Origin of the sequence: Tahibacter sp., assembly GCF_032229445.1 — a bacterium.
Lineage (GTDB): Bacteria > Pseudomonadota > Gammaproteobacteria > Xanthomonadales > Rhodanobacteraceae > Tahibacter.
Genome location: NZ_JAVTWC010000103.1, coordinates 1 through 56359, shown reverse-complemented (window position 1 = coordinate 56359; position 56359 = coordinate 1). Strand labels below are relative to the sequence as shown.

Here is a 56359-nt window from a genome sequence, read left to right as displayed (position 1 = left end):
GGCGCCATTCGGCGAGGCGGTCGCGCAGCGTTGGCGGAATGGTGGCCGTGTCGGCGTTGTCGATCCAGAACGCGCTGTCGCGGCGCTGGGTCAGGCAGTAGTGAAGCTTGAGGAAATCGACGATGCGCGTGTAGCGCTCGCTCATCATGTGATTGAAGTGCGCCGCGGCGCGATCGAAGCAGGCGTCCATCGGCAGCAGGTGGGCGAGCAGATAGGTGCCCATCTCGACCAGGCCGATGCCGGTCGCTTCGAGCGGCTCGAGGAAGCCGGCCGAGAGACCGATCGCCACGCAGTTGTGCTTCCACTGCACCGGTCTATACCCGGTTTCAAACGGCAGGCGACGCGCGTTCAATCCCTGTGCCGCCGGCCCGATGTAGTCGCGCAGCACGGCTTCGGCGCGATCGTCGCTGGTGTGCCGGCTCGAGTACACGTAGCCGACGCCACGGCGCTGCTGCAGGCCGATATCCCAGGTCCAGCCGGCTTCGTGGGCGGTGGAGATCGTATGCGAGGCGATCGGCGCATCGGGACCGGCGTTGGGCACCTGGATCGCCACGGCGCGGTCGGCGAACAGAACGTCGCCCACCGGTGTGAGCGGCTGCCCGAGTGCCGTGCCGATCAGGGCCGCACGCATGCCGGTGCAATCGACGTAGAGGTCGGCCTGCAGGGTGCCGAGTTCGCGCGTGACCACGCCGGCGATCGCACCATTCGCATCGAGCGTCACGTCGCAGATGGTGGCCAGCTGATGGTCGACGCCGAGTGCGCGACCTTCCTCGGCGAGCAGCGCGGCGACCTTCATCGCATCGAAGTGGTAGGCATAGTTCATCGGCCCCTCGTAGTCGGGGTCCTGGCGCCGCTTCGGCGCACGGCCGGCAGCGGCGACCGCGCTCTGCAGGGTCACCGCATCGGCGAACGCCCTGCCTTCGCCGGCCTCACCGAGCAGCCAGTACGGCACCAGGTCGAGTCCGTCGACGCGCGAACTGGGCAGGTTGAACGGATGGAAGTAGTGATCGCGGCCGGGCGAACCTGCTGGTCGTACCCAGTCGACGAAGCGGATGCCCTGCTTGAAGGTGGCCTGGGTTTCGCGGATGAAGCGCGCCTCGCTGATGCCGATCTGCGAAAGCGCGCCACGGATCGACGGGAACGTGCCTTCGCCGACACCGAGAATGCCGATGTCGGGTGACTCGACGAGTTGGATGCGCACGGCACCCGGTGTACGGATGTTGAGGGTCTTCGCGAGGTAGCAGGCGCACAGCCAGCCTGCCGTTCCGCCGCCCGCGATCAATACGCTTCGCAGCATGGGTGCAGCTCCCGATTCGTGCGCTGACGGCGCGCCGGTTGGCGCCAAGCCGCGCACCGTACGCCCGAATGACTGCGCTGTCATTTTGCATTGCAACAGTGATTTTCCTCGAATGACAGCGCTATCAAACTTTGATTGACAGCGCTGCCATCGGTATGCACTCTCCGTCGCCAGCGGGTAAACACAGACGCTCGGGGACTGGCTCAGAGGGCGTCATCATCGGGAGGGATTCACCCATGTTCGTTCGCAAGACCTTGCTTCACCGTTCCATCGCCGCGGTGCTCGCGGCCACTTCGGCCATGGCGGCGGCGCAAGGCGATGCCGGCGCGGATTCGAAGTCGACGCCGGACGGCGGCGATGCGGAAACCACCGCGCTCGACCTCGTCACGGTGACGGCGACCAAGCGCAGCACGCCGCTGCAGAAGACGCCGATCGCGATCACGGCGATCAGCGCACAGGCACTGGACAAGGAGCGCGTGATCACGGTGCAGGACATCACCAGCCTGGTACCCGGTTTCGCCGCGACGACCCAGGGCGACCACGGTGTGATCACGCTGACCCTGCGCGGCATCGGCAACGACAGCGCCAAGACTGAATACGCCGATCCGGAGGTCGCGCTGTTTGTCGACGGCATCTACACGCCGCGCGCCGAAGGCGCTGCCTCGCTGTTGCTCGATCTCGAATCCGTCGAGGTGCTGCGCGGTCCGCAAGGCACGCTGTGGGGCCGCAACTCGACGGTCGGCGCGGTCAACATGCAGACCGCCAAGCCCGTGATTGGCGACAACTCGGGCAACGTGCAGTTCGGCCTTGGCAACTACGCGCGCCTCGGCGGCCGCGGCGCGTTCAATCTGCCGATCAGCGAAAGCTGGGCGATGCGTGTCGCCTTCGCCCACGAGCAGCATGAGGGCTACGTCGACTACCAGAATCCGGGCGCACTGCTGCCGTCGCTCGAATCACAGCGCGCCGCCTACCTCGCGTCGGGCGGCGATCCGGCCGCGTTCCAGGCGATCAATCCAAACTTGTTCGTCGCCAGCGGCGAAAAGTACAACGCGCAGAACCAGAGCGCGGTGCGCATCAGCAGCCTGCTGCAGCCCAGCGACACCTTCAGCTGGAACGTGTCCTACGAATATTTCCGCGATACCGGCACGCCGAGCATGAACCTCATGCAGACGCCGCGCGCGGGCCAGGATTTCTGGTCAGCCTTTATCGACACGGCGCCGTCGCTCGATCGCGAGGTCAACAGCCTGCGCAGCCGCATGGACTGGGAGCTCAGTGACTACCTGTCGTTGTCCTACATTGCCGGCATCAGCCGCTTCGAAGGATCGGCGGATTTCGATCAGGACGGCGGCGTGCAGGTGCCGACGAGTTTCACGACCGGCGCGACTTACCAGCAGGACCGCACCAACTATTCGGTCTATCGCAATCACAGCCACGAACTGAACCTGACCTCGAACGGCGAGAACACCGTCGACTGGATCCTCGGGCTCTACTACGCCGCTGAAAAGAACAAGATCCGTTTCGATATCCCGATCTTCAATGGCACCCAGCAGGGCACGGTGGCCTGGCAAGGCTCGTTCATCCAGCCCAAGCAGACGGTCGATTCCAAAGCCATCTTCGGCCAGGCGACCTGGAATGTGTCGGACGAATTCCGCCTGACCGGCGGTCTGCGCTACACCGATGACGCGAAGGAAAACATCGGCGGTCGCGGCTGGGGCTGGCAAGGCTCCGGCAATCCTGCCATTCCGCAGGTGCCGATCGCACCGGGCACGATTCCGAGCAACGCGAACGGTTTCGGATTCGGTATCGGTGGCATCAACGACGGCCAGTACGACCACGGCCAGTTGACCTGGCTGGCGCGCGCGGACTACGACGTGGCGCCGGGCTTCCTGATCTACGGCAGCGTGTCGACCGGCTACAAGTCCGGTGGCCTGCAGGACGGCGGCGTGCCGTACGGGCACGAGGAGCTGACCAATTTCGAAGTCGGCACGAAGTCGTCCTTCCTCGATGGACGAGTGGTCTGGAACAATGCTTTCTACTACGAGGATTTCAAGGACTTCCAGCTGGCCGCGCCGATCACGTTCGTCGACGGCAGTCGCGGCCTCGGCTTCTCGAACGTCAAGGGCAGCACCAAGGTCTGGGGCTTCGAATCCGAATTGAATGCGCGCCTGACCGATGTCGATCGCCTGCAGTTCGTGTTCTCGGCGATTCCGCACAAGAAGCTCGGCACGCTGCTGTACGCCGGCTCCAACGACTATCAGGGGCTGCCGCCCTGCCCGGCCGCATCGGGCATCGGCAACTGTCTGGACGTCTCGGGCAACGAACTCGCGCATGCCCCCGATGCCGCGTTCACCCTGGTCTACGAGCACGATTTCCGCTTCGCCAGCGGCGCGCGGCTGACCCCGCGCATCAGTACCCACTACGAAACCGAAAGCTGGCTCAGTGCGTTCAACCTCGGCGACGGTGACAAGCAGTCCAGCTACACCCGCACCGATCTGAGCGCGCGTTATCTCAATCCGGACGGCACCTGGTACGTCGACCTCTACGTCGACAACGTCGAGGACAAGAAGATACGCACGAGCGCGGGCAGGACGGCCGTCGGCAGCGGCTTTGAATACCTCTCGCAATACCTGCCGCCACGAACCATCGGAATGAATTTCGGCTTCTGGTTCTAAGCAGACGCCGCGCTGCTCGTCCGATACATCCGGCAAACCCGTTCCCCAGCGACGACCGGAATCCGTTGACGCGCGCCTCCCCTCAGCGTCCACGGATTCCGGTCCGATGCCCACGGCGATGCATCGGGCCGGCGCGGATCCCCACGTCGCCTCGCCACAACGGCGAGCGCGAAACCCCAGCGAACCATGAGCAAGATGATGCCGAAAGACGAAAATCGAATGCCGCCTGTGCGCTTCCCCGCGGATTTCCTCTGGGGTGCGGCGACCGCCGCCTACCAGATCGAAGGCGCCTGGAATGTCGATGGCAAGGGAGAGTCGATCTGGGACCGCTTTGCGCACACGCCGGGCAAGGTGCGTGGCGGCGACAACGGCGACGTCGCCTGCGACAGCTACCACCGGTTCAGCGAGGACGTGGCGCTGGTCAAGGCCATGGGCCTGGACAGCTATCGCTATTCGATCGCCTGGCCGCGCGTGCAACCGGGTGGCCGCGGCGCCCCCAACGCCAAGGGCCTGGACTACTACCGGCGGCTGACCGACTGCGTGCTCGAGGCAGGCCTGCGCCCGCTCGTGACGCTGTACCACTGGGATCTACCGCAGGAACTCGAGGACGCCGGCGGCTGGACCCAGCGCGATACCGCCGCGCGCTTCGGCGACTATGCGGGACTGGTCGCTGACGCACTCGGCGACCGCGTGCGCCACTGGATCATCCTCAACGAACCCAAGACCTTCACGTCGACCGGCTACTGGCTCGGCGTGCATGCACCAGGGCGACGCGATGCGCGAGGCTTCCTGCGCGCGACGCACGTCGCCAACCTCGCCCAGGGATTCGGCTTTCGCGCACTCAAGGCACATCGCGCCGATTGCGAAATCGGCAGTGCCTTCGATGTCGGGCCGATGTATCCGCAGTCGGATACCCCCGAAGACGCCGCAGCCGCCGAGCGCTGGCATCGCTTTCTCAACCTGTGGTTCCTGCATCCGGCCCTGCTCGGCGCGTATCCGGACGGCGTGCTGCCGGTCGACGAGCTCAACGCGCTGCTCGGCTTCCTGCCGGGCGACGAAGTGACCGTGCGCGCGGCCTTCGATTTCGTCGGCCTCAACTACTATTCGCCTTGGCTCGTGCGCCACGCCCCGGGTGAAAGCGACATTCCGGGCCTGGACTGCATCGGCGAGTGGGCGAAGGGACGCGGAGAGCTGCCGCGGACCGACATCGGCTGGGACATCGACGCGAACGGCTTTCGCGACATCCTCGTGCGCATGCGCGAGCATACCGGCGACCTGCCGATCGAGATCAGCGAATGCGGCGCGGCCTTCAACACCGGACCCGGCGCCGATGGCGAGATCAACGACCAGGCGCGCATCGATTTCCTGCGCCAGCACCTCAAGGCCATGGCCAGGGCGATGGCCGAGGGCGTACCGGTGCGGGCCTTCCACCAGTGGAGCCTGCTCGACAATTTCGAATGGGCGGAAGGCTATTCGCAGCGCTTCGGCATCGTGCACGTCGATTTCGAGCGCGGCCAGACGCGCACGCTCAAGGCATCGGGCCGATGGTTCGCCGAAGTCGCGGCCGCCAATGCCGTCGCCTGACCTGCGCCTCGCCGACCACCGCTCGCGCGCATCGCGAAACCGGCGGGGCGCGCTGCGCTGTCGCGCCGCCCCGTCGTCCCCAGCCGGAGTGAACCCGAATCCATGAACGCAATCCCTGTCGCGGCACTCCCGGAGCGGCTGCCGACGCGACGCTATCTCGGCTATGGGCTCGGCGATTTCGCGTTTAATTTCTACTGGCTGCCGCTGCAGGTCTTTCTGCTCAAGTACTACACCGACGTGCTCGGCCTCGCCAGCGGCGCGGCCGGCATCATCGTCATGATCTGCCTGATCTGGGACGGGCTGGTCGATCCGCTGATCGGCATCGTCGCCAACAAGACGCGCACGCGCTTCGGACGCTATCGCCCGTACATGCTGTTCGGCGCGATTCCACTGGCGGTGACTTTCAGCTTCGTGTTCCTGCCCGTGCCGTTCCACGACACCGCGCTGATCGTGTATGCGCTGGTCACGCAGTTGTTGTTCCGCACGGTCTACGCCGCCGTCAACATCCCCTACGGCGCCATGATGGCGTCGATGACACGCGACTCGATGGAGCGCAACTGGCTGGCCGGCGCGCGCATGCTGTTCGCCTTCAGCGGCTCGGCCGTGGTCGGCTATGCGACACCGCGACTGGTGGCCTGGCTCGGTGTCAGCAATCCGGACTCGGCCTATTTCTGGTCGGCAGCGATCCTGTCGTCGTTGGCAACCCTGGTCATCTTCGCCAGCTACGGGTTGACCGAGGAACGTCTGGAACCGGTCGCCGAGCAGCAACGTCATCCACCGCTGCGCGAACTGCTGCGCATGCTGGCCAGGAACACGCCCTTCCTGCAGGCGGCCGCGGCCATCGCGCTGTTCGGCTTCGCCAGCACGGTCACCAGTGCGAGCTTGCCGTACTTCGTGCAGTACTACATGCGCGGCGAGCCGACCATGACCGGCGACCTCGCCAGCATGATCCCGTTCGTGCAGATGCTCGCGATCCTGCCGTGGACGTTGATCAGCCGATACACCGGCAAGCGGGCGGCGTGGATCATCGGCCTGCTCATCGCAACGGCGGCGCTCGGCGTGCTGAATCTGATCGACAGGCCGGATGCGACCATGGTGTTCGTACTGGTCGGGATCACCGCGTTCGGTTCGGCCGCAATCGCCGTGAACTTCTGGTCGATCGTCCCGGACACCGTCGAATACGGCGAGTGGCAATCGGGCGTGCGCGTCGAGGGGTTCGTGTTCGGCCTGGTCACCCTGATCCAGAAGTCGGCACTCGGCATTTCCTCCGCCTTCGTCGGCCTCTATCTGGTCTGGATCGGCTACGTGCCGAACCAGGAACAGGCGCCGTCGACGGTCGAGGGGCTCAAGTACATGTTCACGCTGTTCCCGATGATCGGCATGCTCGCCTCGTGTGCGGTCATGCTGTTCTACCGGCTGGACGCGGGCACGCATGGGCGGCTGGTCGCCGAAATCGCCGCACGTACGCCGGTGCGTTCCGGTCCATGACCGATCGCACCACGCCGGCCCCACCGGGAGCTTGCCTATACAATCGGCGCAACAATCGGCGCCAATGGAGCGCTTCGGCGTGGAGGCCGAACCGATGAGCAAGGCGATCATCGACGATGTGGCGGCCAGGGCGGGCGTGTCGATCAAGACCGTCTCGCGCGTCGTCAATCGCGAACCCAACGTCAGGCAACTGACGCGCGAGCGCGTCGAGGCGGCCATCGCCGAACTCAACTACCGGCCGCGCCTGTCAGCGCGCGGCCTCGCCGGCAATCGTTCCTTCATGCTCGGCCTGATCTACGGCAAGCCCGGTGCGCACTATGTGCTCGACATCCAGGAAGGCGTGCTCGAGATGTGCCGGCCGCACGGTTACGAGCTGGTCATCCATCCGGGCGAGTTCCGCGATGGCGATCTGGCCAATGAAATCTCCGAGCTGATTCTCGACCGGCGTATCGATGGCGTGCTGCTGTCGCCGCCGATCTCCGACCACATGGAAGCGATCGCACTGCTCAAGGAGGCCGGCATTCCGCTGGTCCGGATCGCACCGACCATCGACAAGGCCGCACATCCGTTCGTGGAGACGAACGATCTCGACGCCTCGTTCGAGCTGGCCGAAGTGCTGATCGGCCTGGGCCACCGCCGCATCGGCTTCATTACCGGCCATCCCGATCACCGTGCTGTCGGCCTGCGTTTCGAGGGCTATCGCAAGGCTCTGCGCGCCAATGGCATCGCGTTCCAGGGCGAGCTGGTCGTGGTCGGCGACAACCGCTTTCATGCCGGCGAGGAAGGCGCGCGCCAGTTGCTGAGCCTCGCGTCACCGCCAACCGCAATTTTCGCCGCCAATGACGAGATGGCCGGTGGCGTGATCAAGACAGCGCTCGTCCACGGTCTGCGCATCCCCGAACAGCTATCCGTGGTCGGCTTCGACGATGCGCCGATTTCGCGCCAGGTCTGGCCGTCGATCAGCACGATCCAGCAGCCGATCCGCGACATGGCCAAGACCGCGACCAGCATCCTGCTCGAGCAGTTGCGTTCCGGCGAGGCCGAGGAACATCCGAGCATGCATCCGGCCCGGCTCGTGCTACGCGAATCGATCGCACCGCCACCGCCCGGCAAGGCTTGAGGCCGTGGCGCCCCGGATCATCGCCAGCTTCGACATCGGCGGCACCAACATGCGCGCGGCGGTTGTCGCCGTCGACGGCCGCCGTGCCGAGGTGCTGGAGCAGCAGCGCCGGCCGACGCCGAGCCATCTGCTCGCCCCCGCCGTCACGGCGCAGGAGCGGCTCGATGACGTGATCGACTTCATGGTGGCATTCGCCGACCAGGCCCGCCGGCACGCGCACGCCGATGGCGTGGCCGCGGCCTTTCCCGGTCCGATCGATGCACGGGGGCGCGTCGCTGCCCTGCCGACCCTGTGGGGCAGCGAAGGCGCGAGCCTGTGCCCACTGGCGCTCGACCGTCTGCTCGCCGAGCGCCTGCCGGGCATGCCGGTGCGCATCTACAACGACGTCAGCGCAGCCGGTTTCCGTTTCGTCGCCGAGCATCCCGATTTCGCGCTTTTCACGCTTGGCAGCGGTGTCGGCCTCAAGGTGTTCGTCAATGGCCAGCCACAGGTGGGCCCGCACGGCCGCGGCGGTGAACTCACTCACATGGTCTTCGATACGTCAGCCGACGCACCGATCTGCGACTGCGGCGGCCGCGGCCATCTGGGTGCGCTGGCGTCCGGTCGCGCCTGGCAGCGCCGGGTCGAACAGATCGGCGGCGACGGCGCGGCGGCCGAACTCGACGCCTTCGCCGAGCCGCTGGCGCGCGCGGTCGCGCTGATCCACTACACGCTCGGCCTGGAAACCTTCCTGTTCGCCGGCGGCCTGGCCGAAGGACTCGGTGAACCGCTGCGCGCGGCGATCGTCCGGCGCCTGCCCGAGCAGGGCTGGCAGCAGGGCCAGGATTGGGACGCGATGATCCGACTTGCTCCGGCCGACGATGCGCATGCGCTGATCGGCGGGGCGCTCGCGCTTGCGGGCGAGCCTGTACCGACCACCGGTTGATCCCGTGGGCCAGGGAGGAATGGTCCACGACGCCAAGGGTGACGTGGTTTTCAGGGCAGTGGCCTGATCGTGCAGTCCTGAGAACGCGGGTTCACCGTGAAACGGTCACGTCAGTCGGTCAGGTCGGCCCGCGCCGAAGACTGTTTGCGCTCACGAGCCCGCAAAGGACGACGAACAGCGCGAAGTAGAAACCGCCGGTGAGGTGTGGCGTCGACAGAGCGAAATAGACGCCCACCGCACCGGCGGCTACGACCACGGATAGCACGCCGAGCCAACCCGGGCGCAGCGCGAGCAGTCCGGCGAAAAAGCAAAGTATAAAAAGTGGAAGCGTAAATTCGGGGTTGGGGACTTTCTCGAGGTGCTCCCAATTGGCGCCGACGAGAAAGGCTGCCATTCCCATCACAGCGGCGAGCATCCAGGTCAGTACGAACAGCCAGATCCGCAAGCGGCGGTGAAGCACGGGCTGCGCCGCTGGACGCGGGATTGCCGCAGTCCGATCGGCCACGCTGAGCCAGTTGATCGAGGGTTCTACTCGCTTCATGGGTCTTGCGCCGTGTTGAGCCGCCACCGCGGGCAGCATTGCTGACGAGCTGAGCCATTGCACCAAGATACCTTCCACACTACTCGATTGACGGCGGGCACGCTGGCTTCACCCACGCCGATCTTCGGACGAGCCGCGGCGCTCGCCCACCGTCAACCTGACCCGCGGGTTGGCATCCGGTCTACACCAGAAAACCCAGATCGGAAGTCGGGAAGTTCGCAACATTCGGCACGATGTCGAGGATGCTCGAGGCCGGTACGCCGAACCAGCGCGCGAGTGTCGCGGCGTACTGGTCGACCGATGTGGTCGGAATGATCTGGCCCCAGCCGGCGTCATCCGGACCGCCGTCAGTCATGTCCGGCATGCGCCCATAAAAGCTGCCGCCGCGCACGGAACCGCCCAGCACGAAGTGATGGCCGCCCCAGCCGTGATCCGAACCATCGCCGTTGGACGACAAGGTGCGACCGAAGTCGGACGCGGTGAAGGTCGTCACGCTTTCACTGACATTCAGTTCCTGCGTCGCGGCATAGAACGCGGCAAGCGACTTGGCCAGATCGGCCAGCAGCAGCGGATGATCGATGAGCTGCGTGTCGTGGGTGTCGTAGCCGCCGGCCGAAACGAAGAAGATCTGCCGCTGCATGCCTAACGCCTGCCGCACCGCGATCAGTCGCGCGACCATCTTCAGTTGCGCCCCGAGACGTGACACCGGAAACGCCGTGGCCAGCGGCGCGCCGCCACTGAGTGCGTCGGCGACCATGCCGTAGTGATCCATGGCGCGATTCATGGCCCGCGCATAGCCGCGTTCCAGCGCGTGGGTCTGCGTGGCACTGCGCATCAAGGCCATGAATGCCGCACGTCGGCTCGCGTTCCAGGACTCTTCCAGATCGCGGATCGGCACGGCGCCCTGCGGATCCGGGTTGAGCGCGTACTGGCTGACGATCGCACCGCGCTGCAGCAGATTCTCGCCGCCGACCGTCATGGTCATCGGCAACTTGGTGTTGGTGTTGGTGCTGTACAGCAGGTCCGCGATCCGGCCGCCCCAGCCGAGGCTGTCGTCCGGGCGCGACGTCTGCCAGTACACCGCCTGATCGTCGTGCGAGAACAACTGCGGTGGCAGCGGATGGCCGGGCGACTGGTACTGCGGCTTGGTCGTAGGCCGGATCAGCGTACCAACATTGTTCACAATGGCCATTCGCCCACTGGTGAACAGATCGCGAAGCGCCGTCGTGCCGACCGGATCGTTCGGGCCGATCGCGGACTGCAGGCCATAGGCGCAGCCGTCGGACGGCGGCGTGCCGCCGGCCCCGGGCGTCAGCGGCAACAGTGCCGACGTCGGCAGCACCAGCGTGCCACGCGATGCCTGGTAGGTGCTCCGCGCGATGCCGTCGCGCGGCACCACGGTGTTGCCGGAGTCGTTGCCGCCGTGGAGGAATACGCAAACCAGTGCGCGGTAGTTGCCGTCTCCCCGTATCGGAGCGGCCTGCGTGGCCGCTTCGACCAGGCGCAGGTTGCCGAGCATGGACGTTGCCGCCACACCGCCCAGCGCGGTTTTCAGACTGCGCTGCAGGAAGTCACGTCGTTGCATGGCCGGCTCCTATTTCTGCACCGCGTATTCGGGTGAGTTGACGATGAGATACAGCGCTTCGTGGACGCGTTGGCGCAGGTAGTTCGGCGTGTCGCTGGTGATGCCGTCGAGATAGGAAACCAGGTGCGCGCGCATCCACGGCGACATCTGTCCCGACAACAGCAGCAGGTTGTAGCGATCGACCAGCGCAGCCGGATTCGCTGCCAGTGCGGCATCGCGGGTGGTGTCGATCAGAATGCTGTTGGGCTCGGCGTAGGTCTGCCCGACGTAGCCCCAGAAGATCTGACTGCCCAGCGCATTGGTCTGCGCGGTGATCTGGCTCTCGGTGTGGATCTGCAGCTCCGGCGCCAGCAGTCCGCGCGTCGACAGCTCACCGGGCGGGCTGTAGTCGGGTTTGAAGAAATTGAATACCGACGGCGAGGCGAGCGGTGCCTGGGCGTAGTCGAATTCCGGGTTCCAGTCCTGGAAGCGGCCGATCTGCGCGCGCGCCTCCATCGCGCGGCGCAGGTGCGCCAGACGCAGCAAGGGCTCGCGCACCTTGCCGAAGGTATCCGGGCGCGTATACGGCCCCAGGCGAGCCTCGGCATCGAACACGATCGCACGCACGACGGCGCCAAGATCGCCTCGCATACCGCTGCCGTTGTTGTCGAACACGGCCGCCACGCGCGCGACATAGGCGGGTGAAGGGTTGCTGCTGACCAGGCGCTGGATCAGCGCGCGGGCCATGAATGGACCCACATTGGGATGCCGGAAGATGTTGTCCATCGCGGCGGCCATATCCGATCGCGCGTTGCCGCCCGCCGGCAGGCGGCCATTCGGAAGCGCAACACCGGCGTAGTTCAGCAACTGCTTGTAGTGCTGGCTATTGCCATCGACCTCCGGCCCCGCGGTGTCATGCATGCTTTCGACCGGCTCCAGCGGCTGCTCCCAGTAGGCGCCATTGGGGCCCGGCTCGCAGAACTGCCAGTCCCAGCTGTTGCCCTGGTCGCAGTTCTTCCAGTTCCATCCGGTGAACACGTGCGCGAAGCCGCGCACCGTGGTCTGGTTGTAGGTCGGAATGGGCTGTCCGCCGAGCAGCCGCGGCGTACCGTCCGGATTGAGCTCGACCAGGCCGATGGAGAACAACTGCAGAACTTCGCGTGCGTAGTTCTCGTCCGGGCGGATGTTCTCCGCCAGATCGGGCTTGCGGTTCTTGAACATCGACAGGTAGTGGCCCATCGCCGGGTGCAAGGTCACGTCTTCGAGCAGGTTGCGGAAATTGCCGAATGCGTGCGTGGCCAGCCGGTCGTAGTAGTGCGCGGCCGAACGCGTCTGGCCGCTGACGGCGCCGTTGACCTTGGAGATGACGAAGATCTCGCTCAGCGCGAAGGCCACGCGCTGGCGCAGCTGATCGCGATGTATGAGGGTGGGCATGGCCGGATCGGGACCGCCGAGGGCGCCAAGCCACCACGCCTCCATGCGGGCATTCTGGTAGACCGGCTCGGGAATCGACGCGACCCAGTTCAGATAGTCCAGCTGGAGCGTCATGGGCACGGCCAGCTGTTCGTCGAACCACGCCCGATAACCGATGGTGCGCAGATGCTGGATGTCCGCTGCGGTGGGCCCGAACGTGGTCTGGGCAAGGAATCGTGCCGCGTCGGCATCACTGCGCGGCCCCACATCCAATGCCTCGAATCCGTGGTGAAACATCGGATCAGGCCAATGGCTGAGCGAATCCTGCGCCAGGGCGTTGCAGCTTGCGACTACGAGCGCGATCGCGCTGATGCGATACAGGAGCCGATTGGGCTGATGCATGAGGGTTCCTCCCCGAACTGGCGGCGACAGTAACGGCGTCACTGCGCGCGCAGGCAGCAAGCCGCGCACCCGATCACATTCGCCGCGACGAATGGCGCGTTGAGCGCGATCAGCGGACGCGTTCGCGCCGGGCGACCTGCGCATCGATCCGACCGGCGGTAGTTGACGCGCCGGCCTCGCGGCAGCGGTGGCTCATTGCCCCGGAACAGCGACGTCCCGATCGCGGCCATGGCCGAAACGACCGCTGCGCGGATGCGCGCGTCGGAATCGATGGACGCGACCGGCGCCAGCAACGGAAGCGCGTGTCGCCATGCGTCGAAGCTCAGCTCGAAACGTCAGCACCACGCTGACACTCATCGTCGAGCGGCGTGTGTGACGAAGCGCGCGGCGCAGGGAACCGCGCCCTGAAACGACGACCGGAACCGTGCCCGCTGCCGAAGCACATGCGGCAGATCACGCCGCACATGAGTTGCGCGCCGGGACATCCGGCGCGCGTCAAGCCGATGCGATTCGAACCCGACCGCGTCAACCGGCCGCGCAGGAACCTGCGCGGCCCGCAACCATTTACCAATGTACCCCGCGCATCAGCGACGCGACCGCGATCTGCTCGTTGGTCGGCTGCTCGAGTTCCGCCCTGCCCGCCATGCCCTTGGCCGCGGCGGAATCCGGGAACAGGCGGAACGCCGAGTTCATGATGATTTCGTAGGCGCGCGGTGCCAGCGAATACAGGATGGACGCGAAGATGCCCAGGCGCGTGGCGATGCGCACAGGGCGCTTGACGATGGCCTCGACGACGAGGTCGGCCGCTTCGTCGGGCGACAGCGTCGGCACGTGGTCGTACATCTTGGTCGGCGCGATCATCGGTGTCTTCACCAGCGGCATGTTGATCGTGGTGAAGTGGATGCCGAGGTCGGAATACTCGGCCTGCGCGCAGCGCGAGAACGCGTCGAGCGCGGCCTTGGACGCGACATAGGCCGAGAAGCGCGGCGCATTCGTCAGCACGCCGATCGACGAGATGTTGATGATGTGGCCGCGGCGCTTTTCCGACATGCCCGGCAGGACGCCCATGATCAGCCGCAGCGCGCCGAAATAGTTCAGCTGCATCGTGCGTTCGAAATCATGGAAGCGATCGAAGCTCAATGCGATCGAGCGACGTATCGAACGGCCGGCGTTGTTGACCAGCACGTCCACGCCACCGTGGTCGGCAACGACCTGCTTGACGAAGTTATCGCAGCTGGCCAGGTCGGACAGATCGACGACGTAGGTGAAGCAGCTGCCGCCAGCGGCTTCGATCTCCTTTTTCGCGGCGTCGAGCTCTTCCTCGCCGCGCGCGCAGATCACGACCTTTGCACCGGCTGCGGCGAGCTTCAGCGCGACCGCCTTGCCGATGCCCGACGAGCCGCCGGTCACCACGACGACGCGGTTCTTGACCTTGCCGCTGAGCGAGTGGTCGATGAACAGGTCCGGGTCGAGGTGGCGCTCCCAGTAGTCCCAGATGCGCCAGGCGTAGTCCTCGAGCTTGGGCAGCTTGATCTTCGAGCCCTTGAGTGCACGCTCGGTCTCGCGGCAGTCGAAGCGCGTCGGATAGTTGATGAACTTCATGACTTCGCGCGGGATACCGAAGTCGCGCAGGATCATGTTGGTCATGCGCTTGACCGGCGGCAGGCTGCTCAGCGCCGTGCGGATGCCGCCCGGTATGAACGCAAACATGCGCGCGTCCAGGCGCATGGTCATCTGCGGCGCATGGCCGGCGCGCGCGAAGATGTTGAGCACCTCGCCGATGCGCCGCGGCGCCGGATCGGTCAGGTGGAAGCAATGGCCGTCGAGTCCGGTCTTGTGCGCGATGTGGTCCATCGCCGCAGCGACCCAGTCCACCGGCACGAGATTCAGCCTCCCGCCTTCGAGGCCGATCGTCGGCATCCACGGCGGCAGCGCCTGGCGCAGTTTCTTGATCAGGCGGAAGAAGTAGTAAGGGCCGTCGATCTTGTCCATCTCGCCGCTGCCCGAATTGCCGATCACGATGCCGGGACGGTAGATGCGCCAGGGACGCGCGTATTCCTTGCGCACCAGTCCTTCGGAATCGTGCTTGGTGCGGAAGTAGGGATTGTCGAGGTCTTCGGCCTCGTCGAACATGTCTTCGCGGAACACGCCCGGATACAGGCCCGCCGCGGCGATGGAACTGGTGTGGTGGAAGCAGCCGGCCTTGACCGCCTCGCCGAGTTCCATCGCATGACGCGTGCCGTCCATGTTCGCGACGCGCTGGCTTTCGGCGTCGGCAGACAGATCGTACAAAGCCGCAAGGTGGAAAAAGTGCTGAACCTTGCCGGTCAGCGTCTTGAGCAACGCCGGCGTCACGCCCAGGCGCGGCTTGGACAGATCGCCCGTGACCGCAACCAGGCGCTTTTCATCGGCGCCGAGGCTTTCCCTGAGCTGCTCGAACTTGTCGGCGGAACCCTTGCGCACGAGGCAGTAGATCGTGCCCTTGCGCTCGAGCAGCTTGGCGACGAGGTGACGACCGATGAAGCCGGTGGCGCCGGTGACGAAATAGGTCATTCGTTTCCCCTTGCGAAATCGCGCCCGCATCATGGCGCGCCTGGACGGGCGTGTGGCCCCGCAGCGATGAGCGACTAGCAATGAGCAGTGAGCGCAGGCGGCCGGCGCCTGCTGTCACTGCTCACTCCTCTCCCCTCGGTTCTCTCCTTCCGGGGCATAAGATAGTCCTGCTACGGTTCGCTTTCCAAGCGGGTTTCAAACGACCGATTGATAGGCGTGTTGATGGCATTGCCGGTCGCGTTGACCGCCCTGGGGTCGCGTGATACAAGCTCGCATTCACCGCACGCACAGATGCGGGATACCGATCACCCCGAGAGCGAGCCATGTCCGACCTGACCAGCAAATTCGAGGAAGCGGCGAAGCAGGCGATGAGCCTGCCGGAACGTCCCGACAACGACACGCTGCTGAAACTCTATGCGCTGTACAAGCAAGGCTCCGCCGGCGATGTGTCCGGCCCGAAGCCGGGATTCTTCGATTTCGTCGGCACCGCCAAGTACGAAGCCTGGGCCAAGCTCAAGGGCACGAACACCGAAGAAGCCATGCAGAAATATGTGGACCTGGTAAAGAAGCTGGGCGGCTGATGCCCGACCTTGCGTTGCGCGGACTGCGCGGAGATCGCTGATGGCCCGACGTACGCGCGAGCGGATCCTTGAAACCGCCCTGGTCATGTTCAACTCCCAGGGCGAGCCCAACGTCACCACGAACCACATCGCCGACGAGCTGGAAATCAGCCCGGGCAACCTGTACTACCACTTCCGCAACAAGGACGACATCGTCGAGCAGCTGTTCACCGCATACGAGACGCGCATGGACGAAGCGCTGAAGGTGCCGGAGGAACGCCTGCCCAACCTCGAAGACATCTGGATGCAGCTGCATCGCGTGTTCGAGTGCATGTGGGACTTCCGCTTCCTGTACCGCGACCTCGTCGACATCCTCTCGCGCAACCGCAAGCTCAAGCTGCATTTCGGCCGCATGCTCAACCGCGCCGCGGCCAGTGCCTCGGAAGTGCTCAAGGGCCTTGCACAGGCCGAGATCCTGCGCGCGACCGCCGACGAGATCCGCGCCAGTGCCGAAAACGTCCTGCTGCTGACCACGTTCTGGCTCAACTTCAACGCGGTGCGCAATTCGCGCGTCGATCCGAACCAGGAAGACCTGAACCAGGGCATCTATCAGGTCATGCTGCTGATCGCCCCGTTCCTGCGCGATGCGGAGCGCCTGCATCTGAACACGCTGGCCCAGGCCTACCGGCGCTGACGCGCGAGCAAGTCCGCTACGGGCGCGTCGCGGCTATAAATGCACTGCCCTGCTCCGCCTTACCCCCGAACTCCGTCGCACGCTTCGCCTTCGTCCGCACGTCAATGCGATCCGCGCTGCACAGGCCCGGGCGGCGTCCGCGTGCGCGTTCAGTCGTGCTGGCTCAAGGCGGGCATCGCCAGCACGCGGCTGTGCTCGCGTATGTCCTCGGGCCAGCCCGCGGTGAACTGCGCGAACCGCGCGGCATCACCGGCAAACAGCGCGCGCAGCGCCTCTTCGAAGCCGGGCGCGTCGCCGGCCATGGCAGTCATGAACCGGTGCGCCGACTCCTGCGCGCGCCGGCTCGCCCCACCACTGTCGTTGTGCCGCGCCTGGTCGATGAGACGGCGCAGCGTGACCGACGCACCGCCGCGCTGTTCGGCCAGCCATTCCCAGTGTCGTGGCAACAGGGTCACTTCGCGCGCAACCACCCCCAGGCGTGGACGACCTCGCGATGGCGGCGTGCTGTCCTCGGCGACCGGTCGTAGTCGGGCGATCGCATCGTCAGGACTACCTCGCCAGTCGATGTCGATGGGCTTGCTCGATTCGGCGTCGAAGACCTGGATTTCAGTTACGGCCTCGCCCAGTTGCTCGTGGGCGGAACGCGCGGCCTCGGCCAGTGGGCCGGCCGCGATGCGACGCTGGCGGTGGAAGATGATGCAGTAGACAGGGCTCAACGGGTGCATGACGGGTCTCCTTAAGTGGCTGCAATTTACCCGGGCAAATATATGCCTGTCAATATTACCCGGATAAAATATGCTCCACGCACCACGGTTGCGCGCAGTTCGCCCTCTATCGCGCCGACTGCCACAACCGGTAGGCTGCGCGGCCCGCCCGGAAGCCCAGCGCTTGTGGGTGGGGCTTTGCAAAGGCGCACCTGGCTGCTATTCTCGCGCGTCTTTTTGCAAGCTGTTTCGAGGAGCTATCCCATGAAAGTACTGAATTCGCTCAAGTCCGCGAAGCAGCGTCACCGCGACTGCAAAGTCGTGCGCCGCCGCGGCAAGGTTTTCGTGATCTGCAAGAGCAACCCGCGCTTCAAGGCGCGCCAGCGCTGAGATCACGGCAAACGCCGTAGTTGCAAAAGGGCCGCTTGCGGCCCTTTTGCTTTTTGATTCGCCGCGACCAGCCCCTCATTGCCCAACATCATCGTGAGGCGTAGCGGTGCCGGCTGCACCCTTCCCTAGGACACGTCGGGGAAGTTCGCGTCGAGCCATGCGCGCGGCGATAGCCCCACCTTCTGTGTGAATACCCGAGACAGTGCGGTTGCGTTGGCGTACCCGAGGCTCAGTGCGACGGCCTTGAGCGAACGGCCTTCCCGCAGTTGCGACTGGGTGAGAGCGAGCCGCCAGTGGGTCAGGTGGTCCGCGGGCGTTTGCCCTACCACCGTACGGAAACGGGCGGCGAACGCACTACGGGACATGCCCGCTTGCTGCGCCATGCGCTCCAGACTCCAGGCCAGTCCGGGCTGTTCATGCAGCGCAACCAGTACGCGCGCCAGCCGTGGATCGGCGAGGCCCGTCAGCAGCCCTGCCGGTAACTCGACCTGGTCCGGATGATCGATCAGCCAACGCAGCAGTTGCAGCAGTACCACCTCGAACAGTCGGTCCGCCAGGAGTCGGTGGCCACATCGCACGTGCTCCGTTTCAGCGAACAACAGCGCCAGGGATTGCTCGAGCCCTGACACGGTGCTCAGGGGGAGTACCACCATCGACGGCAGTGCGCGCGCCAGGGGATGGGATGCGCCACCGTCGAAATCGAGGGAGGCGCACACGAAGTCACATCCCTCTGCCGGCGCGTTGTGAAAGTCGTGCGCCAGCGGCCGGGGATAGAACAGCAGGCTGGGCTCGCTCACGTTCACGCGCCGCGGTGCACCACTGCGCGAGCGGTGCGTCACTACCAGCTCACCGCGTCGCAGTACGTGCAGAAAGCCACGGCCGGGCACGGCGTCGAAATGCGTCACGCCGCATAAGGCGCCCTGGTGGAAAAGATGAGCGCGGACGCGAAACCGCTCAAGCACGCTGGACAGGCGATCGATGGGAGAAACCATAGCCTTGGACGATCAGGTATGAATGCTGGACGAATACGACCCAATGGTATGACAGCAAGCGGCACAGTGGCGGCGTGCTCCTTCGCACTCGACTGATCAAGGAAACCGTCATGACTCGCGTCGCTCTCGTGAACCCCTCCACCACCACCGGCGATAACAGGGTGCTGCTCGACCAGATCCATTCGGCGTTCGGGGCCACCCCGAACATGTTCCGCGCCGTCGCGAACTCCCCCGCGGCGCTACAAAGTCTGTGGGGCTCATTCGGAGCACTCGGCAAGGGCGTGCTGCCCGTGAAGCTGGGCGAGCAGATTGCCGTGGCGGTGGCCGATCGCAATGCCTGCGACTACTGCCTGGCCGCCCATACCGCGCTCGGACGCAAGGCCGGCGCGAGCGCCGAAGAAATGGCCGCCGCCCAGAGCGGCGAATCCGCAGACGCCCCGACCGCTGCCGCTTTGCGCTTCGCGGTGAAGCTCGTCGACGAACGTGGGCAGGTCAGCGACACCGACGTGCAGGATCTGCGCGAGGCGGGCTTCCAGGACGAGCAGATCGTCGAGATCCTCGCTCACGTGGCCCTGAACCTGTTCACCAACTACGTCAATGTCGCGTTCGCGGTGCCAGTGGACTTCCCGGCCATCAAACTGCGCCGCGCCTGACGGTCGGCGCTCGCTGCACCCTGGGCAACGCGCCCAGGGTGCTACTGCTGAAGGAATTCACGATGGAGACGGAACGTGCCATCCCTTCGCCAATCAAAGTGAACTTTTTCAGCAGGTGGTCCCAGTCGCCTCACGCGTGTCGGAACAGCCCGAGCTCCAGCGGATCGGCATAGCCGGGGAATACGTCAGGCAGTGCGGTTTCGCCGCGACGCTTGCGCAGCAGTTCGCTCAATACCGCACGATAGTCGGTGGTGATCGCCAGATCGCCGTCGGCCAGATCCGCCGTCGCCAGACCCGGCCAATCCGCGTAGACCTTGCGGCCGACGACACCACCACCGAGCACGAACATGCAATTGGCCGTGCCGTGATCGGTACCACCAGACGCATTCGGCTCGGCGCGACGGCCGAATTCGCTCATGCTGACGAGACTGACGCCGGCCATTGCCGCACCGAGGTCCGCACGGAAGGCGGCAATGCCCTGGCCGAACTCCGCGAGCAGCGGCGCCAGGCGGTTCAGTTCGTCGTCGTGGTGATCCCAGCCGCCGATGTCGACGGTGGCGATTTCCAGCCCCACTCCCGCCTTGATCAGTTGCGCGATCTGCAGCAGCTGGCGCCCGAACGGGGTGGCCGGATACACCGCGCCATGCGCGGGCGCATGCTGGCCAGGATCGGCCGTTTCCAGTTCCGCCATCGCGCTGAACGCGGAACGGGCCACGGCGTCGAGCCCGCCGGATTCCGGGTGCAGCAGGTTCAGCGTCGCGGCGAGTTCGTCGGATCGCGACGATGTGGAAAGCAGGGCGAAGTCGTCGAACGTGCTGATGCCGAGTACGGGCGCGATGCCGCTCAACGATCGCGGTACCGCGGTGCCGATGCCGACGCCCTGGAAATCCGACGCGGGTCCGCGTGAGACCAGGTGCCGGTTGAGCCATCCGCTCGGCGCGCCGGAACCGTCGAATACGGCACGCTCCATGAGGTCCTGACAGGAAAAATGCGAACGGCTGTGAGTCGGACCGCCCACGGCGTGGACCAGCGCCAGTTCGCCGGCCTCATACAGCGGCCGCAGCAGATCCAGCGACGGATGCAGGCCGAAGCGGTTGTCGCCGGGCAATGCGATCACCTCGGTTTCAGCGATGGCCACCGCGCCGCGGCGGTCGTAATAGTCGCCGTCGCCATAGGGCACGACCGCGTTCAGGCCGTCCATGCCGCCGCGCTGGAAAATCACCACGAGCACGTCGCGCGGCGTCGGCACGGCCTGGGCGAATACCAGGCGCGAGGACAGCAGCGGCAGACTGCCGGCGACACCGGCGATCTTGAGGAAGTTGCGGCGGGAATCGTCGATGCGCATGGGCCTGTCCTCAGCGGTACTGGTGGTAGGGCGACGCGAGCAGCAGCGCGCCGAGTTCGCGCGTCGTGCTGTCGAGCCGGGCCGGCGGCAGAACCGCCGCGGGGTCGCCACCCGCCGCTGCGTAGTCGGCCAGCAGCGTGCGCGCGTAGGCGGTGAGCGGACGGTGCAGCAGGCAATCGGCGAGACTGTCGACGAGACCGGCCGGCGTGTTCGCCGCGCCGCGCAACGTCGCCGCGTCGACGTACAGCGCTGCGCCAATGCGGCGCTGGAACAGGGCCAGCGCGAAATTCCAGCGCAGCAGTAGCGCTGCGGTGTTGAGCCAGTATCCCTGGACGTCGGGATAACCGTTGGGCGCCGGCCAGTCCAGCGGCGCCTGGCCTTGCGCGGTCAACGCCGTCGTCACGATGCGCAGTCCGTGCTCGCCGCCGATGGTCGCGGCGCAGGTACGCAGGCAGGCGCTGACGTATTCGGCCGGGCGCCTGAGCTTGCGATCGGCGGCGGCGAGGAACAGCTCGGATTTCAGCACCGCTTCCAGCGTGGCGCGGATATCGCCCTGACTCTGGCGGAAGACCGCGGCGATCGCGTCGACCTGCGCCGCAGCCGGTGCGTCTTCCACGAATCGGCGCAGCAGCTTGGAGGCGATGAAGCGCGCCGTGGACGGGTGCGCGGCGAGGAGATCCAGTACGGCCACGCCGTCTTCCTCGCCGCGGTTGGCCGGCAGCACCTGGCCGAGCACGGTCTTCGCGCCGTAGTCGTGGCGATTCGCGAAAAAATGGTATTCGTGGTTTCGTATACCCCAGCCGGTGAAGCAGCGCGCGACTTCCTTGACGTCGCCTTCGGTATAGCCGCCGTCGACGCCCAGCGTATGCAGCTCCATAAGTTCGCGCGCGTAATTTTCGTTCGGGCCGTCGACGACGTTGCTGGCGTTGTCGAGGTAGGCCAGCATCGCCGGACTGCGCGCGCTGGCCTGGAGCAGTTCGCCGAAGCGGCCCAGCGCGAAACGCCGGATCACGTCGCGGTCGTCGCCGGTCTTGTAGTAGCGGCTGCGGCCTTCGCTATGCGTGATATTGAAGTGGTTCGACCAGAACTCGACCATGACCTCGAGCAGCTGGCGCCGGCTGTAGCACTGCCGCAGCACGGTCGCATCGCGCAGTTGCCGCTGCGGCACGCGCCGGGCGGACTGGTCGCCCGCGGCGTAGGTCCGCATGATCTCGGCATTGCTCATCGACAGGGTCTGGAACGAACCCAGCAGGCGCTCGAGCGCACTGTCGTCGACGCCCGCGGGATGGAGCTGTTCGTCGATGAAAGCGTCGCGGCCGATCTCGCCTACCCGCGCGAGCGCATAGCCGTCGATCCCGAAACTCGTGCGGTTCAGCAGATGGGTGACCGCGTCGGGTGGTGGCAGGGCCGCGGAGGTATCGGGTGCGGCCGTGAACAGCGCGGCCAATAGTGAACGGCGAGCGAGCTGTGCCTGCATGGCGACTCTCCGGCATGAGGATGAAACGACGGACCTCCGGCGCACCCTGGCGGCGAACGTCTCCCGGTCTGCGGGGCCGGCACCTCCCATCGTCACGCTGATTGCCGCCCCGCTCGTTCCCTCAACGCGGGCCTGCCGCATCGGTTGACCGCGTGCGCGGATGAACCAAGCGCAGACCGCTTCATGGAAGTTCCCGCAACCTTCTGTTAAAACGCGGTTTGCCGCATCTGGCCCCCGAAAGGCCTAGGAGAACGTCATGACATTCCGCCTGTTTCCGTTGCTCGCCGCCCTGGCTTTGGCCGTCGTCGCCAGCAGTGCCACCGCCGACACCCTGCTGATGGAGCGCACCCAGAAAGAATCCGCCATGGCGCTGCCCACCCGCGGCATGTCCATGAACCAGGTCGAAAGCCGCTACGGCACTCCGCGCAGCAAGCTCGATCCGCGCGGCGGCAACAAGCCGCAGCATCCGGTCATCAACCGCTGGGAATACGACAATTTCATCGTCTATTTCGAGCGCACCCACGTCATCGACGCGGTGGCCAAGCGCGCCGATGCCAGCGAACTCGGCCCGAAGCCGGTGAACTGAAGTCCTTTTGCCGCCCTGCTTTCCGCCTGTCGCGGGGTTCCGGCAATGAGTGAAAAGAAGTGAGAAAAGAGTAAACGCGCCGCACTACCCGTCTCTCACTCCTCTTCCCGCTTTGCTCGCTCCCGCTACAGCGCAAGCCCTTGTCCCGCAAGGGCTTGGTCCGCGCTTCCCGGTCCGCTATGCTGCGCGATTCCGCAGCGCGCCGGGGCGATCCACGTCCGGCCGCGCCGCGCATGCCCTGCTATCGAAGGAATGCACTGGTGACGTCCACTACCGCATTGCGCCTGCCCGCCGAATGGGAAGCGCAGTCCGCCGTGCTGCTGGCCTGGCCCCACGCCGACACCGACTGGGCTGAACGCCTGGCGGATGTCGAAACGACCTATACCGCGCTCATCACCGCGATCACGCGCTTCCAGGATGCGATCGTCTGCGTGGCCGACGCGGACATCCGGTCGCACGCGCAAGCCTTGCTGCAGAATGCCGGCGCCAATCCGGCCCGGCTGCATTTCGTCGAGATCGAGTACGACGACACCTGGCTGCGCGATTCCGGCCCGATCACACTGAGCGACGGCAAGCATTTCCAGCTGACCGATTTCCGCTTCACCGGCTGGGGCGGCAAGTTCGAGTCCAGCCGCGACGACCAACTGGTGCAGGGGCTCATCGCACGCGGGCTGTTCGTGCCGGCTGCACACCGGCGCATCGATTGGGCGCTGGAAGGCGGCGGCATCGAATCCGACGGCGCCGGCACCATCCTCACGACCTGGCAGTGCCTCAGCCAGCGCCACCCGGAACTCAGCCGCGCGCAGATGGAACAGGCACTGCGCAATGGTCTGGAGGCGCAGCGCATCCTCTGGCTCGACCACGGCTATCTCGAAGGCGACGACACCGACGCGCATATCGACACGCTCGCACGCTTCGCGCCGGACCAGGCCATCGTCTACCAGGACTGCGACGATGCCGATGACGTGCACTACGCCGAACTCAATGCGATGGCGCAGGAACTCGCGGCGCTGCGCACGTCGGACGGACAGCCCTATCGCCTGCACGCCCTGCCCTGGGCGCGGCCGATCCGCGATGGCGCGCGGCGCCTGGCGGCGTCGTATGCGAACTACCTCATCGTCAACGGCGCGGTGCTGATTCCCGCCTACGGCGACGCCGCCGACGAGGAGGCCGCACGCGTCATCGGCGAGGCACATCCGGGCCGGGCCATTGTGCCCGTGCCCTGCCGTCCCCTTATCTGGCAGAACGGCAGCCTTCACTGCGTCACCATGCAGCTGCCCCGAGGAGTCGTCGCATGAAACGGCAGAGCTTGCGCGTCGCGCTGCTGCAGGAAACCGATCGCGGCAGCGTTGCGGCCAACCTCGACGCGATCGAGGCGGGACTGCGCGAAGCCACCGCCGCGGGCGTGGATCTCGTGCTGCTGCAGGAACTGCACAACGGCCCGTATTTCTGCCAGCACGAAAGCGTCGACGAATTCGACCGGGCCGAGTCGATACCCGGACCGAGTACCGAGCGCATCGGCGCGCTGGCCGAGGAGCTGAAGCTCGTCGTCGTCGCCTCGCTGTTCGAGCGCCGCGCCGCGGGCCTGTACCACAACACCGCCGTCGTCTTCGATCGCGCGCGCGCTATCGCCGGGCGCTACCGCAAGATGCATATCCCGGACGATCCGGCGTTCTACGAAAAGTTCTATTTCACGCCGGGCGATCTCGGCTTCGATCCGATCCAGACCTCGGTCGGCAAGCTCGGCGTGCTGGTCTGCTGGGACCAGTGGTATCCGGAAGCCGCGCGCCTGATGGCGCTGGCCGGTGCCGACCTGCTGCTGTACCCGACCGCGATCGGCTGGGATCCGCAGGACGAAGGCGCCGAAAAACAGCGCCAGCGTGACGCCTGGGTCACGGTCCAGCGCGGCCATGCGGTTGCCAACGGCATCCCGTTGCTGGCCTGCAATCGCACCGGCTTTGAGCCTGCGCCGGAAGGCGGCCGTGGGATCCAGTTCTGGGGCACGAGCTTCGTCGCCGGACCGCAGGGCGAATTTCTGGCCCAGGCCGGCACCGACCAGCGCGAGCTGCTGATCGCCGAGATCGACCTCAAACGCAGCGAGAACGTCCGCCGCATATGGCCGTTCCTGCGCGACCGGCGTATCGATGCGTACGGCGACCTGCTGCGCCGTTTCCGCGATTGAGGCCGGAGAATGTGCAACGGCGCGCGGCGACTGCGCTCCTGTGCCCTGCTCCAGATTTGCACAACCCCGCCGGGCGCTTCGCGCAGGGCCGCCCCCTCGACTCGAGGTGGCTTCGATACCAGACGCTGGTTTTGCCTCAGAGATTCAACCATGACGACCGAAGAGCCCCGTGACGACTGAAGACCCCCGCCCGGAAGACTTCGGGCCGCCTGATCCGTTGCAGGACCAGCCGATCCGCCGCATCAGCCTCAACGGCACCGAGTTCGTGCTGCTGGGCACGGCGCACGTGTCGCGCGCGAGCGTGGCCGCGGTGCAGGCGCTGATCGAGCGCGAACCGTTCGACGCGATCGCGGTGGAGCTGGACTCCAACCGCCATGCCTCGATGCGCGATCCGGAACTCCTGCGCAAGATGGATTTGTTCCAGGTTATACGCCAGGGCAAGGCCGGGCTGGTCGCCGCGAACCTGGCCCTGTCCGCGTTCCAGCGCCGCCTGGCCGAGCAGTACGGCATCGAGGCCGGCGCCGAGCTCAAGGCTGCGTTCGAAGCAGCCGAGGCGCGTTCGATCCCGGTCTGGCTGATCGACCGCGACATCGGCGTCACGCTCAAGCGCGCCTACCGCAGCGTCGGTTTCTGGGACCGCATGGGAATTCTCACCGGGCTCGGCGCGAGCGTGCTGTCCAGCGACGAGATCGGCGAACAGGACATCGAAAAACTCAAGCGTGGCGACATGCTGGAAAGCGCGTTCTCGGAATTCGCCAAGGAATCCGAACCGCTGTACCGCAGCCTGATCGCCGAGCGCGACAGCTACATGGCCGCGCGCCTGCGCGAAGAACAGATCAAGACGCCGGTGCGCCGCGTGCTGGCCGTGGTCGGCGCGGGCCACCTGGCCGGACTCGAACGCGAACTCAACGAGCAGAACGTGGCACCGGTGCCGCTGCGCGCAACATTGGATACCGTGCCGCCCGGTTCGCGCTGGCCGAAATGGATGGCGCTGGGCATGTTTGTCGCGATCGCCGTCGCAGTCGGCCTGCTGTTCACGCGCGACGCGGCGCTCGGCGCCGATGCGCTGCGCGACTGGATCCTGTTCACCGGCGGCCTGGCCGGCCTTGGCGCGCTGATCGGCGGCGGCCATCCGCTGTCGGTGCTGGCCGCCGCGATCGCGGCACCGCTGAAACCGTTCCGTCCCGGCATACCGCCCGGCGTGGCAAGCGCCGGCGTCGAGGTATGGCTGCGCAAGCCGCGCGTCGCCGACTTCGACAGCCTGCGTCACGACGTCAGCGTATGGACAGGCTGGTGGAAAAATCGCATTTCCCGCACGCTGCTGGTTTTTCTGCTGACCAATTTCGGCGGCATGATCGGCGTCTGGCTGGCGGGATTCCGTATCCTCAAGAGCCTGGCCTGAGCCTGGCCCTTCATCGACACGCGCGCGGCGACATCGCCGCGCGCCTCCGCACTGCGTTTGCGAGGTCTGCTGCACCATGAAACTTGCCCGCTTCCTGTTCAAACCCCGTTGGCAAAGCAAGGACGTGGCGACACGACGCGGCGCCGTAGCCGAGCTCAACGACGAGGAACTCGTCGCCGCGCTGCCGTCCATCGCGCGCAACGACAGCGACGCGAGCGTACGCCTGACCGCGCTGCGCCGACTGAACCAGTACGAAGCCTGGCGCGAACGCTCCACCGGTGACCTGGACAGCAGCCTGCGCGAGGTGTCGCGTGCGGCCTATCTGGCCATGTTGACCGGAACCAGCGCCGGCGTGCCGCCGCTGGAGCGGCGCATCGCCGAGCTGGACACCCTGTCTGGCGAAGAGATCGACCGCGTGGCCGCCCAGGCCACCGATACGGCGCTGCGCAGCGCCGCGCTGGAACGCGCGACGCGCCCGAGCCTGCTCGCCGAAGTCGCCGCCTCCGACGCGGATCCGAAGCTTCGCCTGATTGCGCTCTCACGCATCACCGACACCGACGCGCTGGCGCGTATCGCGGAGCGCACGCGCAAGACCGACAAGGTCGTCAGCCGCCTCGCCCGCGACCGCGCCGAAGCCGGACGCATCGCCGCCGGCGATGCCACGGCGATCGAGACGCGCGCGCGCCAGTTGTGCGAACGCATCGATGCGCTACTGTCGCGGCCGCGCAGCGAACGCACCGAGGAGCTGGCCGCACTCGATGAGGCCTGGACCGTCGTCGCCGGCAAAGCACCGCGGCAGCTCAACGAGCGCTTCGAATCCACGCGCAGCTTCCTGCGTTCGGACACGGAAGAAGCCGCCAACGAACGCAGCCGCTTGCGCGAGCTGCGCGCGCGCATAGAACTGGCCTTGGGCACCACCGGAGCCGACCCCGATACGCTCGACACGCTGGCACGTGAGGCGAGCCAGACAGTCGCTGCGAGCCGGCACGAATTGCCGGAGCGCGAACGGGTCGAGGCGCTGCTGGTGCAGCTGACGCAGCGCCTGGCACTGCGTGCCGTGCATGCACAGGCGGAGGCCGATGTCGCCGAGGTACAGGCGCAGGAAGTCGAGTCGAGCCGCGAGGCGAATCTCGAGGCGCTCGCGGCCCAGGCGCGCTTCGACGCTGCGCTGGAACGTGCGCAGGCGGACAAGGAAAAGCAGCGCGAGCAGCATCAGGCGCTGCGCCGCGATCTCGACAGCCTCGTGATCGAGCTCGAACAACAGCTCGAAGCCGGCGATCTCACGCATGTGGCGTCCACCCATCTGCGTATCACGAACCTGCTCGAAGGCCTGCCCGCGCTGGCACGCCACGACAAGCGCCTGCTGAACGCGGAAGCGCGCCTCGGAGAACTCAAGCGCTGGCAGCGCTGGTCCGGCAACGAGCGGCGCAAGCAGCTGTGCGAGGAGATCGAAGCGCTGCCCGGCCTGGGCCTGCATCCCGACGCGGTCGCCACGCGCGTGCGCGACGCACGCGCCGAGTGGCAGCAGCTCGACGCGATCGACGGGGACAAGGATGCACGCGGCAGCCTCGGTCTCGGCCGCCGCTTCCAGGCACTGTGCTCGCAGGCGCTCAAACCCGCGCAAGGCTATTTCGCCAAGCGCGACGAACTGCGCAAGTCCAACCAGGACGCGATCGAAGCGTTGCTTGCCGCGGCCGAAGCGGCGACCGGTGCGGACGCCGACATCGCGACCTTGACCGGGCAGCGGCGCGGCATCGCCGACGCGCTGCGCGCGCTGGACGGCATCGATCCGCGCGCGCGCAAGACGCTGGCGCAGCGGCTCAAGGATCTGCTCACCCGCATCGACACCCGGCTGGACCAACAGGCCGCCGATACCGAAGCGGCCAAGCGGCGCCTGATCACCGAGGCCGAACGCCTCGCCACGTCCGCCGACGCGGCCGCAGCCGCACGCGAAGTACGCGATCTCCAGGCGCGCTGGAAAGCCGTCGGCAACGGCCGACGTCGTACCGACGAAGCGCAGTGGAAGGAATTCCGCGGCCACTGCGACGCGATCTTCGGCCGCCTCGACAGTGCGCGACGCGAACGCGAGGAAGCCGACGTGGCGACTCAGGCACAGGCGCAGGCACTACTGGCCGAACTGGAACGACTGGCTCGCGAGCAGCCGGGGCAGGAACAGCCGCAGCACGATGAAGCACGCGACAAGCCGGTCGAGCACGAATCGGAAGGTGAGGTGCCGGGCGACGACGCTTCACAGCAGACCAGCGTCGAAAGCCAGCCGGCCCAGCGCCGCGAACTGGAGCAGCGCTGGGCCGCACTCAACGTGCGCGAACGGGACCTGCAGCGTCGCTGGCAGCAACAGCTCGACGCGCTCGATGCGCAGCACGAGAAGGCCCGGCGCCAGCGCCGCGACGCGGTGTTCAGCGATGCACTGGCGCGGCTTGCAGTGTGCGAGGCGATCGAACTCGGCCAGACCGATGCGGCGGCGGCCGCGGCGCAGTGGTCACCGCTGACGGAAACCGCCGGGACGCTGCAGGCCGCATTGCAGCAGCGCTTCGATGCCGCCGCGAATCACGCGGCCGCCGCGGATCCGGATGACGGCGAGGCCCGCCGCGACCTGCTGGTCGCGCTGGAATTCCTCGGCGCGATCGACACGCCGGCCGAGGACAAGTCGCGCCGCATGGATTTGCAGATCACGCGCCTGTCGCGGCACATGAGCGGCGACACCCGTCGCGGCGCACGCGAGGAACTGCTCGCACTGCTGCAGCGCTGGGTGGAGCTCGGCGCGCTGCCCGCGGCGGATGCCGCCGTCCTGCAGCCGCGCTTCCGCCGCGCCGTCGATGCAGCGCTGACCCAACTCGATTGACGCGAGTCGCCGGCCTCGGCGTGAGTCGGGGGGGCCGGGACGGCGGTCCGTCGTGCGCACGACCGACGGCACCGCGTGACGGACGGAAGCGCAGGACCGGCCGACCCAGCGGATCGGGTCCGGCACGCACACGGCAATTCCCTGCCCGCCCGGAACGCGACGGCTCCGGCCTGAATCGGTGGCCGGCCGACGCGATCGGCCGGACGCCCTACTCGCTCCAGTAGCGCCGACGCCGTGGACGGCAGTGCTCGATGTCCGTCGGCGGCGCACGCGCGGAAAAATACAGTCGTACACAACCAGCGTCAGCGGTATTGACCAGCGCGATACCACGCTCGCGGTAGCGCGCGACGACGTCCGCGTGCGGGTGGCCGAAACGGCTGCGGTAGGCGGCCGATACGATAGCCAGCCGCACCGACAGGCGGTCGAGCAGAGCCGTGCTGGATGAGCTCTTGCTGCCGTGATGCGGCACCAGCAGCACCAGCGGCGCGGCGCCGGCCGCGGTGGCGACCGACGCCTCGACACGCGCGCTGATGTCGCCAGTCAGCAGGATACGTGCAGCGCCGTTGTGCACGAGCAGCACGCAGGAGCGGTCGTTCTCGTCGCCACTCGCCGTTGTGTCCGGATGGATGATGCGGAACTCGACGCCGTCCCAGCGCCACGACTGCCCGGCGCGACACGGCGTACCCTGCCCCGGCACGATCGCCGCATCACCGAGCCACAGTTCACGCGGGCGCTGGCTGCGCAGCACGGCGGGCGCGCCGCCGGCGTGGTCCATGTCCGCATGGCTGATCACGAGGCCGTCGAGCCGCTGCACGCCCAGGGCGTGCAGCGTCGGCACGACCACGGCCTCGCCGAGATCGAATCCCGAGGGATAGCGCGCGCCGGTGTCGTAGAGCAACGCGTGGCTGGCGGTGCGAACCAGCACCGACAGCCCCTGGCCGACATCGATCACGCTCACGTCGAAATCACCCGCGCGCGGCCGCGACGCGGGAGACCACAGTAGTGGCAGCAGCAAGAGCAGGCCCAGCGCGCGCAACGGCTGTCCGCGCGGCAGCAGCAGCCACAACACACCCAGCGCCGCCAGCAGCAGCGCCGGCACGGTCGCCTCGCCGAAATGCCATTGCGCCAGCGGCCACTGCGCCTGCCACTGCAACAACCGCCACTGCGGCTGCAATGCCCAGGCCGCCAACTGCAGGAAAGCTCCGCCGAGCCACGGCAGCGGCACGATCAGCAACGCGCCGGCCACGGTCAGCGGGACGACGACGAAGCTGATCCAGGGAACGGCAACGAGATTGGCCAGCGGGCCGACCAGCGAACTCTGGCCGAAGAACCAGACCGTCAGCGGCAACAGGCCGATGCTCATCGCGAACTGCGCCGGCAGCAGTTCACGCCACCAGGGCCGTCGCCCCTGTGAGCCCAGGCTATAGACGAGCAGTGCCACGCCGGCGAACGAGAGCCAGAAGCCGGCGGAGAGAATCGCCAACGGATCGATCAGCAACACGGCCGCGAGCGCGATGGCTAGCGCCTGCTGCACCGGCAGGTCGCGGCGCAGCAGGCGCGCGAGGGCCAGCGCGACGAGCATCAGCAACGTGCGCAGCGTGGCCAGGCCGAAGCCGGCGAGGGCCGCGTAGAACGTCGCGGCGGCGAGCGCGAACGGCGCTTCGAGCACCGCCGCCGGCCAGCGCAGCGCAAGCGCCGGCCGGAGCCGCCATAGCTGCCTCGCGCACAGCGCGCCAGCCAGTGCGAGCATGCCGACGTGGAAGCCGGAGATGGCGATGAGATGACCGACGCCGGTCGCGCGCAGTACCGGCCAGTGCGCATCGTCCAGGCCGCGCTGGTCGCCGACGGCCAGCGCACGCAGCAGCGGTGCAACCGTTTCGCCTGCCAGGCGCCGGTCGATTTCGGTGGCGATGCGTTCGCGCCACGCGTCGATGCAAAACCGGGCGACATCGAGTTCGCGCGGCTCGCCGTCGCCGCGCACATAGCCCGTGGCGTGGATGCCGAGCTGCAGCGCCTGACGCTCCATGTCCAGGCCACCGGGATTGCTCGCGCCGCGCGGACGCTTGAGGCGCAGGCGCAACTGCCAGCGTGCGCAGGGCCTCAGTACCGGCGTCGCTCCGTACCAGGACACACGAATGCGCCCCTGCAGCGCGACCGGCACGCCGTCGCGCCGTGCATCCTCCACATGCAGGTCGATCCGCGTCGAATCGCCGCGCCGTGCGGGCAGATCGACGAGCCGCGCGCGCACGTCGAGATCCACGCCTTCCAGATCCCGCGGCAGGCGCTGCTGCATGGCGAGGTCGGCGCGCCAGCCGAACCAGCAGGCGCCGAGCAGGAACAGCGCCGCCCAGCGCAGCAGCGGCCAGCGCCACAACAGCAGCGCGCTGGCGCCTACGCCACCCAGCCACGGCACCGGTGGCAGCCGCTCCAGCAATTGCAGCGCAACGGCACCGACCAGCAGCGTGACGACGGCCGCAGGTGTCAGTGGATGGCGCAGCCACGCCGACGAGACAGCCGCGGCGGCACGCAGTAGGACAACAGGCGCAGGCATCGAATCCGTTCGCGGCCAGGAACACGGCCTGCAGCATCCGCCTCGCCGATCCCACGCGACAGCGGCGGCTGACGCGCCGGAGCCTGGGACTTTTCCGGGTGGCCGCGGGCAGGACCGCTGGCGGAGAAACGCGCGGCGCTCACGACACAGGCCTGTTGATCCGGACTGGGAGCGACGGGCGCGCGCGGCCGCGGCATCCGGCCTGCGTGCTTCGAGGAACGCGTAACGCTACGCCGGTTCCGCGAGACGACCGCCGTGCAGTTCCAGCATGCGGTCCATGCGCCGCGCGAGGCTGCGGTCGTGGGTCACGAGCACGAAGCTGGTGCCGACTTCACGGTTGAGCTCCAGCATCAGCGCGTACACCTGCGCCGCATTCTTCTCGTCGAGATTGCCGGTGGGTTCGTCGCCGAGCACGCAGGCCGGCCGCGTCACGAGCGCACGCGCGACCGCGCAGCGCTGGCGCTCGCCACCGGACATCTCGCCGGGCTTGTGCTCCAGGCGCTGGGCAAGGCCGACGCGCGCGAGCAGGTCGCCCGCTTCGCGGCGCGCTTGCACGATCGGCGTGCCGCGGATCAGCAGCGGCATGCACACGTTCTCGAGCGCGGTGAATTCGGGCAGCAGGTGATGGAACTGGTAGATGAAACCGAGCGAGCGGTTGCGCAGCTCGCCGCGCGCGCGGTCCGACAGCGCCGACATGCGCTGGCCGACGACGTCGATTTCGCCGCTGGTAGGCGTGTCCAGCCCGCCGAGGATGTGCAGCAAGGTGCTCTTGCCCGAACCCGACGCGCCGACGATCGCGAGTGTCTCGCCGCGCGCGAGGGAAAAATTCAGGTCGCTGAGCACATCCGTGCGCAGCGTGCCTTCCTGGTAGGTCTTGGCCACGTTGGTGGCACGCAGCACGACGGTATCGCTCACGGCGGAAAAATCCTTACTCATAGCGCAGCGCCGCGGCCGGCTGGGTACGCGCCGCACGCCAGGCCGGATACACCGTGGCGATCAGCGAGAATGCGAAACCCATCAGCGCGATCATGCCGACATCACCCCAGTGCATGTCCGAGGGCAGGTCGCTGATGTAGTAGACATCCGACGGCAGTACCGAAATCTGCAGCTTGTTCTCGACGAACTTGACGATGCTCTCGAGATTCAGCGCGAGCACGACGCCAAGCAGTGTTCCGATCGCGATGCCGATCACGCCGACGACGACGCCCTGCACCATGAAAACACCCATGATGCTGCGCGGGCTCGCGCCGAGCGTGCGCAGGATCGCGATGTCGGCCTGCTTGTCCTGCACCAGCATGACCAGCGTCGAGACCAAGTTGAATGCCGCGACCGCGACGATCAGCGAGAGGATCATGAACATCACGCGCTTCTCCATGGCGATTGCCTTGAAGAAGTTCGCGTGGCCCTGCATCCAGTCGCGCACGCGATAGAAATTGCCGAGTTCCTGCGACAGCTGCCGCGCGACGCCGAACGCGCGGAACATGTCGTCGAGCTTGAGGCGCAGGCCGTCGGGTCCGTCAACCTGGTACAGCCGCTGCGCATCCTGCAGGTGCACGATCGCGAGGCCGGCGTCGTACTCCTCCATGCCGATCTCGAAGATGCCGACGACCGTGAAGCGCTTGAGCCGCGGCACCGCACCGACCGGCGTCGCGCGGATTTCCGGCGCATAGACCACGACCTGGTCGCCGACGTCGACGCCGAGCTTGTAGGACAGCTCGCGCCCGAGAATGATGCCGAAGCCGCCGGCGACGAGGTCGTCGAGCTTGCCGGCCTTCATCTTGTGGTGGACTTCGGAGACCTTCGGTTCTTCCTGCGGCAGCACGCCGCGCACGATGGCGCCGCCGACGCGGTCGCCCTGCAGCATGGCTTCGCGTTCAATGAATGGTGCCGACCCGAGTACGTGTTCGTTTGCGGCAGCCTGTTTCTGCGCCCCGGTCCAGTCCTGCATCGGGCCGTCGACGCTGCTGATGGTCGCGTGCGAAACCATGCCGAGGATGCGTGTGCGCAGCTCATTGTCGAAGCCGTTCATGACCGAGATGACGACGATCAGCGCGGTCACGCCCAGCGCGATGCCGGCCATCGAGACCAGCGAAATGAAGGAGATGAAATGATTGCGACGCTTGGCCCGCGTATAGCGCAGGCCTATGAACAGCTCTAGCGGTCGGAACATGGCCGGGAGTCGCAATCCTTGGGAAACGGGTTCAGACCGGATAACCGGGCGAGAGTGCAATACGCGCCGCAGCAGCGCAAGGCAGCGCGGAAGCCGCGTTCAGCCGGAGGTCGGCGGTGCTTCAATGCGTCCCGTTTCCTGCGTCAGGCGCACGCGCAGGCGCCGGCGCGTGTCGCGATCGAGATTGTCGGGCAGCAGATGCACGGTCACCGTTTCACCGGCGGTGGTACGCAGCCGCAGCCGCAGCGACAGACCCAGCGCGCTCCAGTCGAGCAGTTGCGCACCCACGGCCGTCTGACCGGTGTCGAGCAGGCTCCACTGGCTGTCCGCATTCCAGCCTGCGCGCAGCCAGCGCACGCGCAGCAGCAGCGGCAGCCTCCACGCCACGAGCACGGCAATCGCCACGCAGGCCAGGATGGCGACGCCAGGCCAGCGGCGCAGTTCGCTGAGCCACACCGAGGCGGCCGCGAGCGCGGCGACGAGCAGCACAGCGGCGACGAGCAGCCGTGACGGCCGCAGGTCAAACGTGATCGCGCTGGCGGATTTCATCGACGATGGCCTGCCAGTCTGCGCGCGGCGCGCGCTCGCGTCCGACCAGCCAGTTCCAGAGGTCGGGGTCCTGTGCGTCGAGCAGGTCCGCAAACGCGTCCTGCGCCGCTGCATCGGACTGCGCGTAGCGCGCGTCAAGCCACCAGCCGACCAGCGCGTCGAGTTCACGCGTGCCGCGGCGGCAGCGCCAACGCAGTCGCGCGACCGTCGCGTCGCTCACGCGGGATTCCCGGGGAGCGTCGCGCGCGACCGCAGCAGCAGCCACGCCGCCAACGTGCCGAGCGCGCTCATCGGAAGCACGAAGACAAGGATCGCGAGCAGCATGACGGGGCCGTTCAGACTGGTCATGTTCATGCCGAGCGCGAACACCGCAGTCGCGAGCCAGCCGGTCAGCAGGCTGTTCCAGCCCCGCTCGGCCACCGCTTGCCGCGCGAGTGCGAGGAAGCCGATCGCAAACGGCGCGAGGTAGAGCCCAATCCAGCCGATCGGCGTACGGGCCAAACGCCAGCCATCGGGGCCGAGTACGCGAAACAGCAACCACACGGCAACGCCGGTGACCAGCCCCGCAGCGGCCACGTAGGCGACGAAGCGCAGCGCGCTGCGAAGCGCGGACGGCGCACGGGCCGGTACGGGCGCGTTACTGGCGTGTTCGTCGCTCATGGCGCGTCAGGCGCCCTGTCGCAGGACCATCAGCTTCTTGATCTCAGCAATCGCTTTTGCAGGGTTCAGCCCCTTCGGACAGGTGCGCGCGCAATTGAGGATGGTGTGGCAGCGGTACAGGCGGAACGGATCCTCGAGATCGTCCAGGCGCGCACCCGTGTCCTCGTCACGGCTGTCGATGATCCAGCGATACGCCTGCAGCAGCACCGCCGGGCCGAGGTAGCGGTCGCCATTCCACCAGTAGCTCGGACACGAGGTCGAGCAACACGCGCACAGGATGCATTCGTACAGCCCGTCGAGCTTGGCGCGATCGTCCTTGGACTGCAGTCGCTCGGCATCCGGCGGCGGCGCGGTCTGCGTGCGGATCCACGGCTTGATCGACGCGTACTGCGCATAGAAATGGGTCAGGTCGGGCACGAGGTCCTTGACCACGCTCATGGCCGGCAGCGGATAGACCGGCACTTCTTTTGCGCTGCAGTCGCCGACGGCCTTGGTGCAGGCCAGCGTGTTCGTGCCGTCGATGTTCATCGCGCAGGAGCCGCAGATGCCTTCGCGGCACGAGCGACGGAAGGTCAGGGTCGGGTCGATCTCGTTCTTGATCTTGATCAGCGCGTCCAGGACCATCGGTCCGCAGCTGGCCATGTCGACCTCGTAGCTGTCCACGCGCGGGTTCTGGCCGTCGTCCGGATTCCAGCGATAGACCTTGAACGTGCGCACCTTGCTCGCGCCGGCCGGGGCCGGGAAGTGCTTGCCCTTCTGCACTTTGGAATTCTTGGGCAGGGTGAACTCGGCCATCTTAGGGACTCCGTGAGGCGGCGATCGCCTCGATTTCTAGCAGCCAGGCGGGATCGAGCGTCTGCGCGACGATCACACTCAGGGCGGGCTGGTGGGAACCAAGCGTTTCGCGGCGAATCGCGCCGTTGCGGGCGGCGAATTCGCGCGACGTGAGAAACGTGGTGATCTTGACGAGATCGGACACGCCCAGGCCCGCGGCCTGGAGCGTCGCGACGATGTTGCGCCAGACGGCGCGGCATTGCGCGTCGAAGCCCGCCGGTACGCTGCCGTCGGCCAGTGTCGGGATCTGGCCGCTGATGAAGACCAGCTCCTGTCCCGCCGCGACACGCAAGCCGTGTACGTAGCCACCTTCGGGTGCGGCCACGCCGGGGGGAACGATAGCGGCGACCTCAGCCACGGCCCAGATTCCGCACCCACTGCCCGCTGAGCACGAAGCGCGGGAAGGTAATGAACTGCTCGACGAACACGCGGCCGATGAAATCGGCGGGACCGAGGAACGGCTCCGGCGCGTCGCGTTCGCGCTTGTGGCCAATACCCTGCAGTGCGAACGCGACGAGGGCGAACACGAAGGCGAGCAAGGCCGGGAGCCAGCGGCCCCAGGTCAGGAAACGCACGGTCGCGAGGATGCCGGCGATGAACGCGGGGACGAGGACGATGTGCAGCAGCAGGTTGGCCCGGTCGCGATGATTGCGCTCGTAGCCCTGCCACTGCCATGCGATCAGCCCACCCTCGCGCGCCATGGAGAATCCTCAGTACACGCGCGGCTTGGGCGGAACGACCTCGACGTCCGTGCTCATGGTGTACATGTGCACCGGACGGTAGTCGAACGCGACCTTGCCCTTGACGTCGACGTTGACCAGCGTGTGCTTCTGCCACTCGGCGTCGTCGCGGTCGGGGAAATCCTCGCGTGCGTGCGCGCCGCGGCTTTCCGGCCGGTTCTCTGCCGAATACATCGTGGCCACGGCCTGGCCGAGCAGGTTCTGCAGTTCCAGCGTCTCGATCAGGTCGGAGTTCCACACCAGCGAACGGTCAGTGACGCGCACGTCATCGAACGAGTCGAAGGTCCTGGAGATGTTGGCGCAGCCTTCCTTGAGCGTGGTGCCGGTGCGGAACACCGCGGCGTCCTTCTGCATCACGGCCTGCATGGTCGCGCGGACCTGCGCCGTGGGCTGGCTGCCGTTGGCGTTGCGCAGGCGGTCGAAGTTCGCCAGCGCCGCGTCGCAGGCACTGGCCGGCATGTCCTTGTGCGGCGCGCCCGGAGTGATGATCTGCGCAGCGCGGATGGCCGCGGCACGGCCGAACACGACCAGATCGAGCAGCGAGTTGGACCCCAGGCGGTTGGCACCGTGCACCGAGACGCAGGCCGCCTCGCCGATCGCGAACAGGCCCGGCACGACCGCATCCGGGTTGTCGCCGAGCTTGCGCACGACCTCGCCGTGGTAGTTGGTCGGAATGCCGCCCATGTTGTAGTGCACGGTCGGGATCACCGGGATCGGCTGCCTGGCGACGTCGACACCGGCAAAGATGTGCGCGCTCTCGGCGATTCCGGGCAGCTTTTCGTTGATGACCTCGGGACCCAGGTGCATGAGGTTCAAATGGATGTGGTCGGCATTCGTGCCGACGCCGCGGCCTTCGCGGATCTCGATCGTCATGGCACGGCTGACCACGTCGCGCGAGGCGAGATCCTTGGCGTTGGGCGCATAGCGCTCCATGAAGCGCTCGCCCTTGGAGTTCGTCAGATAACCACCTTCGCCGCGCACGCCTTCGGTGATCAGGCAGCCGGCGCCGTAGATGCCGGTCGGGTGGAACTGCACGAACTCCATGTCCTGCAGCGGCAGACCGGCACGCAGCACCATGCCGCCGCCGTCGCCGGTGCAGGTATGTGCCGAGGTGGCCGAGAAGTACGCGCGGCCGTAGCCGCCGGTCGCGAGCACTACCGCGTGCGCGCGGAACAGATGCAAGGTGCCTTCGGCCATGTCCAGCGCGATCACGCCGCGGCACACGCCCTCGGAATCCATGATCAGATCGAGCGCGAAGTATTCGATGTAGAAGCGCGCGTCGTGCTTGAGCGACTGCTGGTAGAGCGTGTGCAGGATCGCGTGCCCGGTGCGGTCGGCCGCGGCGCAGGTACGCTGCGCGGTGCCCTTGCCGTAGTGCGTGGTCATGCCGCCGAACGGACGCTGGTAGATCTTGCCTTCCTCAGTGCGCGAGAACGGCACGCCGTAGTGTTCCAGCTCGATCACGGCCGGAATCGCTTCGCGGCACATGTATTCGATCGCATCCTGGTCACCGAGCCAGTCGGAACCCTTGATGGTGTCGTAGAAGTGGAAGCGCCAGTCGTCCTCGCCCATGTTGGCCAGGGCCGCCGACATGCCGCCCTGCGCGGCCACCGTGTGCGAGCGCGTCGGGAACACCTTGGTGATGCACGCGGTGTTGAGGCCCTTGGCGGCCATGCCGAACGTGGCGCGCAGGCCCGCACCGCCGGCGCCGACCACGATCACGTCGTACTTGTGCTGCTGAATCTTATAACTTTGCATGTGCTCAGCTTCCGAGGGCGATGCGGACGATGGCGAGGACGCAGGCCACCGCGCCGAGCACGCAGAGGAATTTCACGGCCAATTGGAAAGCGATCTCCAGACCCGGGGAGTGGACGTAGTCCTCGATCACGACCTGCAGCCCGAGCTGGGCATGCCAGAACACGCTGAGCACGAAGGCCACCATGAGCACCGCGTGGACCGGATGCGCCATGAGCGTACGCGCGCCGGCGTAGTCCAGATGCACGAGGCTCAGCGCGATCCAGACGAACCACAGCGACAGCGGCACCAGGGCCACGGCGGTGATGCGCTGCACGGTGAAATGATGAGTGCCGCCGCGCGCGGAGCCGAGTCCCCGGACGGTCTTGAGCGGTGTGCGCAGATGCTTGCTCATGCTCCCCCCCGCTGCAGCAGCACGCAGGCCCAGACCAGCGCGGTCAACACCAGCGAGCCTATGACCGCGACCCAGCCGGTCATGACGAAGGTCCTGATCTGGAAACCATGGCCGGTGTCTTCGAGCAGATGACGCAGGCCGTTCAACAGGTGGTAAGCCAGCGACCAGGTCCAGCCCAGCAGCAGCAGTTGGCCGAAGACCGAACCGGCGCAACTCTGCACCTTGGCATAGGCCTCGGGTCCGATGGCGAGGCTGGCGAGCAGGCAAACGAGCAACACGGTGCCAATGGCCAGCGCGACTCCCGCAGCACGATGCAGGATCGAGGACACCATCTGTATCTGCCAACGGTAGATATCGAGGTGCGGTGACTTGGGTCTTGCCGCTTGAGGCATGGTCGCCATCCTTTACGCCAACCGGGGTTCCGATCCGACGCTGTTGCGAAACCGAGCGCGCGTTGCGGACATTACGCCGCGGACGTGTCCTCAGAAATCGATGCAGCGGCCATTCTTCTCCCAGTCGCCGTAGCGGGTCGGCTCCGGCCCCTGGCGGCCGCCGATTTCGCGTGGACGCGAGGCAGCGTCCGTTGGTGCGGGAGCACTGGGCTCTGGCACGTCGCGGTCAGGCGGAACTGGCTGGGAAGTGGATTCGGGCATAGGTATTGAAGCGGCGCGAAGGGTAACGCCGGTGGACACAACTGACAACCCTGGCGCGGCGCACAACGCCGTTGCCGCCGTGCACCACGACCAAGGTCGTAGGTGCACAGAAGGCTCGTCGGACCTGCCGACAGCGGACAGTTCGCGCGGCCGCGATTTGCGATACTCACCGCTTCGCGTCTGCCGGATACCCGCTTGCCGCTGCCCGCCCCCGCCGAACTCATCGAATTGGCCGGACCCGACGCGGAGAAATTCGCTCAGGCCCAGTTCTGCAACGACGTTTCCGCGCTCGCGCCGGGCGAGAGCCAGCTCAACGCCTGGCTCAACCCGCAGGGCCGCGTGCGCCGCCTGTTCCATCTGCTGCGCGCCGACGAGACCCGCTACCTGTTACTGCTGCGCGGCGGCGACGCGGTTTCGATCCTGCCCGCGCTGCGCATGTTCGTCATGCGCCTCAAGCTGCAGGTGCAGGCCTTATCCGGCTGGCACTGGGCCGAATCCTCGACGGCAGCCGCGTCGGGCGAGCAGACATTCCCGCTTGCCCTACCGCACGGACGCACGTTGCAACTGCAACCGGGGAGGGAGGTGTCCGGCGGTCTGCCCTGGGCGGAAACGCTGGCGCGCGATATCGACGCCGGCTTGCCGTGGCTGCCCGACCACGCCCTGGAACAGTTGCTGCCGTCCTGGATGGATTTCGCGCGCCTGCGTGCGATCAGCCACGACAAGGGCTGCTACCCGGGTCAGGAAATCGTCGCGCGCCTGCACTTTCGCGGCGGCGGCGACAAGCGCGTACCGGTCTGCCTGGCATCGGATACGGCATTGGACGCCGCGACCGAACTGCGCGACGAAGCCGGCGGCGAGGCGGGTCTGCTGCTGCAGTCGGTACAGACATCCGCCGGTGGCTGGCGTGCCCTGGCCATCGTGCGGCGGGAATCGGCAGCGCCTGGCACATCGCTACGTGCCGGCGACGCGGTGACGCAAACCGTGCCGGCGCCCTGGTGATCCGCGCGCCGGAGCAATAATTCACCTGAAAAGAGTCGGCGAAACTCGCCTATACTCACGCTATTCTGCTGTCGGGCTCACAGGGGAGATCTGGCATGTCTCACTATCGGCAAGCCACCTGGCAACGTCGGCTGTGTGGTGCAGTCTGCGTCCTGGGACTCTCCATCGCACCCGCCTCAGCCGATTACAGTTTCGTGGTCGAGCCGGTCTACGGGCCGCAGAAGGCCGCGGAAGTCTACAAGCCGCTGGTCGACTATCTCGCCAAGGCGACCGGCGAAAAATTCACCCTGGTCACGCCCAAGAATTATCACTTCTACTGGCGTGACCTGCGCGGCAACGAGAAATTCGATTTCGCGCTCGACGAGGCCCACCTCGCCGACTACCGCATCGCCCGCTTCCAGTTCGTGCCGCTCGTCCACACCGCCGAACGCCAGAGCTACACCCTCGTCACCAACGTCGACCTGCAGGACAAGGGCATCGAGGCCCTGGTCGGCCGCAAGATCGTCTGCATGGGCGCGCCCAGCCTCGGCTATGCGCTGCTGCTCGGTTTCTACCCCAACCCTATCCAGCAGCCCGACATCGAATCCTCGGCGGCTTCCTGGCGCGATGCGGTCGAGGCCGTCTTCGCCGGCGAAGCCGAGGCGGCCATGGTGCCGACCTGGCTCAAGGACCAGTATCCGAACCTGACTCCGGTCAAGACCTCGGTCGAATTCGCCGGCGCCGCCGTCTCGGCCGCCCCCGGCGTGCCCGAGGCGATCCGAAGCAAGGTCGCCGACGCCCTGCTCAAGCTCGACCAGGATCCGGCCCTGTCCAACCTGCTGCTCGAACTGGGCATCAGCAAGTTCGTCCCCGCCACGGCCGCCGACTACAAGGGTGCCGAGGCCATGCTGAAAGACTTCTACGGCTATCAGTAGCTGTCCGACAGGCCCTTGCGCCGTGATCGCGCGGCGCCACCGGGCGCCGCAGGCGACGTCGAGAAATTTTTTCATAAATATACTATGAATAAAAGTACTCCGACGCCGCAACAAAACGACCACTGAACAGGATGTTAGGTCGACGTTAATCGCGACCTGAGCGGTTTGACAGCACCGCTTTTGCCCGTTAGGGTGCGCGTCACCGAATCTCAGCGGGTCGCCATTCCCGCACCCCAGAACCGGGTCAGGAGACCCGACAACCAGATCTCGCGAACCGAAGTATTCGGATCGCGTGGTTTTTGACGGCCGGAGTCTTTTCTTTGCGGCCGTTCTGGTTAGGCGCTTTTGCCCTGATGGCAAGAGCTTGATCAACCGGTCGTCAGCCTGCGCGGGCCTACTGTGCCCAGGAATGCGCCCCGGCACCGACCACGCCGCGTAACACGACAACTGCGGCGCAACCGACATCCCGGAAACCCCAAACGCCAGCGTCGTCTCGACCTGTCGCGCGCTAAGGACCGTGTGCACGGAGGTATGAGCATGAAGCTGGGCCTGTTGCTGTGGATGACTTCGGTCATGCCGCAGCCTATCGCCGACCAGACCTGTCTGGCGGCCACCGTCTATCTGGAAGCGCGCGGGGAATCCATGCGCGGACAGATGGCCGTCGCCGAAGTCGGCCTGCACCGCCTCGACCAGGGACGCTGGGGCAGGAATCTGTGCGAAGTGCTCAAGGCGCCACGTCAGTTTGCGTTGTCCATTACCAGCAAGAATTACGAAATCGACAACCTGGAATCGTGGACAAAATCATGGATGGTCGCGAGCAGCGCACGCAATGCGTGGATGCTGCCGGAAAAGCTGCGCATGCGCGTGGTCCCGGGCGCGAGCCACTTCGTCGCCAACTACGCCGAGCCGCAAAGCTGGGCGATTGGCCGGCCTGTCGCGGTGATCGGACCGCATCGCTTCTACGCCCTGAACTAGAGCCAATTCTTTAAAAGTATCAAATCACACCCGGTCATTGCGCATCAGTTGCGCGACACGAGGCGTCACCCGGCGACTCGACGGCACCGCCGTGCCGGACTACGCTCGCTGCACGCAGTTCGCGTGCAGTCGGCGGAGGACGTATGAAGCGTGTCACCGGAATAGGCGGAATTTTCATCAAGGCGCGTGATCCCGACGCGCTGCGGGCCTGGTACCGCGACCACCTGGGCCTGGACGTCTCCGAATGGGGCGGCGTCGCGTTCCGCTGGAACGCGGACAATCCCGCCGCCGTCGGCACGACGATCTGGAGCCTGTTCAAGCAGGACTCGGACTACTTTGCGCCGAGCACCGCGCCATTCATGATCAACTACCGCGTCGCCGACCTGCATGCGCTGCTCGCGGCGCTGCGTGAGGAAGGCTGTAACGTCGTTGAAAAGGTCGACGAATCCGAGTACGGCAAGTTCGGCTGGGTGCTCGACCCGGAAGGCAACAAGATCGAACTCTGGCAGCCTCCTGAGGGGCAATGACCAGTGCCCCGATCATGCCCCGATGACGACTGCCCGAGTCAGCTCGGAGCTCGCGACGCGTCGGCGTAACGACCGGCAATGACCTGGCCCTGCGCCGCAAGCGCGTGAGCCTGTAGCCGCTGCCGGGTTTCTTCTCGGCGCCCGGCCATCATTGCTACCATCGGTCCTTTGGCGGGCAGGAAGGGGTCCGATGGAACCGCTCTATCGTCGCGTGCGCGAACTCGACCCCAAGGCCGCAGCCGACGCGCTGCATGACGAGGACGACGCCGCGGTCGGAGCGGTACTGGCCCAACTCAACCCGGGCCAGGCAGTCGAGATCCTCGAGGAATTCCCCCTGACCCGGCGTCAGCGCATCGCCGCGGCCAACAGTGCCGGCGAACAGTGGCTCGAGGACGTCGCCTGGCCCGAATCCAGCGTAGGCCGGCTCATGGAAAAGCCCACCGCGGTGTTCTCCCCTGGGACGCGCATCCACGAGGCGGTCGAGTCCCTGCGCGAAGCGGTCAAGCAGACGCTGATCACCTATCTGTATGTACTCGACCGGGAAGACCGCCTCGTCGGCGTGGTCGCGTTCCGCGAGTTGCTGTTCGCGAATCCGAACGACACGCTGGCCGAAGTCATGATCGTCTCACCGTTCTCGCTGCGCGCCGACATGGACCTCATCGATGCGATGCACGCCGTGGTCACGCGCCACTATCCCGTGTATCCGGTCTGCGACCGCGAAGGCCATCTGATCGGCGTCGTTCGCGGCTCGGTGCTGTTCGAGCAGCAGGCCTTCGAGATCAGCGCGCAGGCCGGCGCGATGGTGGGTGTAGAAAAAGAAGAACGCGCCGCCACGCCGTGGACTCGCTCACTCAAGTTTCGCCACCCCTGGCTGCAGCTGAACCTGTTCACGGCCTTCATCGCCGCGGCAACGGTCGGTCTGTTCCAGGACACCGTCAACCGCATCGTGCTGCTCGCGATCTTCATCCCGGTGCTGTCGGGCCAGTGCAGCAATACCGGCTGCCAGTCGCTGGCGGTGACGTTGCGCGGAATGACGCTGGGCGAAGTGCGCAGCTCGCAGGCGACTGCGCTGATGGCGAAAGAAGCGCTGCTCGGCTTCGTCAACGGCTTCCTGACTGGACTCGTCGCCGCCACCGCCATGTTCATCATGGCGCGCATGCAGCAGCACCCGCAGCCGCTGATGCTGGCCCTGATCACCTTCACCGCGATGACCGCGAGCTGTGCGATCTCGGGCATGGCCGGCGCCGCCGTACCGCTGGTACTCAAGCGCCTGGGCGCCGATCCGGCCACCGCGTCGAGCATCTTCCTGACCACGGCGACGGACGTGGTCAGCATGGGCCTGTTCCTCGGCCTGGCCGCGACGTTTGTGATGTAGCGCCGATTCGCTGCGCCCTGGGCGCATCCGTGTGCATGGAACGGTCCGCTATCCGCGCAGGCCGAACCAGCGTCGAGGCACCAGCAGTTTCAGCGCGCGCTCGGCGCTCTTCCGGCGCAGGCCGGGTTCACGCAGGCCGCGCCAGATCGGACCCAGCCATTCGCGTCGCGGACGATCGAGGATCGCACTGCGCGCGTCGGCTTCGATGCGATAGATGCGCACGATGCGCTCGGCGAGCGCGCGCCGCGGCGCGGACAGTTCGTGCAGCGTGGTGATCGCAGCTTCGATATCGTCGGCCACGTCGCGGTACATGCGCACGGTGCGCTCGTAGCGACGGCGGAAACGCTCGGGCGTGTCATCGTGGCGCGCGAAGATCCAGTTGCCCAGGCTGTCGGGATTCTGGCGATAGTCGACCAGCGCTTCGTCGAGGCAGAGGCCGCGCCCGAGCAGCGCCGCGCGCAGCGTGAGTATGTTGTCCTCGGCGCTGGCGCGCAGCGGGCCGAAGCGAGCGAAAACCTCGCGGCGCAGCGCCAGCGTCGCACCGAGCAGCGTAGAGAGCTTGCCCGCACGCACGAAGTAGTCCAGGCCGAAGGCCGCCGGCATGTGGCGCACGCCGCGCCGCAGCGGATTGCCTTGCATGTCGATCTCGTCGACGATGGATCCAAGCGCATGGACATCGGGATTGGCATCGAACGCCGCCAGCGTCGCGGCGGCCCGGCGTGGCCGCGACAGGTCGTCGCCGGCCATGATCAGGAATATGCGCCCCTGTGCAAGCGCGAACAGTTCGCTCAGGTGCCCTGCCACGCCGCGGTTCTGCGCGCACTGGCGCACGCTGACGCGGTGCGGCCCGGCATAGCCGGCCAGATGGCGCTGCGCGATCGCGTAGGTATCGTCGGGAGAGCAGTCGTCGGAGACGATGATCTCGCACGGCAGCGTCTGTGCCAGCGCCGCGTCGATGGCCGCAATGATGGTGTCGGCGGCGCGGTAGGCGATCAGCAGGACGCTGACGGCAAAATCAGGATTGGCACTCATCGGCGCGGACATGGCGTAAAAGGCGGCAGTCTATAGGGCAGCCACGCCGCACACGAGCACGAGCGCGCTTGCCTGCGGCGCTGCAGGAACGCGAGACTCGGCACATGAGCACCACCGCCCTGCCCCTCATCGACAGCCACTGCCATCTGGACGCACCCGAGTTCGAGGCGGACCGCGATGCGGTCGTCGCGCGCGCGCGCCGCCGGCGTGTCGATCCAGGTGATAACCGCGATCCGCGCCGCGGACAGGCCGGCGCTGGCCGACCAGTGCGCGCGCGAGCAAGGACTCCACGCAGCGTACGGTCTGCACCCACTGCTGCTGGCCGAACATCGCGAGGCACATCTGCCGCTGCTGCGCGACCATCTGGCGCGGAGCAAGGCCGTTGCGGTCGGCGAATGCGGCCTGGACTATTTCGTCGATGGCCTGGAACCCGAGTTGCAGCGATTTTTTTTCCGCGGCCAGCTCGGAATCGCTCACGAGCTTGGCCTGCCCGTCATCGTGCATGCGCGGCGCGCAGTCGAGGAAGTCATCCACACGCTGCGCGCGTTCGACGGTCTGCGCGGCGTCGTACACAGCTACTCCGGCAGCGAGGAACAGGCACAGCAATTGTGGAAGCAGGGATTCATGCTGGGAATCGGTGGACCGGTGAGCTATTCGCGCGCGCACCGCCTGCGTCGCGTCGTGAGCGCAATGCCGCTGGAATTCCTGTTGCTGGAGAGCGACGCGCCGGATCAGCCGCTGGCCGAGCAACGCGGCCAGCGCAACGAACCAGCCTGCATCACCGGCGTACTCGATGCGATCGCCGCGCTGCGGCCGGAATCTCGCGACGTCATCGCTGCGGCGACCACGGCCAACGCGCAGCGCCTGTTCAACCTGGCCCAGTGACCCCGCGCGTCAACCTTGCGCGGACCTCAGCGGCGGCGGCACGGACGCTACGGGTTTCTTCTTCCAGCGGCTCAGCAGCAAGGTGACCAGAGCGAGCAGGATCTCGTCGACGAACGGAATCAGGTCCGGGATCACCAGGTCGACCACGAACAGGCCCGCCGTCAGCAGCAGCAGTCGCGGAAAGCGCAGACCCTCGGCGAAACTCAGCAACGGACCGAACATCCACGAACGAAACGAACCGGCCATGTCCACCTCCAAGATCAGCGCCCGTGCCGCTTTGGGCGCAGCACCCGATCACCACATTCCGTCGAAGGTAAACTCTTCGACACGCGTCGCGAACGCCGCTGATTCGCGCAGTCCGCGGCTCGCAGTATGGGGCTCGCAGCGACCGACTCAAGCCCCGGGTTTGTCCGCCAGCAGACGCTCGATGGCCTTGCCCGCGGCGACCAGGCCGAACGCGGCCGTGACATGCATCGCTGCGCCGAGGCCGCTGCCGCAGTCGAGGCGAAAACCGTCGTCCGTACCCGCCGGCCGCGTGCCGCAGACGCTGCCGTCGGCTTGCGGATAGCGCACGTTTTCCAGCGAGAACACCGCCGGCACGCTGAAATAGCGATCGCGGTTGCGCGGGAAGTTGAAGTCCTGGCGCAGCTTCTTGCGGATCAATGACAGCAGCGCATCGTGTTCGGTGCGCGACAGGTCGCGCACCTGGATGCGCGTCGGGTCGATGCGGCCGCCGGCCGAGCCGACCACGATCAGTGGCAACTTGCGCCGGCGGCACCAGGCGATGGTTTCGACCTTGACGCGAAAACTGTCGCAGGCATCGAGCACCAGGTCGTAGCCGCGATCCAGCAACTCCGTCAGATTGGCCGGCGTGAGAAAGCTCGCGATCGTGTTTAGACGAATCTCCGGGTTGATCGCACGCGCGCGCTCGGCCAGCACCTCGACCTTGGCGCGGCCGAAGTTGCCGTCGAGCGCGGGCAATTGACGATTCGTGTTGGAGACGCAGATGTCGTCAGGGTCGATCAGGGTCAGTTCGCCCACGCCGCTGCGCGCGAGCGCTTCGACGCTCCAGGAGCCGACGCCACCGACACCGACCACGGCGACATGACGGGCCGACAGGCGCTGCAGCGCGCCGCGGCCATAAAGACGGTCGACACCGCCGAAGCGGGCCGAGAGCAGGGAGTCGGACATCCGCGGATTTTACCGCAGGCGCATCCGGCCAGCGCGATCGGGGCCGGCCGCAGGCGATTCTCGATTACTCTTGTTGCTTTGAGGGGGCGGAGACCGTATGCGAGTGTTGCTGTTGCTGTTTGCCGGCATGCTGATCGGCGCGCTGGTCGCCTTCAGCGCGGCCAATGCGCTGCACCAGCGCAACGCCTGGCCGCGTGGCGTCATGAACGTGTTGCAGCATCATCTGGGCGAACTGCGCCGGCTGCAGCGCCGCAACGACTGCGCGCCGGCAAAGACGGCCCTGCATTTCCAGCGACTGGCGCAGACGGGCGCGGACATAGGCCCTGCCTTCACTGACGAAAAGCCCGACTTCCACGACCAGGCGCGCCGCTTCGTCGACGCCAGCAGTCGCCTGGGCGCCGACGTACCGCAGGGCTGCCAGGCGCTGGACCAGGCGCTGCAACAGACCAGCGACGCGTGCGAAAGCTGTCATCTGCACTATCGCTGAGGACGAACCGCCCGAGTACGCTCTGGACATCGGGTTGGAGCGTCGCTGTCGTGACCAGCACCCGATCCCCACCACCCCGCCAGAACGCCTGCTTGCAGGTCGCTGGCTGTGCTTGGCTCAAACCGGGCTCGGCAGGCCCGACTGATTCCGCCTTATTCAGAAATCCCCTAAGCAATTGATTCTCCGGGCCGACACCTGCGCTCCGTCGCGAATCGCCAACAGGCGCGCATTCGGATCGCCACATCGGGGTCGGCTGGGGGCGCGCCACACTCGCCCCAGACTGGCGCAATTCCACTAGTATCGAAGCTGATTCCCACGCCAGTGACCGTCGCAAGCGGCACCGGCGCCAGCCCGGGCGCGCATGAACACGAGTGATGCCATCCATGGTGCAAGCCGCCGCCTGCATAGGTTGCCGCGACTTGCGTGGTGGCACCTCAAGCGCGCCTGGCTGCGTTTCGAAACCGCGATTTTCACGCGCGCGCGCTACTCCGAGCCGAAGATGCGCTGGATGGGCGCGCTCGGGGTATTCGGGTTCCCCACCTACTATTTCGTCTGGGCCAAGCTGCTACCGCAGCCTTATGAAAGTCTGGGCCTGCGCCTGTTCGGATCGCTGCTGTTCCTGCCGCTGATGCTAGTCAGCTTCTGGCCCAACCGGCTGCGCGCGTGGCTGCCGCTCTACTGGTATCTCGGCATGACGTTCGCGCTGCCGTTCTTTTTTTCCTACATGCTGCTGCAGAACGGCGCCACCGTGGCGTGGCTGCTGTCGCACCTGATCTCCGTGTTCCTCATGGTGATGCTGTTCGACATGGGCAGCTTCATCGTCACCGGACTGATCGGCACGCTGCTTGCTGTGGTCGCTTACGCGCTCGCACCGGCCCAGCCGCTGGCAGCCGCTGCCCTGCTCGCCTATTCGCCGGTGTGGGCCTTCGCCATCATTTCCGGTTCGGTGTTCAGTATCTCCCACAGCATGAGCAACCAGGCGCGCATCGACGCGATCATCGCGGCGACCAACAACATCGCCCACGAACTGCGTACGCCGCTGGCCTCGGTGCGCATCGCGACTCAGGCGGTGGACCGTTTCCTGCCGCTGCTGGCCGATTCGCACCGCAAGGCGGTCGAAGCGCAGCTGGCCGTACCGGAGTTGCGCGAATCACAGCTGGGCCGGCTCTCCAAGGCCATGGAAACCATCGGCCGCGAGGTCGAGCACGCCAATACCGTCATCGACATGCTGCTCGTGGCGGCGCGGCCGATCGGCAGCCTCCAGGTCGAGAACATTTCCGCGCGCGACTGCCTGTACGAGGCGATGGAACGCTATCCATTCGGCTCGCAGCACGAGCGCAGCCGCGTTGCGGTCGGCGTGGCCGACGACTTCAGCTTCAGCGGCTCGCGCCTGCTGCTGGTCCATGCATTGTTTAATCTGATAAAAAATGCCTTATTCCACACCGGACGCGCTGGCAAGGGTAGCATCGTGCTCAGCGTGCACGCCGACGAAGGAGGCCAACGTGTCGTCTGCCACGATAGCGGTCCCGGCATACCGCCGGACGTACTGCCGCACATCTTCGAGCGCTTTTATTCCAGCGCGACCGACTACAGCACCGGGCTGGGCGTCGGGCTTTCCTTCGTGCGCATGGCACTGGAACGCATGGGCGCGACCATCATCTGCCGCTCCACCTTCGGCGAGTTCACTGAGTTCACGATCGTGTTTCCCGAACTGATGCGGAGGGACAACTGATGCAGCCTGGCGCCGCCGCGATCCCGCCGTTCTATTTCCCGACCACCACGGTGCTCGTCGACGATCACGAGGAATACCTCGACGTCGTGCCGCTGATGCTCGACCCGATGCTGCATCTGCGCCCGTTCAGCTCGCCGCGCATGGCCCTGGCCGCGCTCGGCAGCGCCGGCAGCCGGCCGGTACCCGGCGGCGGCTGGCTCTACCGCTGGAAGGACCGGCCTTCACAAACCCAGGAACTCGTCGCCCTTGATGTCGACTCGATACACCGCATTGTGTACGACCCGGAACGCTTCTCCGAGGTCTCCGTGCTCGTGGTCGACTACTTCATGCCGGAAATGGACGGCGTCTCCTTCTGCAAGCGCCTCAACAATCCGCTGATCGGCAAGATCCTGCTCACTGGCCGCGCCGAGGACTCGGTCGCGATCGAGGCCTTCAACTCCGGCGTGATCGACCGGTTCATCCGCAAGAGCGATCCGCAGGCCATGGCCAAGCTGCAGGTCGCCATCCGCGAGCTGCAGCAGCGCTATTTCGATCGCGCCGGCGCTTTCGTGGCCGAAGCACTGGCCATGGGCCGCTTCGGTTTTCTGCGCGATCCGGCCTTTCGTGCTGTCTTTGATTCCGTCGTCGCGACGTTCCAGCCGATTGAATCCTATGTGGTCTGCAATCCTACCGGTGTGCTCATGCTCGATGCCTGGGGCGTGGGCCGTTTTCTTCTGGTGCAAACGGACGACGACCTGCGCGAACAGCACGACATCGCCGAAGATCGCGGCGCGCCCGATACCGTCCTGCGCGCGCTGCGTTCCGGCGCCGCCCTGCCCTGGTTCTGGTCCAGCGGCGGCTTCTACAGTCCGCAGATCGCCGACCCCGCCGCGAACCTGTTCCCCGCCACTGCGATCCAGGGCGACAGCTGCTACTACTTCAGTCTGATCGACCATCTTGAACCGCTGCAGCTGGCCCATGTGAAGTCCTATCGGAACTGGCTGCGCGAACAGGACAACATGGATATCCCCCCGCGCGCGGGATGATCAGGCGGTATCCGCGCAAAACCTCTCCTTTCCGACCGGCCCACGGCCGGACCGGTCGTCCCGCTGCGGCTGAAACCGCAGCCAGCCAGGGATCGGCTTGGTCCATAACTCCCGTGAGAGGTTGCAGTCATGAGTATTTCCTTCCCGTCCGTCGTCACCCCGTCCTTTCCGCAACTACTGCCGGTGCGCGCGCCGGAACTGCCCGAGTTCGCGCGCCAGCGCGTCGAGCGCTTCCATAGCGAACGTGTCCAGGTCGGCTGGAACGGCCGCCATATCCTGCGCGGCGCCCGTCCCGGTCCGAACGCACTGCAGCTGCAGAGCAACGACTACCTCGCGCTGACGCGCCATCCGGATATCGTCAATGCGCAGCGCGCCGCGCTGGCCTGCGCCGGCAACGGCAACATGATGTCGGGCCTGTTCGTGCAGGAGGACGACGATCCGCTGCATGTGCTCGAACGCGAACTGGCCCTGGCCCTGGGCAGCGAGGAGACGATTCTTTGCCAATCGGGCTATGTCGCCAATGTCGGTCTGGTGCAATGCCTGGCCGGCGAGCGCACACCGGTATACATCGACATGCTCGCCCACGCATCGCTGTGGGAAGGCATCAAGGCCGCCGGTGCGCAGGCGGTGCCGGTTTTCCACAATGATCCGGACTACCTGGAGCGGCAGATACTGCGCCACGGCCCCGGCCTGATCCTGGTCGATTCGATCTACAGCACGAACGGCAGTGTCTGCCCGCTGACGCGGTTCGCCAACATCGCCCAGCGCCAGGGCTGCATCTTCATCGTCGACGAATCGCATTCGCTGGGCACGCACGGCGTGCACGGCGAAGGCCTGGTCGCGAGCCTCGGCCTCAGCGATCGCGTGCACTTCGTGACGGCCAGCCTGGCCAAGGCGTATTGCGCGCGTGCGGGGCTGATAAGCTGCAGCCGCCGATTCAAGCCCTATTTCGCGTTCGAGTCGATGCCGGCGATCTTCTCCTCTACCCTGCTGCCGCCGGAACTGGCGGGCATCGAAGCCTCGCACCGCGTCGTGCAGCGCGAAGGCTGGCGCCGCGCGCGTCTGCAGCACGTCACGCGGCGCGTGCGCGAAGCGCTGCTGGAACTCGGTTATCCGGTGCGCGAGGGCACCGAGCAGATCATCGCGCTGGAAGTCGGCACGGAAGCCGCCGTCATGCGCGTACGTGACGCGTTCGAGGCGGAAAACGTGTTCGGTGCAGTCTTCTGCGCACCGGCCACGGCCAAGAATCGCGCCCTGCTGCGCCTGACCTTGCACGCGGGCCTGGACGACGCGGCGGTGAATCAACTCATCGACGCCTGCACCCGCCTGCGCGACAAGGTGGATCTGTCCGAGTGGAGCGCGACGCGGCGTGAACGGCGTCAGGTCGGCAAGCCGGCCCTGGTAGAAGTCGCCTGAACCCCGACGATTGGTTACAAAGCAAGAAGGCGGCCATTTGGCCGCCTTTTCCGTGGTCGATCGTCAGCGTTCGGGCAGCGGAATGAATTCGGTTTCGTCCGGGACCGGCGGGAAACGCTGTTCGCGCCAGTCCTGCTTCGCCTGCTCGATGCGCTCGCGCGTGGAGGCGACGAAGTTCCACCAGAGATGACGCGGCCCGTCCAGCGCGTCGCCACCGATCAGCGCGACGCGGCTGGCGGCGCGGGCGTGCAGACGCGCTGCACCCGGCGGCAATACCGCAAGTTCGTTCTTGCCGATCATCTCGCCGCCTATCTCGATCTCGCCATCAATGACGTACAACGCGCGCTCGGCGTAGTCGGCCTCGATCTCGTGTACCGAGCCGGATTCGACGCTGAGCATGACGTACAACGTCGGCGAGGGCGCCTGCACCGGCGAGAGCGCCCCGTAGGCGTGGCCCATGAGCAGGTGCAGGTTCACGCCGGGACGCTGCAGACGCGGCAACCCGGCGCCCGGATAGTGGCGGAACCAGGGATCGGACTCCTGCAGAGCCTGCGGCAGCGCAATCCAGGTCTGCAGGCCATGCAGGTACTGGCCGTGCGCATGCGCCTCGTCGGTGCCGCGTTCCGAATGCACGATGCCGCGTCCCGCGCTCATGAGGTTGATGTCGCCGGGACGGATCTCCTGCACCGTCCCGAGGCTGTCGCGATGGACCATCGCGCCGCCCAGCAGATAAGTCACGGTGGCCAGGCCGATATGCGGATGCGGCCGCACATCCGTGCCTGATCCCGGCGCGACCTGGACCGGGCCGAACTCGTCGAAGAAGACGAACGGGCCGACGCAGCGGGCGAGCAGATGCGGCAAGGCCCGGCGCACTACCAGTCCTCCGCCGATATCGTGCTGGCGCGGTTCTATGCGGATGACGCTATCGCTCATGGACGGCTCCGGCCAGACCTGTGGCGGTAAAAATAAAAAACGCCACGAATTGCTTCGTGGCGTTTCGGACTCCCCGTTGCAACGCCGGCTTTACGCGCGGAAGTCGCTGTCAGACCGGGTTCACTTCATCGGCCTGCAGGCCCTTCTGGCCCTGCACCACCTTGAAGCTCACTTTCTGGCCTTCCTGCAGACTCTTGAACCCATTGCCCTGGATGGCACGGAAATGGACGAAAACGTCCTGGCCATTCTCACGGGCAATGAAGCCAAACCCCTTGGCGTCGTTGAACCACTTGACGGTACCAACCTCACGATCCGACATGAAACGCTCTCCCAAGCTTGAACATTGACGGCATGCCGTCGGCTTACTGGTTGCAGGGCTCAAGACAAGCGATGACGCGAATCAACCGATCGGCTGGCATCGGGTCAAACATTCAGACCGTGCAAACACAGCGTGGTCAGTCTACTCAAGGTTTTTCACAAAATCGACTGTGTCTGAACCGCAGCCGACCGGATGGGCGCGCACAGCGGCCTGAGCTACCATCCCAGCCATGCCAGATCTCACTGCTGCGCCGACGGCGGCGCCCGAAACCCTGCGCGTCGCCACGGGCGACGGTCACGAGGCCGATCTGTTGCTGGTGCCGGGCGATCCCACCGTGGGTGTGGGCGTGCTGTGGCTGCCAGCGATGGGCGTGCCCGCACGCAAATACCGGCATTACGCCGCGGCGATGGCCGCTAACGGCTGGACCGTCGCGCTACACGAATGGCGCGGGCACGATTCCAGCAACCGCCGCGCCGCGCGCGATGCCGACTGGGGTTATGCGGAACTGATCAGCGACATCACGGCAAGCCGTGCCGCACTCACCGCTGCGTTTCCCGGCAAACGCTGGGTCATCGGCGGCCACAGCCTGGGCGCACAACTCGCCGCGCTCGCCTTGGCGAGGCACCCGGGCGACTTCGCCGGCTACCTCGTCGCCGGCAGCGGCCAGCCGTGGTGGCGTACGTTTCCGGGATGGCACAAGGGCGCCATCCTGCTGGCGATTCCAGGGTTCCGCGCCGTATCGATGCTGTGCGGCTATTACCCCGGCGACAGGCTCGGCTTCGCCGGTCGCGAGGCGCGCGGCGTCATGCGCGACTGGACCGACAGCGCGCGAAGCGGCGACTACCGTCCTGCCCAGGTGGATTTCCAGGCGGAGGCGGCGCTGCGTGAGGTCGCCTTGCCCGTCCTTGCGCTGCGTCTGAGCAGCGACTGGTATGTGCCGAAGGCCTCGCTCGACCATCTCCTGCACAAGTTGCCTTTGGCACAGGTGCAACGCGGCGACATCGGCGACGGCGAGTTCAGCGGCGGCCGCGCCGGACATTTCGAGTGGATGCGCGAACCGGCGCCGCTGGTCGCGCGCATCGACGCGTGGCTGAAATCACTGGCGGCGTAGGCCAGGCCAGCCGAGGCGCCGGGGTCCGCCGAGGGTGAAAGATCGAGGGATGTCCCGGCTCGTGCGCGGATCCGCGCCGTCGCCTACGCGACCACGACCGGAATTTTGCCGATGCGCGCCTGCCATTCGCGGGGTCCGGTTTCGTGCACCGAGCTGCCGCTGGAATCCACCGCCACCGTGACCGGCATGTCCTTGACCTCGAACTCGTAGATCGCTTCCATGCCGAGGTCCTCGAACGCGAGCACGCGCGACGCCCTGATCGCCTTGGACACGAGGTAGGCCGCACCGCCAACCGCCATCAGGTAGATCGCCTTGTTGTCGCGGATCGCCTCGATCGCGGCGGGGCCGCGCTCGGATTTGCCGACCATGCCGAGCAGGCCGGTCTGTTCCAGCATCTGGCGCGTGAACTTGTCCATGCGCGTGGCCGTGGTCGGACCGGCGGGACCGACGACTTCGTCGCGCACCGGGTCGACCGGGCCAACGTAGTAGATGAAACGGTTGTTGAAATCGACCGGCAGTTTTTCACCCTTGTTCAGCATGTCGATCAGACGCTTGTGCGCGGCATCGCGGCCGGTCAGCAGCTTGCCGTTGAGCAGGATGGTCTCGCCGGGTTTCCAGCTCGCGACATCCGCGCGCGTGACCGTGTCGAGATCGACGCGACGGCCCTTGGACGCGTCATAGGTCAGCGTCGGCCAGTCGTCGAGCGAGGGCGGCTCGAGCGTGACCGGGCCCGAACCGTCGAGCGTGAAGTGCGCATGCCGCGTCGCCGCGCAGTTCGGGATCATCGCCACCGGCAGGTTGGCCGCGTGGGTCGGGTAGTCCCGCACCTTGACGTCGAGCACCGTCGTGAGACCGCCGAGCCCCTGCGCGCCGATGCCCAGCGCATTGACCTTTTCGTACAGCTCAAGGCGCAATTCCTCGGCGCGGTTGGACGCGCCGCGGGCGATCAGGTCCTGGATGTCGATCGGCTCCATCAGCGCTTCCTTCGCCAGCAGCATGGCCTTCTCGGCCGTGCCGCCGATGCCGATGCCGAGCATGCCCGGCGGGCACCAGCCCGCACCCATCGTCGGTACGGTCTTGAGCACCCAGTCGACGACGGAATCCGACGGATTGAGCATGGCGAACTTGGACTTGGCCTCGGAACCGCCGCCCTTGGCCGCGACGATGACGTCGACCGTAACGCCAGGCACGACGCGCATGTTCACTACTGCGGGCGTGTTGTCTTTCGTGTTGCTGCGCTTGCCGGCCGGATCGGCGAGCACCGAGGCACGCAGCTTGTTATCCGGATGGTTGTAGGCGCGGCGCACACCTTCGTTGACCATGTCCTCGACGCCCAGCGTGGCGTTCCAGCGCACGTCCATGCCGATCTCGAGGAAGACGGTAACGATGCCCGTGTCCTGGCAGATCGGGCGGTGGCCTTCGGCGCAGAGGCGCGAGTTGATCAGGATCTGCGCGATCGCGTCGCGTGCGGCCGGCGAGGCTTCGCGCTCATAGGCGGCGGCGAGGTTCCTGATGTAGTCGACCGGGTGGTAGTACGAGATGTACTGCAACGCGTCGGCGATGCTCTGGATGAAATCTTCCTGCTGGATCGTGCTCACGGTCGCTGGCGGTCTGCTGACGAAAGTCGCGCATTGTAAGCGAGCAAGCTGACTCGCGTGGCGCAGCCGACCCCGGCCCATCGGCGTATTCCGGCATGATCCGCGCCGTCGGATGCGCACAAAAGAA

The 56359-nt window shown here is 66.5% G+C and carries 52 protein-coding genes and 1 pseudogene (1 of these 53 cut by a window edge); 25 read left to right on the top strand and 28 right to left on the bottom strand.

The window, feature by feature from the left end:
• Nucleotides 1-1297: the 5' portion of a tryptophan halogenase family protein gene (locus tag RUU78_RS18075; RefSeq protein WP_313918864.1), read on the bottom strand. It extends 260 nt beyond the left edge of the window; 1297 of the gene's 1557 nt are visible here — the first part of the coding sequence; it begins with the start codon at nt 1295-1297; its stop codon lies off the left edge, out of view.
• 236 nt (nt 1298-1533) lie between these two features.
• Here RUU78_RS18075 and RUU78_RS18070 point away from each other — a divergent pair, with 236 nt between their 5' ends.
• The 5 genes from RUU78_RS18070 (at nt 1534) to RUU78_RS18050 (ending at nt 9086) form a co-directional block, all read left to right on the top strand.
• Nucleotides 1534-3969, top strand: a complete 2436-nt coding sequence (locus tag RUU78_RS18070; protein WP_313918863.1) for a TonB-dependent receptor — start codon at nt 1534-1536, stop codon at nt 3967-3969.
• 219 nt (nt 3970-4188) lie between these two features.
• A complete protein-coding gene (locus RUU78_RS18065) occupies nt 4189-5553 on the top strand; it encodes a GH1 family beta-glucosidase (protein WP_313918862.1) in 1365 nt (454 codons plus the stop codon).
• A 102-nt stretch (nt 5554-5655) separates the two neighbouring features.
• Nucleotides 5656-7041 carry a glycoside-pentoside-hexuronide (GPH):cation symporter gene (locus tag RUU78_RS18060; RefSeq protein ID WP_313918861.1) on the top strand — a complete coding sequence of 462 codons (1386 nt, stop codon included), beginning with the start codon at nt 5656-5658 and terminating at the stop codon, nt 7039-7041.
• Nucleotides 7042-7135: 94 nt separating this feature from the next.
• Nucleotides 7136-8161, top strand: a complete 1026-nt coding sequence (locus tag RUU78_RS18055; protein ID WP_313918860.1) for a LacI family DNA-binding transcriptional regulator — start codon at nt 7136-7138, stop codon at nt 8159-8161.
• 4 nt (nt 8162-8165) lie between these two features.
• Entirely contained in the window at nt 8166-9086 is a 921-nt protein-coding gene (locus RUU78_RS18050) for an ROK family protein (RefSeq protein ID WP_313918859.1), read from the top strand.
• A gap of 118 nt (nt 9087-9204) precedes the next feature.
• On the opposite strand, the gene RUU78_RS18045 is transcribed toward RUU78_RS18050, so the two are convergent.
• From RUU78_RS18045 to RUU78_RS18030, 4 genes are all read right to left on the bottom strand, one after another.
• Nucleotides 9205-9693, bottom strand: a complete 489-nt coding sequence (locus RUU78_RS18045; protein ID WP_313918858.1) for a hypothetical protein — start codon at nt 9691-9693, stop codon at nt 9205-9207.
• 115 nt (nt 9694-9808) lie between these two features.
• On the bottom strand, nt 9809-11212 hold the full coding sequence (locus RUU78_RS18040) for a DUF1501 domain-containing protein (RefSeq protein ID WP_313918857.1): 1404 nt from the start codon (nt 11210-11212) through the stop codon (nt 9809-9811).
• A 9-nt stretch (nt 11213-11221) separates the two neighbouring features.
• On the bottom strand, nt 11222-13006 hold the full coding sequence (locus RUU78_RS18035) for a DUF1800 family protein (RefSeq protein WP_313918856.1): 1785 nt from the start codon (nt 13004-13006) through the stop codon (nt 11222-11224).
• 564 nt (nt 13007-13570) lie between these two features.
• Complete coding sequence (locus RUU78_RS18030) at nt 13571-15559, bottom strand: SDR family oxidoreductase (protein ID WP_313918855.1); 1989 nt, start codon at nt 15557-15559, stop codon at nt 13571-13573.
• Between the two features lie 323 nt (nt 15560-15882).
• Between RUU78_RS18030 and RUU78_RS18025 the strand changes: the two genes are divergently transcribed.
• Nucleotides 15883-16140, top strand: coding sequence for an acyl-CoA-binding protein (locus RUU78_RS18025; RefSeq protein ID WP_313918854.1), 258 nt, complete (start codon nt 15883-15885; stop codon nt 16138-16140).
• 40 nt (nt 16141-16180) lie between these two features.
• A complete protein-coding gene (locus RUU78_RS18020; protein ID WP_313918853.1) occupies nt 16181-16813 on the top strand; it encodes a TetR/AcrR family transcriptional regulator in 633 nt (210 codons plus the stop codon).
• Nucleotides 16814-16962: 149 nt separating this feature from the next.
• Here the strand turns inward: RUU78_RS18020 and RUU78_RS18015 are convergent, their stop codons facing one another.
• Complete coding sequence (locus tag RUU78_RS18015) at nt 16963-17538, bottom strand: DUF2239 family protein (protein WP_313918852.1); 576 nt, start codon at nt 17536-17538, stop codon at nt 16963-16965.
• Nucleotides 17539-17781: 243 nt separating this feature from the next.
• On the opposite strand from RUU78_RS18015, the gene ykgO reads away from it, so the two are divergent.
• Nucleotides 17782-17907 carry a type B 50S ribosomal protein L36 gene (gene ykgO / locus RUU78_RS18010; protein ID WP_133821755.1) on the top strand — a complete coding sequence of 42 codons (126 nt, stop codon included), beginning with the start codon at nt 17782-17784 and terminating at the stop codon, nt 17905-17907.
• Nucleotides 17908-18032: 125 nt separating this feature from the next.
• Here ykgO and RUU78_RS18005 read toward each other — a convergent pair whose 3' ends face one another.
• A complete protein-coding gene (locus RUU78_RS18005) occupies nt 18033-18899 on the bottom strand; it encodes an AraC family transcriptional regulator (protein WP_313918851.1) in 867 nt (288 codons plus the stop codon).
• A 110-nt stretch (nt 18900-19009) separates the two neighbouring features.
• On the opposite strand from RUU78_RS18005, the gene RUU78_RS18000 reads away from it, so the two are divergent.
• On the top strand, nt 19010-19552 hold the full coding sequence (locus tag RUU78_RS18000) for a carboxymuconolactone decarboxylase family protein (RefSeq protein ID WP_313918850.1): 543 nt from the start codon (nt 19010-19012) through the stop codon (nt 19550-19552).
• Between the two features lie 130 nt (nt 19553-19682).
• On the opposite strand, the gene RUU78_RS17995 is transcribed toward RUU78_RS18000, so the two are convergent.
• A complete protein-coding gene (locus RUU78_RS17995) occupies nt 19683-20897 on the bottom strand; it encodes a DUF1501 domain-containing protein (protein ID WP_313918849.1) in 1215 nt (404 codons plus the stop codon).
• A 10-nt stretch (nt 20898-20907) separates the two neighbouring features.
• Entirely contained in the window at nt 20908-22374 is a 1467-nt protein-coding gene (locus RUU78_RS17990) for a DUF1800 domain-containing protein (protein ID WP_313918848.1), read from the bottom strand.
• Between the two features lie 256 nt (nt 22375-22630).
• Here RUU78_RS17990 and RUU78_RS17985 point away from each other — a divergent pair, with 256 nt between their 5' ends.
• From RUU78_RS17985 to RUU78_RS17965, 5 genes are all read left to right on the top strand, one after another.
• Nucleotides 22631-22960: a hypothetical protein gene (locus tag RUU78_RS17985; protein ID WP_313918847.1), complete on the top strand. Its 330-nt coding sequence runs from the start codon at nt 22631-22633 to the stop codon at nt 22958-22960.
• Nucleotides 22961-23220: 260 nt separating this feature from the next.
• Complete coding sequence (locus tag RUU78_RS17980; protein WP_313918846.1) at nt 23221-24258, top strand: agmatine deiminase family protein; 1038 nt, start codon at nt 23221-23223, stop codon at nt 24256-24258.
• Entirely contained in the window at nt 24255-25142 is an 888-nt protein-coding gene (locus RUU78_RS17975) for a carbon-nitrogen hydrolase (RefSeq protein WP_313918845.1), read from the top strand. Before RUU78_RS17980 ends, RUU78_RS17975 begins: the two co-directional genes overlap by 4 nt.
• Before the next feature lie 169 nt (nt 25143-25311).
• Entirely contained in the window at nt 25312-26544 is a 1233-nt protein-coding gene (locus tag RUU78_RS17970; RefSeq protein ID WP_313918844.1) for a TraB/GumN family protein, read from the top strand.
• Between the two features lie 76 nt (nt 26545-26620).
• A complete protein-coding gene (locus tag RUU78_RS17965; RefSeq protein WP_313918843.1) occupies nt 26621-29407 on the top strand; it encodes a DUF349 domain-containing protein in 2787 nt (928 codons plus the stop codon).
• Between the two features lie 208 nt (nt 29408-29615).
• Here the strand turns inward: RUU78_RS17965 and RUU78_RS17960 are convergent, their stop codons facing one another.
• From RUU78_RS17960 to RUU78_RS17900, 13 genes are all read right to left on the bottom strand, one after another.
• A complete protein-coding gene (locus tag RUU78_RS17960; RefSeq protein WP_313918842.1) occupies nt 29616-31958 on the bottom strand; it encodes a DNA internalization-related competence protein ComEC/Rec2 in 2343 nt (780 codons plus the stop codon).
• Between the two features lie 228 nt (nt 31959-32186).
• A complete protein-coding gene (lolD, locus tag RUU78_RS17955; protein WP_313918841.1) occupies nt 32187-32894 on the bottom strand; it encodes a lipoprotein-releasing ABC transporter ATP-binding protein LolD in 708 nt (235 codons plus the stop codon).
• Nucleotides 32887-34128 carry a lipoprotein-releasing ABC transporter permease subunit gene (locus RUU78_RS17950; RefSeq protein WP_313918840.1) on the bottom strand — a complete coding sequence of 414 codons (1242 nt, stop codon included), beginning with the start codon at nt 34126-34128 and terminating at the stop codon, nt 32887-32889. Before RUU78_RS17950 ends, lolD begins: the two co-directional genes overlap by 8 nt.
• A gap of 99 nt (nt 34129-34227) precedes the next feature.
• Nucleotides 34228-34677, bottom strand: coding sequence for a protein YgfX (locus tag RUU78_RS17945; RefSeq protein ID WP_313918839.1), 450 nt, complete (start codon nt 34675-34677; stop codon nt 34228-34230).
• Entirely contained in the window at nt 34649-34897 is a 249-nt protein-coding gene (locus RUU78_RS17940; RefSeq protein WP_313918838.1) for a succinate dehydrogenase assembly factor 2, read from the bottom strand. Before RUU78_RS17940 ends, RUU78_RS17945 begins: the two co-directional genes overlap by 29 nt.
• Nucleotides 34894-35337, bottom strand: a complete 444-nt coding sequence (locus tag RUU78_RS17935; protein WP_313918837.1) for a hypothetical protein — start codon at nt 35335-35337, stop codon at nt 34894-34896. The genes RUU78_RS17940 and RUU78_RS17935 overlap by 4 nt, the downstream gene beginning before the upstream one ends.
• Before the next feature lie 6 nt (nt 35338-35343).
• On the bottom strand, nt 35344-36132 hold the full coding sequence (locus RUU78_RS17930) for a succinate dehydrogenase iron-sulfur subunit (protein WP_313918836.1): 789 nt from the start codon (nt 36130-36132) through the stop codon (nt 35344-35346).
• A gap of 1 nt (nt 36133) precedes the next feature.
• Complete coding sequence (locus RUU78_RS17925; protein WP_313918835.1) at nt 36134-36529, bottom strand: RidA family protein; 396 nt, start codon at nt 36527-36529, stop codon at nt 36134-36136.
• Nucleotides 36522-36872: an Mpo1-like protein gene (locus RUU78_RS17920; protein WP_313918834.1), complete on the bottom strand. Its 351-nt coding sequence runs from the start codon at nt 36870-36872 to the stop codon at nt 36522-36524. The genes RUU78_RS17925 and RUU78_RS17920 overlap by 8 nt, the downstream gene beginning before the upstream one ends.
• Before the next feature lie 9 nt (nt 36873-36881).
• Nucleotides 36882-38669 (bottom strand): succinate dehydrogenase flavoprotein subunit, encoded by a 1788-nt coding sequence (gene sdhA / locus RUU78_RS17915; protein WP_313918833.1) that lies wholly within the window; start codon nt 38667-38669, stop codon nt 36882-36884.
• 4 nt (nt 38670-38673) lie between these two features.
• Nucleotides 38674-39060, bottom strand: a complete 387-nt coding sequence (gene sdhD / locus RUU78_RS17910) for a succinate dehydrogenase, hydrophobic membrane anchor protein (RefSeq protein ID WP_313918832.1) — start codon at nt 39058-39060, stop codon at nt 38674-38676.
• A complete protein-coding gene (gene sdhC, locus RUU78_RS17905; RefSeq protein ID WP_313918831.1) occupies nt 39057-39452 on the bottom strand; it encodes a succinate dehydrogenase, cytochrome b556 subunit in 396 nt (131 codons plus the stop codon). Before sdhC ends, sdhD begins: the two co-directional genes overlap by 4 nt.
• Before the next feature lie 90 nt (nt 39453-39542).
• A complete protein-coding gene (locus RUU78_RS17900; protein WP_313918830.1) occupies nt 39543-39713 on the bottom strand; it encodes a DUF1674 domain-containing protein in 171 nt (56 codons plus the stop codon).
• A gap of 195 nt (nt 39714-39908) precedes the next feature.
• Here RUU78_RS17900 and RUU78_RS17895 point away from each other — a divergent pair, with 195 nt between their 5' ends.
• The 5 genes from RUU78_RS17895 (at nt 39909) to RUU78_RS17875 (ending at nt 44503) form a co-directional block, all read left to right on the top strand.
• Nucleotides 39909-40712 carry a folate-binding protein gene (locus RUU78_RS17895; protein WP_313918829.1) on the top strand — a complete coding sequence of 268 codons (804 nt, stop codon included), beginning with the start codon at nt 39909-39911 and terminating at the stop codon, nt 40710-40712.
• A 95-nt stretch (nt 40713-40807) separates the two neighbouring features.
• Nucleotides 40808-41626, top strand: coding sequence for a PhnD/SsuA/transferrin family substrate-binding protein (locus RUU78_RS17890; protein ID WP_313918828.1), 819 nt, complete (start codon nt 40808-40810; stop codon nt 41624-41626).
• Nucleotides 41627-42163: 537 nt separating this feature from the next.
• Nucleotides 42164-42601 carry a cell wall hydrolase gene (locus RUU78_RS17885; protein WP_313918827.1) on the top strand — a complete coding sequence of 146 codons (438 nt, stop codon included), beginning with the start codon at nt 42164-42166 and terminating at the stop codon, nt 42599-42601.
• Between the two features lie 143 nt (nt 42602-42744).
• Complete coding sequence (locus tag RUU78_RS17880) at nt 42745-43128, top strand: VOC family protein (protein ID WP_313918826.1); 384 nt, start codon at nt 42745-42747, stop codon at nt 43126-43128.
• 190 nt (nt 43129-43318) lie between these two features.
• On the top strand, nt 43319-44503 hold the full coding sequence (locus RUU78_RS17875; RefSeq protein WP_313918825.1) for a magnesium transporter: 1185 nt from the start codon (nt 43319-43321) through the stop codon (nt 44501-44503).
• A gap of 48 nt (nt 44504-44551) precedes the next feature.
• On the opposite strand, the gene RUU78_RS17870 is transcribed toward RUU78_RS17875, so the two are convergent.
• Nucleotides 44552-45535: a glycosyltransferase gene (locus RUU78_RS17870; protein ID WP_313918824.1), complete on the bottom strand. Its 984-nt coding sequence runs from the start codon at nt 45533-45535 to the stop codon at nt 44552-44554.
• Nucleotides 45536-45654: 119 nt separating this feature from the next.
• On the opposite strand from RUU78_RS17870, the pseudogene RUU78_RS17865 reads away from it, so the two are divergent.
• Nucleotides 45655-46420 (top strand): annotated as a pseudogene (locus tag RUU78_RS17865) (TatD family hydrolase).
• 9 nt (nt 46421-46429) lie between these two features.
• On the opposite strand, the gene RUU78_RS17860 reads toward RUU78_RS17865, so the two are convergent.
• The gene (locus RUU78_RS17860; protein ID WP_313918823.1) at nt 46430-46666 is read right to left on the bottom strand and encodes a DUF6116 family protein; all 237 of its coding nucleotides are present in this window, start codon (nt 46664-46666) and stop codon (nt 46430-46432) included.
• Nucleotides 46667-46813: 147 nt separating this feature from the next.
• Complete coding sequence (gene tcdA, locus RUU78_RS17855; RefSeq protein WP_313918822.1) at nt 46814-47611, bottom strand: tRNA cyclic N6-threonylcarbamoyladenosine(37) synthase TcdA; 798 nt, start codon at nt 47609-47611, stop codon at nt 46814-46816.
• A 97-nt stretch (nt 47612-47708) separates the two neighbouring features.
• Between tcdA and RUU78_RS17850 the strand changes: the two genes are divergently transcribed.
• The 4 genes from RUU78_RS17850 to cqsA all read left to right on the top strand — a co-directional run bounded on the left by RUU78_RS17850 (nt 47709) and on the right by cqsA (nt 52271).
• A complete protein-coding gene (locus RUU78_RS17850) occupies nt 47709-48098 on the top strand; it encodes a cytochrome c (RefSeq protein WP_313918821.1) in 390 nt (129 codons plus the stop codon).
• Between the two features lie 361 nt (nt 48099-48459).
• Complete coding sequence (locus RUU78_RS17845; protein ID WP_313918820.1) at nt 48460-49830, top strand: HAMP domain-containing sensor histidine kinase; 1371 nt, start codon at nt 48460-48462, stop codon at nt 49828-49830.
• Entirely contained in the window at nt 49830-50855 is a 1026-nt protein-coding gene (locus RUU78_RS17840) for a hypothetical protein (RefSeq protein WP_313918819.1), read from the top strand. Before RUU78_RS17845 ends, RUU78_RS17840 begins: the two co-directional genes overlap by 1 nt.
• A 129-nt stretch (nt 50856-50984) precedes the next feature.
• Nucleotides 50985-52271, top strand: coding sequence for an alpha-hydroxyketone-type quorum-sensing autoinducer synthase (gene cqsA, locus RUU78_RS17835; RefSeq protein ID WP_313918818.1), 1287 nt, complete (start codon nt 50985-50987; stop codon nt 52269-52271).
• 63 nt (nt 52272-52334) lie between these two features.
• On the opposite strand, the gene RUU78_RS17830 is transcribed toward cqsA, so the two are convergent.
• Nucleotides 52335-53204, bottom strand: a complete 870-nt coding sequence (locus RUU78_RS17830) for a pirin family protein (RefSeq protein ID WP_313918817.1) — start codon at nt 53202-53204, stop codon at nt 52335-52337.
• 109 nt (nt 53205-53313) lie between these two features.
• Complete coding sequence (locus RUU78_RS17825) at nt 53314-53523, bottom strand: cold-shock protein (protein WP_313918816.1); 210 nt, start codon at nt 53521-53523, stop codon at nt 53314-53316.
• A 229-nt stretch (nt 53524-53752) separates the two neighbouring features.
• On the opposite strand from RUU78_RS17825, the gene RUU78_RS17820 reads away from it, so the two are divergent.
• Nucleotides 53753-54634, top strand: coding sequence for an alpha/beta fold hydrolase (locus RUU78_RS17820; RefSeq protein ID WP_313918815.1), 882 nt, complete (start codon nt 53753-53755; stop codon nt 54632-54634).
• 83 nt (nt 54635-54717) lie between these two features.
• Here the strand turns inward: RUU78_RS17820 and RUU78_RS17815 are convergent, their stop codons facing one another.
• Nucleotides 54718-56232, bottom strand: a complete 1515-nt coding sequence (locus tag RUU78_RS17815; protein WP_313918814.1) for a fumarate hydratase — start codon at nt 56230-56232, stop codon at nt 54718-54720.
• Nucleotides 56233-56359: the final 127 nt, after the last annotated feature.

What these genes read in the sequence shown, in the direction of transcription:
- RUU78_RS18070 (WP_313918863.1), top strand. Translation starts at nt 1,534, where the DNA reads ATGTTCGTTCGCAAGACCTTGCTTCACCGTTCCATCGCCGCGGTGCTC.
- RUU78_RS18065 (WP_313918862.1), top strand. Translation starts at nt 4,189, where the DNA reads ATGCCGCCTGTGCGCTTCCCCGCGGATTTCCTCTGGGGTGCGGCGACC.
- RUU78_RS18060 (WP_313918861.1), top strand. Translation starts at nt 5,656, where the DNA reads ATGAACGCAATCCCTGTCGCGGCACTCCCGGAGCGGCTGCCGACGCGA.
- RUU78_RS18055 (WP_313918860.1), top strand. Translation starts at nt 7,136, where the DNA reads ATGAGCAAGGCGATCATCGACGATGTGGCGGCCAGGGCGGGCGTGTCG.
- RUU78_RS18040 (WP_313918857.1), bottom strand. Translation starts at nt 11,212, where the DNA reads ATGCAACGACGTGACTTCCTGCAGCGCAGTCTGAAAACCGCGCTGGGC.
- RUU78_RS18035 (WP_313918856.1), bottom strand. Translation starts at nt 13,006, where the DNA reads ATGCATCAGCCCAATCGGCTCCTGTATCGCATCAGCGCGATCGCGCTC.
- RUU78_RS18030 (WP_313918855.1), bottom strand. Translation starts at nt 15,559, where the DNA reads ATGACCTATTTCGTCACCGGCGCCACCGGCTTCATCGGTCGTCACCTC.
- RUU78_RS18025 (WP_313918854.1), top strand. Translation starts at nt 15,883, where the DNA reads ATGTCCGACCTGACCAGCAAATTCGAGGAAGCGGCGAAGCAGGCGATG.
- RUU78_RS18020 (WP_313918853.1), top strand. Translation starts at nt 16,181, where the DNA reads ATGGCCCGACGTACGCGCGAGCGGATCCTTGAAACCGCCCTGGTCATG.
- RUU78_RS18015 (WP_313918852.1), bottom strand. Translation starts at nt 17,538, where the DNA reads ATGCACCCGTTGAGCCCTGTCTACTGCATCATCTTCCACCGCCAGCGT.
- ykgO (WP_133821755.1), top strand. Translation starts at nt 17,782, where the DNA reads ATGAAAGTACTGAATTCGCTCAAGTCCGCGAAGCAGCGTCACCGCGAC.
- RUU78_RS18005 (WP_313918851.1), bottom strand. Translation starts at nt 18,899, where the DNA reads ATGGTTTCTCCCATCGATCGCCTGTCCAGCGTGCTTGAGCGGTTTCGC.
- RUU78_RS18000 (WP_313918850.1), top strand. Translation starts at nt 19,010, where the DNA reads ATGACTCGCGTCGCTCTCGTGAACCCCTCCACCACCACCGGCGATAAC.
- RUU78_RS17995 (WP_313918849.1), bottom strand. Translation starts at nt 20,897, where the DNA reads ATGCGCATCGACGATTCCCGCCGCAACTTCCTCAAGATCGCCGGTGTC.
- RUU78_RS17990 (WP_313918848.1), bottom strand. Translation starts at nt 22,374, where the DNA reads ATGCAGGCACAGCTCGCTCGCCGTTCACTATTGGCCGCGCTGTTCACG.
- RUU78_RS17985 (WP_313918847.1), top strand. Translation starts at nt 22,631, where the DNA reads ATGACATTCCGCCTGTTTCCGTTGCTCGCCGCCCTGGCTTTGGCCGTC.
- RUU78_RS17975 (WP_313918845.1), top strand. Translation starts at nt 24,255, where the DNA reads ATGAAACGGCAGAGCTTGCGCGTCGCGCTGCTGCAGGAAACCGATCGC.
- RUU78_RS17965 (WP_313918843.1), top strand. Translation starts at nt 26,621, where the DNA reads ATGAAACTTGCCCGCTTCCTGTTCAAACCCCGTTGGCAAAGCAAGGAC.
- RUU78_RS17960 (WP_313918842.1), bottom strand. Translation starts at nt 31,958, where the DNA reads ATGCCTGCGCCTGTTGTCCTACTGCGTGCCGCCGCGGCTGTCTCGTCG.
- lolD (WP_313918841.1), bottom strand. Translation starts at nt 32,894, where the DNA reads ATGAGTAAGGATTTTTCCGCCGTGAGCGATACCGTCGTGCTGCGTGCC.
- RUU78_RS17950 (WP_313918840.1), bottom strand. Translation starts at nt 34,128, where the DNA reads ATGTTCCGACCGCTAGAGCTGTTCATAGGCCTGCGCTATACGCGGGCC.
- RUU78_RS17945 (WP_313918839.1), bottom strand. Translation starts at nt 34,677, where the DNA reads ATGAAATCCGCCAGCGCGATCACGTTTGACCTGCGGCCGTCACGGCTG.
- RUU78_RS17935 (WP_313918837.1), bottom strand. Translation starts at nt 35,337, where the DNA reads ATGAGCGACGAACACGCCAGTAACGCGCCCGTACCGGCCCGTGCGCCG.
- RUU78_RS17930 (WP_313918836.1), bottom strand. Translation starts at nt 36,132, where the DNA reads ATGGCCGAGTTCACCCTGCCCAAGAATTCCAAAGTGCAGAAGGGCAAG.
- RUU78_RS17920 (WP_313918834.1), bottom strand. Translation starts at nt 36,872, where the DNA reads ATGGCGCGCGAGGGTGGGCTGATCGCATGGCAGTGGCAGGGCTACGAG.
- sdhA (WP_313918833.1), bottom strand. Translation starts at nt 38,669, where the DNA reads ATGCAAAGTTATAAGATTCAGCAGCACAAGTACGACGTGATCGTGGTC.
- sdhD (WP_313918832.1), bottom strand. Translation starts at nt 39,060, where the DNA reads ATGAGCAAGCATCTGCGCACACCGCTCAAGACCGTCCGGGGACTCGGC.
- sdhC (WP_313918831.1), bottom strand. Translation starts at nt 39,452, where the DNA reads ATGCCTCAAGCGGCAAGACCCAAGTCACCGCACCTCGATATCTACCGT.
- RUU78_RS17900 (WP_313918830.1), bottom strand. Translation starts at nt 39,713, where the DNA reads ATGCCCGAATCCACTTCCCAGCCAGTTCCGCCTGACCGCGACGTGCCA.
- RUU78_RS17890 (WP_313918828.1), top strand. Translation starts at nt 40,808, where the DNA reads ATGTCTCACTATCGGCAAGCCACCTGGCAACGTCGGCTGTGTGGTGCA.
- RUU78_RS17885 (WP_313918827.1), top strand. Translation starts at nt 42,164, where the DNA reads ATGAAGCTGGGCCTGTTGCTGTGGATGACTTCGGTCATGCCGCAGCCT.
- RUU78_RS17880 (WP_313918826.1), top strand. Translation starts at nt 42,745, where the DNA reads ATGAAGCGTGTCACCGGAATAGGCGGAATTTTCATCAAGGCGCGTGAT.
- RUU78_RS17875 (WP_313918825.1), top strand. Translation starts at nt 43,319, where the DNA reads ATGGAACCGCTCTATCGTCGCGTGCGCGAACTCGACCCCAAGGCCGCA.
- RUU78_RS17870 (WP_313918824.1), bottom strand. Translation starts at nt 45,535, where the DNA reads ATGAGTGCCAATCCTGATTTTGCCGTCAGCGTCCTGCTGATCGCCTAC.
- RUU78_RS17860 (WP_313918823.1), bottom strand. Translation starts at nt 46,666, where the DNA reads ATGGCCGGTTCGTTTCGTTCGTGGATGTTCGGTCCGTTGCTGAGTTTC.
- tcdA (WP_313918822.1), bottom strand. Translation starts at nt 47,611, where the DNA reads ATGTCCGACTCCCTGCTCTCGGCCCGCTTCGGCGGTGTCGACCGTCTT.
- RUU78_RS17850 (WP_313918821.1), top strand. Translation starts at nt 47,709, where the DNA reads ATGCGAGTGTTGCTGTTGCTGTTTGCCGGCATGCTGATCGGCGCGCTG.
- RUU78_RS17845 (WP_313918820.1), top strand. Translation starts at nt 48,460, where the DNA reads ATGAACACGAGTGATGCCATCCATGGTGCAAGCCGCCGCCTGCATAGG.
- RUU78_RS17840 (WP_313918819.1), top strand. Translation starts at nt 49,830, where the DNA reads ATGCAGCCTGGCGCCGCCGCGATCCCGCCGTTCTATTTCCCGACCACC.
- cqsA (WP_313918818.1), top strand. Translation starts at nt 50,985, where the DNA reads ATGAGTATTTCCTTCCCGTCCGTCGTCACCCCGTCCTTTCCGCAACTA.
- RUU78_RS17830 (WP_313918817.1), bottom strand. Translation starts at nt 53,204, where the DNA reads ATGAGCGATAGCGTCATCCGCATAGAACCGCGCCAGCACGATATCGGC.
- RUU78_RS17825 (WP_313918816.1), bottom strand. Translation starts at nt 53,523, where the DNA reads ATGTCGGATCGTGAGGTTGGTACCGTCAAGTGGTTCAACGACGCCAAG.
- RUU78_RS17820 (WP_313918815.1), top strand. Translation starts at nt 53,753, where the DNA reads ATGCCAGATCTCACTGCTGCGCCGACGGCGGCGCCCGAAACCCTGCGC.